Source organism: Lentzea aerocolonigenes, assembly GCF_000974445.1.
Lineage (GTDB): Bacteria > Actinomycetota > Actinomycetes > Mycobacteriales > Pseudonocardiaceae > Lentzea > Lentzea aerocolonigenes.
Genome location: NZ_BBOJ01000013.1, coordinates 56,083 through 113,753, shown reverse-complemented (window position 1 = coordinate 113,753; position 57,671 = coordinate 56,083). Strand labels below are relative to the sequence as shown.

The 57,671-nt window shown below is 68.6% G+C and carries 51 protein-coding genes (2 of these 51 only partly in view); 38 read left to right on the top strand and 13 right to left on the bottom strand.

All coding sequences use genetic code 11. The annotated features are described in order from the left end of the window. The 7 genes from AOM45_RS24705 to AOM45_RS24675 all read left to right on the top strand — a co-directional run. Window positions 1–909, top strand: the 3' portion of a protein-coding gene (locus AOM45_RS24705; protein ID WP_051783475.1) for an OmpA family protein. Its footprint begins 264 nt before the window's first position; the window shows 909 of its 1,173 coding nt (coding positions 265–1,173); its start codon lies off the left edge, out of view; its stop codon occupies window positions 907–909. Beyond that, window positions 909–3,518 carry an ATP-binding cassette domain-containing protein gene (locus AOM45_RS24700; RefSeq protein WP_030467966.1) on the top strand — a complete coding sequence of 870 codons (2,610 nt, stop codon included), beginning with the start codon at window positions 909–911 and terminating at the stop codon, window positions 3,516–3,518. The genes AOM45_RS24705 and AOM45_RS24700 overlap by 1 nt, the downstream gene beginning before the upstream one ends. A 99-nt stretch (window positions 3,519–3,617) precedes the next feature. After that, the gene (locus AOM45_RS24695; RefSeq protein WP_030467967.1) at window positions 3,618–4,250 is read left to right on the top strand and encodes a DUF4230 domain-containing protein; all 633 of its coding nucleotides are present in this window, start codon (window positions 3,618–3,620) and stop codon (window positions 4,248–4,250) included. Then, on the top strand, window positions 4,247–5,650 hold the full coding sequence (locus AOM45_RS24690) for a TIR domain-containing protein (protein ID WP_030467968.1): 1,404 nt from the start codon (window positions 4,247–4,249) through the stop codon (window positions 5,648–5,650). The genes AOM45_RS24695 and AOM45_RS24690 overlap by 4 nt, the downstream gene beginning before the upstream one ends. Further along, window positions 5,647–6,258, top strand: coding sequence for a PASTA domain-containing protein (locus AOM45_RS52405; RefSeq protein ID WP_063757038.1), 612 nt, complete (start codon window positions 5,647–5,649; stop codon window positions 6,256–6,258). Before AOM45_RS24690 ends, AOM45_RS52405 begins: the two co-directional genes overlap by 4 nt. A gap of 198 nt (window positions 6,259–6,456) precedes the next feature. After that, a complete protein-coding gene (locus AOM45_RS24680) occupies window positions 6,457–6,783 on the top strand; it encodes a PadR family transcriptional regulator (protein WP_030467969.1) in 327 nt (108 codons plus the stop codon). Beyond that, window positions 6,780–7,877, top strand: a complete 1,098-nt coding sequence (locus AOM45_RS24675; RefSeq protein ID WP_030467970.1) for a DUF1700 domain-containing protein — start codon at window positions 6,780–6,782, stop codon at window positions 7,875–7,877. The genes AOM45_RS24680 and AOM45_RS24675 overlap by 4 nt, the downstream gene beginning before the upstream one ends. 33 nt (window positions 7,878–7,910) lie before the next feature. On the opposite strand, the gene AOM45_RS24670 is transcribed toward AOM45_RS24675, so the two are convergent. Continuing rightward, entirely contained in the window at window positions 7,911–8,351 is a 441-nt protein-coding gene (locus AOM45_RS24670) for a MarR family winged helix-turn-helix transcriptional regulator (protein WP_030467971.1), read from the bottom strand. 329 nt (window positions 8,352–8,680) lie between these two features. Here AOM45_RS24670 and AOM45_RS24665 point away from each other — a divergent pair, with 329 nt between their 5' ends. Both AOM45_RS24665 and AOM45_RS24660 read left to right on the top strand, forming a co-directional pair. After that, window positions 8,681–11,170: a DUF4118 domain-containing protein gene (locus tag AOM45_RS24665; RefSeq protein ID WP_035910349.1), complete on the top strand. Its 2,490-nt coding sequence runs from the start codon at window positions 8,681–8,683 to the stop codon at window positions 11,168–11,170. Continuing rightward, window positions 11,167–11,847 (top strand): response regulator, encoded by a 681-nt coding sequence (locus AOM45_RS24660; RefSeq protein WP_030467973.1) that lies wholly within the window; start codon window positions 11,167–11,169, stop codon window positions 11,845–11,847. Before AOM45_RS24665 ends, AOM45_RS24660 begins: the two co-directional genes overlap by 4 nt. 40 nt (window positions 11,848–11,887) lie before the next feature. Here the strand turns inward: AOM45_RS24660 and AOM45_RS51060 are convergent, their stop codons facing one another. Next, a complete protein-coding gene (locus AOM45_RS51060) occupies window positions 11,888–12,382 on the bottom strand; it encodes a hypothetical protein (protein WP_156093850.1) in 495 nt (164 codons plus the stop codon). A 177-nt stretch (window positions 12,383–12,559) separates the two neighbouring features. Between AOM45_RS51060 and AOM45_RS24650 the strand changes: the two genes are divergently transcribed. Then, entirely contained in the window at window positions 12,560–13,024 is a 465-nt protein-coding gene (locus AOM45_RS24650; protein ID WP_162185662.1) for a hypothetical protein, read from the top strand. Here the strand turns inward: AOM45_RS24650 and AOM45_RS24645 are convergent. Continuing rightward, window positions 12,997–13,719 (bottom strand): CAP domain-containing protein, encoded by a 723-nt coding sequence (locus AOM45_RS24645; RefSeq protein WP_051783477.1) that lies wholly within the window; start codon window positions 13,717–13,719, stop codon window positions 12,997–12,999. The two genes, AOM45_RS24650 and AOM45_RS24645, sit on opposite strands and share 28 nt — an antisense overlap. Window positions 13,720–13,800: 81 nt before the next feature. On the opposite strand from AOM45_RS24645, the gene AOM45_RS24640 reads away from it, so the two are divergent. From AOM45_RS24640 to smc, 4 genes are read left to right on the top strand one after another with little or no spacing between them, the layout of a single operon-like run. Beyond that, window positions 13,801–14,073: an acylphosphatase gene (locus AOM45_RS24640; RefSeq protein ID WP_030467977.1), complete on the top strand. Its 273-nt coding sequence runs from the start codon at window positions 13,801–13,803 to the stop codon at window positions 14,071–14,073. Window positions 14,074–14,106: 33 nt separating this feature from the next. Then, entirely contained in the window at window positions 14,107–14,613 is a 507-nt protein-coding gene (locus AOM45_RS24635; protein WP_030467978.1) for a sigma-70 family RNA polymerase sigma factor, read from the top strand. Next, the gene (locus AOM45_RS24630) at window positions 14,610–15,200 is read left to right on the top strand and encodes an anti-sigma factor family protein (RefSeq protein WP_030467979.1); all 591 of its coding nucleotides are present in this window, start codon (window positions 14,610–14,612) and stop codon (window positions 15,198–15,200) included. Before AOM45_RS24635 ends, AOM45_RS24630 begins: the two co-directional genes overlap by 4 nt. 60 nt (window positions 15,201–15,260) lie before the next feature. Then, window positions 15,261–18,905 carry a chromosome segregation protein SMC gene (smc, locus tag AOM45_RS24625; protein ID WP_035910350.1) on the top strand — a complete coding sequence of 1,215 codons (3,645 nt, stop codon included), beginning with the start codon at window positions 15,261–15,263 and terminating at the stop codon, window positions 18,903–18,905. 104 nt (window positions 18,906–19,009) lie between these two features. Here smc and AOM45_RS24620 read toward each other — a convergent pair whose 3' ends face one another. The 3 genes from AOM45_RS24620 to AOM45_RS24610 all read right to left on the bottom strand — a co-directional run bounded on the left by AOM45_RS24620 (window position 19,010) and on the right by AOM45_RS24610 (window position 20,603). Then, complete coding sequence (locus AOM45_RS24620) at window positions 19,010–19,723, bottom strand: lysophospholipid acyltransferase family protein (protein WP_030467981.1); 714 nt, start codon at window positions 19,721–19,723, stop codon at window positions 19,010–19,012. Window positions 19,724–19,747: 24 nt separating this feature from the next. After that, window positions 19,748–20,086 carry a hypothetical protein gene (locus AOM45_RS24615; protein WP_030467982.1) on the bottom strand — a complete coding sequence of 113 codons (339 nt, stop codon included), beginning with the start codon at window positions 20,084–20,086 and terminating at the stop codon, window positions 19,748–19,750. A 91-nt stretch (window positions 20,087–20,177) separates the two neighbouring features. Next, complete coding sequence (locus AOM45_RS24610; protein ID WP_030467983.1) at window positions 20,178–20,603, bottom strand: tetratricopeptide repeat protein; 426 nt, start codon at window positions 20,601–20,603, stop codon at window positions 20,178–20,180. Between the two features lie 98 nt (window positions 20,604–20,701). Here AOM45_RS24610 and AOM45_RS24605 point away from each other — a divergent pair, with 98 nt between their 5' ends. Then, window positions 20,702–21,625: a GNAT family N-acetyltransferase gene (locus AOM45_RS24605; RefSeq protein WP_030467984.1), complete on the top strand. Its 924-nt coding sequence runs from the start codon at window positions 20,702–20,704 to the stop codon at window positions 21,623–21,625. Here the strand turns inward: AOM45_RS24605 and AOM45_RS24600 are convergent. Next, a complete protein-coding gene (locus AOM45_RS24600; protein ID WP_030467985.1) occupies window positions 21,575–23,134 on the bottom strand; it encodes a sodium:solute symporter in 1,560 nt (519 codons plus the stop codon). The genes AOM45_RS24605 and AOM45_RS24600 overlap by 51 nt on opposite strands. Then, window positions 23,122–24,243, bottom strand: a complete 1,122-nt coding sequence (locus AOM45_RS24595) for an anhydro-N-acetylmuramic acid kinase (protein WP_030467986.1) — start codon at window positions 24,241–24,243, stop codon at window positions 23,122–23,124. Before AOM45_RS24595 ends, AOM45_RS24600 begins: the two co-directional genes overlap by 13 nt. Window positions 24,244–24,363: 120 nt before the next feature. Here AOM45_RS24595 and ftsY point away from each other — a divergent pair, with 120 nt between their 5' ends. Further along, window positions 24,364–25,662 (top strand): signal recognition particle-docking protein FtsY, encoded by a 1,299-nt coding sequence (gene ftsY, locus AOM45_RS24590; protein WP_030467987.1) that lies wholly within the window; start codon window positions 24,364–24,366, stop codon window positions 25,660–25,662. Window positions 25,663–26,074: 412 nt separating this feature from the next. Here the strand turns inward: ftsY and AOM45_RS24585 are convergent, their stop codons facing one another. Beyond that, a complete protein-coding gene (locus AOM45_RS24585; RefSeq protein WP_059362678.1) occupies window positions 26,075–26,815 on the bottom strand; it encodes an IclR family transcriptional regulator in 741 nt (246 codons plus the stop codon). Between the two features lie 77 nt (window positions 26,816–26,892). Between AOM45_RS24585 and aceB the strand changes: the two genes are divergently transcribed. The 4 genes from aceB (at window position 26,893) to AOM45_RS24565 (ending at window position 31,403) form a co-directional block, all read left to right on the top strand. Next, window positions 26,893–28,377, top strand: a complete 1,485-nt coding sequence (aceB, locus tag AOM45_RS24580; RefSeq protein WP_236703819.1) for a malate synthase A — start codon at window positions 26,893–26,895, stop codon at window positions 28,375–28,377. After that, window positions 28,377–29,546, top strand: a complete 1,170-nt coding sequence (locus AOM45_RS24575) for a DUF6986 family protein (protein ID WP_030467990.1) — start codon at window positions 28,377–28,379, stop codon at window positions 29,544–29,546. Before aceB ends, AOM45_RS24575 begins: the two co-directional genes overlap by 1 nt. Before the next feature lie 75 nt (window positions 29,547–29,621). Continuing rightward, complete coding sequence (locus AOM45_RS24570) at window positions 29,622–30,089, top strand: Imm1 family immunity protein (RefSeq protein ID WP_030467991.1); 468 nt, start codon at window positions 29,622–29,624, stop codon at window positions 30,087–30,089. A 30-nt stretch (window positions 30,090–30,119) separates the two neighbouring features. Next, on the top strand, window positions 30,120–31,403 hold the full coding sequence (locus tag AOM45_RS24565; RefSeq protein WP_051783479.1) for an NAD(P)/FAD-dependent oxidoreductase: 1,284 nt from the start codon (window positions 30,120–30,122) through the stop codon (window positions 31,401–31,403). On the opposite strand, the gene pucL is transcribed toward AOM45_RS24565, so the two are convergent. Both pucL and uraD read right to left on the bottom strand, forming a co-directional pair. Beyond that, a complete protein-coding gene (gene pucL, locus AOM45_RS24560; protein ID WP_030467993.1) occupies window positions 31,330–32,208 on the bottom strand; it encodes a factor-independent urate hydroxylase in 879 nt (292 codons plus the stop codon). The genes AOM45_RS24565 and pucL overlap by 74 nt on opposite strands. Window positions 32,209–32,213: 5 nt before the next feature. After that, window positions 32,214–32,735 carry a 2-oxo-4-hydroxy-4-carboxy-5-ureidoimidazoline decarboxylase gene (gene uraD, locus AOM45_RS24555; protein ID WP_269083662.1) on the bottom strand — a complete coding sequence of 174 codons (522 nt, stop codon included), beginning with the start codon at window positions 32,733–32,735 and terminating at the stop codon, window positions 32,214–32,216. A gap of 85 nt (window positions 32,736–32,820) precedes the next feature. Here uraD and AOM45_RS24550 point away from each other — a divergent pair, with 85 nt between their 5' ends. From AOM45_RS24550 to AOM45_RS24490, 13 genes are all read left to right on the top strand, one after another. Further along, window positions 32,821–33,567 (top strand): hydroxypyruvate isomerase family protein, encoded by a 747-nt coding sequence (locus AOM45_RS24550; RefSeq protein WP_035910351.1) that lies wholly within the window; start codon window positions 32,821–32,823, stop codon window positions 33,565–33,567. Then, window positions 33,564–34,421, top strand: a complete 858-nt coding sequence (locus tag AOM45_RS24545) for an NAD(P)-dependent oxidoreductase (RefSeq protein WP_030467996.1) — start codon at window positions 33,564–33,566, stop codon at window positions 34,419–34,421. Before AOM45_RS24550 ends, AOM45_RS24545 begins: the two co-directional genes overlap by 4 nt. Before the next feature lie 4 nt (window positions 34,422–34,425). Further along, a complete protein-coding gene (gene gcl / locus AOM45_RS24540) occupies window positions 34,426–36,126 on the top strand; it encodes a glyoxylate carboligase (protein WP_081902157.1) in 1,701 nt (566 codons plus the stop codon). A gap of 58 nt (window positions 36,127–36,184) precedes the next feature. Beyond that, window positions 36,185–37,198 (top strand): glycerate kinase family protein, encoded by a 1,014-nt coding sequence (locus AOM45_RS24535; protein ID WP_201780066.1) that lies wholly within the window; start codon window positions 36,185–36,187, stop codon window positions 37,196–37,198. Window positions 37,199–37,203: 5 nt separating this feature from the next. Beyond that, a complete protein-coding gene (allB, locus tag AOM45_RS24530; RefSeq protein WP_030467999.1) occupies window positions 37,204–38,493 on the top strand; it encodes an allantoinase AllB in 1,290 nt (429 codons plus the stop codon). Next, window positions 38,490–39,482 carry an allantoicase gene (gene alc / locus AOM45_RS24525; protein ID WP_030468000.1) on the top strand — a complete coding sequence of 331 codons (993 nt, stop codon included), beginning with the start codon at window positions 38,490–38,492 and terminating at the stop codon, window positions 39,480–39,482. The genes allB and alc overlap by 4 nt, the downstream gene beginning before the upstream one ends. 114 nt (window positions 39,483–39,596) lie before the next feature. After that, window positions 39,597–41,027, top strand: coding sequence for an alpha/beta hydrolase (locus AOM45_RS24520; RefSeq protein WP_030468001.1), 1,431 nt, complete (start codon window positions 39,597–39,599; stop codon window positions 41,025–41,027). Between the two features lie 151 nt (window positions 41,028–41,178). Next, window positions 41,179–42,687, top strand: coding sequence for an alpha/beta hydrolase (locus tag AOM45_RS24515; RefSeq protein ID WP_035910353.1), 1,509 nt, complete (start codon window positions 41,179–41,181; stop codon window positions 42,685–42,687). A gap of 302 nt (window positions 42,688–42,989) precedes the next feature. Further along, on the top strand, window positions 42,990–44,327 hold the full coding sequence (locus AOM45_RS24510; protein WP_035910401.1) for an ammonium transporter: 1,338 nt from the start codon (window positions 42,990–42,992) through the stop codon (window positions 44,325–44,327). Further along, on the top strand, window positions 44,324–44,662 hold the full coding sequence (locus AOM45_RS24505) for a P-II family nitrogen regulator (RefSeq protein ID WP_030468004.1): 339 nt from the start codon (window positions 44,324–44,326) through the stop codon (window positions 44,660–44,662). Before AOM45_RS24510 ends, AOM45_RS24505 begins: the two co-directional genes overlap by 4 nt. A 19-nt stretch (window positions 44,663–44,681) precedes the next feature. Further along, window positions 44,682–47,006 (top strand): [protein-PII] uridylyltransferase, encoded by a 2,325-nt coding sequence (locus tag AOM45_RS24500; RefSeq protein ID WP_051783483.1) that lies wholly within the window; start codon window positions 44,682–44,684, stop codon window positions 47,004–47,006. 302 nt (window positions 47,007–47,308) lie between these two features. Continuing rightward, window positions 47,309–47,869, top strand: coding sequence for an AAA family ATPase (locus tag AOM45_RS24495; protein ID WP_030468006.1), 561 nt, complete (start codon window positions 47,309–47,311; stop codon window positions 47,867–47,869). Further along, window positions 47,866–48,480, top strand: coding sequence for an HAD family hydrolase (locus tag AOM45_RS24490; RefSeq protein WP_030468007.1), 615 nt, complete (start codon window positions 47,866–47,868; stop codon window positions 48,478–48,480). The genes AOM45_RS24495 and AOM45_RS24490 overlap by 4 nt, the downstream gene beginning before the upstream one ends. Here the strand turns inward: AOM45_RS24490 and AOM45_RS24485 are convergent. After that, complete coding sequence (locus AOM45_RS24485; RefSeq protein ID WP_162185665.1) at window positions 48,473–52,132, bottom strand: nSTAND1 domain-containing NTPase; 3,660 nt, start codon at window positions 52,130–52,132, stop codon at window positions 48,473–48,475. The two genes, AOM45_RS24490 and AOM45_RS24485, sit on opposite strands and share 8 nt — an antisense overlap. A gap of 25 nt (window positions 52,133–52,157) precedes the next feature. On the opposite strand from AOM45_RS24485, the gene AOM45_RS24480 reads away from it, so the two are divergent. The 3 genes from AOM45_RS24480 to AOM45_RS24470 are packed head-to-tail and all read left to right on the top strand — an operon-like array spanning window position 52,158 to window position 55,269. After that, on the top strand, window positions 52,158–52,622 hold the full coding sequence (locus AOM45_RS24480) for an NUDIX hydrolase (RefSeq protein ID WP_030468009.1): 465 nt from the start codon (window positions 52,158–52,160) through the stop codon (window positions 52,620–52,622). Between the two features lie 26 nt (window positions 52,623–52,648). Continuing rightward, window positions 52,649–54,211, top strand: a complete 1,563-nt coding sequence (gene ffh, locus AOM45_RS24475) for a signal recognition particle protein (RefSeq protein WP_030468010.1) — start codon at window positions 52,649–52,651, stop codon at window positions 54,209–54,211. A 2-nt stretch (window positions 54,212–54,213) separates the two neighbouring features. Continuing rightward, the gene (locus AOM45_RS24470) at window positions 54,214–55,269 is read left to right on the top strand and encodes an amidohydrolase family protein (protein ID WP_030468011.1); all 1,056 of its coding nucleotides are present in this window, start codon (window positions 54,214–54,216) and stop codon (window positions 55,267–55,269) included. Here the strand turns inward: AOM45_RS24470 and AOM45_RS24465 are convergent. After that, window positions 55,266–55,745 carry a carboxymuconolactone decarboxylase family protein gene (locus AOM45_RS24465; protein ID WP_030468012.1) on the bottom strand — a complete coding sequence of 160 codons (480 nt, stop codon included), beginning with the start codon at window positions 55,743–55,745 and terminating at the stop codon, window positions 55,266–55,268. The two genes, AOM45_RS24470 and AOM45_RS24465, sit on opposite strands and share 4 nt — an antisense overlap. A gap of 150 nt (window positions 55,746–55,895) precedes the next feature. Here AOM45_RS24465 and AOM45_RS24460 point away from each other — a divergent pair, with 150 nt between their 5' ends. Both AOM45_RS24460 and AOM45_RS24455 read left to right on the top strand, forming a co-directional pair. After that, on the top strand, window positions 55,896–56,774 hold the full coding sequence (locus AOM45_RS24460) for an RNA polymerase sigma-70 factor (protein ID WP_030468013.1): 879 nt from the start codon (window positions 55,896–55,898) through the stop codon (window positions 56,772–56,774). A 697-nt stretch (window positions 56,775–57,471) separates the two neighbouring features. Further along, window positions 57,472–57,671, top strand: partial view of a type II CAAX endopeptidase family protein gene (locus AOM45_RS24455; protein ID WP_030468014.1) — the start only. The gene runs 577 nt beyond the window's last position; the window shows 200 of its 777 coding nt (coding positions 1–200); it begins with the start codon at window positions 57,472–57,474; its stop codon lies off the right edge, out of view.

Here is a 57,671-nt window from a genome sequence, read left to right as displayed (position 1 = left end):
TTCGCCGAGGACGCACCGGCCGCGGGCGCCAATCCCGACGACGACGCGGCGCAGGTTCAGAAGTACTTGAACAAGATGACTCTCGCGTTCCGCGACAAGATCCGGGCGCAGGTTCCGGAGGCGAACGTGCTCCGGGCGTTGACGATCGCATCGCAGAAGGTCGGGCCGGGCGGCACGATCGTTCTGATGGATTCGGGGCTGCAGACGACGCCGCCACTGCGGTTCGGTGAGGACGACGTCCTGACCTCGGAACCCGGCGAGGTCGCGGACTACCTCGCGAAGGAGAAGCAGCTACCGGACCTGGCTGGCCGGTCCGTGGTGCTGGTGGGGCTCGGGCTGACCGCCCCGCCGCAGCCGGAGCTGGATCCGCGCTGGCAGAACAACGTCTTCGACATCTGGAAGGCTGTCGTGGAGGCCGCCGGCGGGTGCGCCGCGAAGATGCTGCACGGCTCTACCTCGGCCGCCGCCGTCGACTCGCCGACGGTCACCGTCGTGCAGCCGCCCAAGCCGAAGCCGCCGGTCAGTTGCGGCACGGTCGAGCTCGGCGAGGCGGACAACATCTCGTTCAAGCCGGAAAGCGCCGACTTCCGCGATCCGGCAGCGGCGCGGACGACGTTGCAGCGTCTCGCGGACACCATGCGCGCCAAGAAGCAGAAGGCCGACCTCATGGGCACCACGGCGAGCGTCGGTCCGCCGCCGGGACGGGTCGAGTTGTCCCGGCGGCGTGCGGAGGCGGTGAAGTCGGTGCTGGCGGACCTGGGCATCCCCGCTGACACGATCACGACCAGGGGCGTCGGCACCGACTGGCCCGGTCATGTGAACGATCTCGGTCCCGGCGGTGTGCTGCTGCCAGGCCCGGCTGCGCAGAACCGCAAGGTTGTCGTCACCCTGACCTGCCTCGAGCAGTGATGTTCGGCTCGTGGTGGCACGGGTTCCGCGACGGCAGGCTCGGCATCCCGAACCCCGGTGCGCGGTCGACCCCGCATCGGGAGGTCCTGATCCGCGGCGCCCACGAGGCGTTCGAGAAGGAGCGTGTCGAGCACGAGGCGCTGTCCACCGCGGACCGCGAAGAGCTGGTCCGGTTGCGGACGTTCCGCGTGCACGTCGTCGAGAGGCTGGTGCGGGCCGAGGCCGAGCTCGCCCGTGCGGAGGTGCCTCCGTCCGAAGCGGAGCTGACCGCGCGGCGGCCGGGTGAGGAGCGCCGCGGCGTCGCGGTGGTCAGGATGCGCCGTGGACGCGAGCACCTCGGGGCCGTGGTGGCGGCGAAGGGCCTGGCCCTGTCCGCCAAGGCCGACCTCGACCGGCTGGACGCCGAAATAGCCGCGATGGCGGACCGGGTCGATCGGCACCTGACGGTCGCGTCGGTGCGGGTCCGGCGCATCCACCGGCTCACGCACCGGCGGATCGCGGCGTACCTGCGTTCGCTCGTGCGGGCGCACCCGAGGGGTTCCGCCGCCCTGGCGGGGATCAACCGCCTCGATCCGGGCCTGCCCGAGTGGATCAACCCGGAACGCGTGCGGCCCGAGGCGCCCGACCCGGCGCCGCCGGGGCGCACCCCCGAACCGCAGGGCCCTGGCGTGCAACGCTTCCCGTTGCGGCACAGGACGGTCATCGGTCGCCACGAGGACTGCCAGGTCCGCATCGACGGCTACCAGGTCGCCGAGAGGCACGCCGTCATCGAGCGTCGCGGCGAGCGGTGGGAGCTGCGCGACCTCGGACACTCGGACGGCACCTTCCAGGGAGGCCGGCCGGTCAGGAGGACGGCGCTGACCGCGTTGTCCGTCTTCGACATCGCCGATCACCGGTTCCAGGTCAGCAAGGACGAGCTGGAACTGATCGTCACACCGCTGGGCGAGTGCGATCTCGTCGTGCACGACCTGTCCGCGGTCAACGACCGCAACGGCAGGCCCAGGCTCATCGACATGTCTCTGGTTCAACGGGAACGCACGGTGCTCGCCGTCCTCGGCCCGTCCGGTGCCGGCAAGAGCTCCCTGTTCTCCGCGTTGCTCGGAGAGCTGGAGACGTCTGGCGGTCATCTCTACTTCGAGGGCCTCGACGTGCGGACGCACCGCGAACAGCTGCGCAGCAGGCTCGGTTTCGTGCCGCAGGACGACAGCATGCACCGCTCGCTGACGGTGGAGACGTTGCTGCGCTTCGCCGACAGGCTGCGCAGGCCGTCCGACCGCCGTGGCGGTGAGGCCGACACGGTGCTCGACGTGTGCAAGCAGCTCAAGCTGGACGAACACATCACCAAGCCGGTGCACCAGCTCTCCGGTGGGCAGCGCAAACGCGTGTCCGTCGCGCTGGAGATGCTGAGCAGACCGCGGCTGCTGATGCTCGACGAGCCGACCTCCGGACTCGACCCCGGCATGGACCGCGACGTGATGGAGATGCTGTCGCGATACGCGGACGGCGGGTGCACGGTCGCATTGGTGACCCACGCGACCGAGCACCTCCACCTCGCCGACCAAGTTCTGGTGCTCGCCCCCGGCGGGCGTCCCGTCTACTGCGGACCACCCGGCGGGGCCCTCGACGCGCTCGGCGTGCCCAGCTACGCGGACCTGATGAAGTTGCTGGAGGGCAAGGACAACAAGGAGGCGGTCAACGGCTTGGTCGCCGACTACCGCGCGGGCGCAGTGGTGGAACGGGCAGAGCAGGCCGTCCGGGAAGCCGTCGCCCGGCAGAGCGAACCCGAGCCGGAACGGCAGCGCGGCAGATTCCGGGCCTTCGCGCACCAGCTGCCGATCCTGGTCGCTCGGCAGCTCGTGCTGACCTTCCCCTGGCCGGCCGGGCTGATGCCGTTCGGCATCGCGGGCATCGCGGCGGGGCTCGCCGCCGGAGTGTCCGCTGACGACGTGTTGCGCGTCGGCGAGGCGGCCAGGACGGCGTCGGCCGCGTTGAGCATCCTGGTCACGTTGTGCGTCCTGACCGGCCAGGCGCTGACCTACAGCAATCTGGTGGAGGAGCACAACATCATCGTCCGGGAGCACCGCACCGGCACGGTCACCGCCGCGGTGGTGCTGTCGAAGTGGCTGGTGTTCGCGGTCGTCGCGGCGGTGCAGGGAGTGATCGCCGCCAGCGTGTTCGTGCTCTGGAGAGGGGCGCCGGACCACGCCGTGACGGGGATGCCGTCCACCCTGGAACTGATGTGCGACCTCGTGGCGACGAGTGTGGCCGCGATGTCGCTCGGGTTGTTCATCTCGGCCTGCTGCAAGGACCTGAAGACTGCGGTGACCGTCACCTCGTTGGTGGTCGTGGCGCAGGTGGCGCTCAACGGCGTCACCACCGACCTGTCGGAGGGCGGTGCGACCGCCGTCGTGTCCTGGATCCTGCCCGCCAGGTGGGGGCTCGCCGCGGCCGCGTCCACTGTGGACCTGACCTCGATCGCGCCCGTGCAGAAGGACGACCTGTGGCAACACGCGAACGGGTGGTGGCTGCTGAACCTCTGCTGCCTCGCCGGTCTGACCGTGTTGTTCACGTGGCTGGCCGTGCTGAGACTCAACCGAAGGCTGCGGTGACCTGCCTTGGATCCGAGCCACGACATGACAGCTGACCGGACTTATGTGGCGATTCCCCGTCATGTAAAAGGAAGCAGGTGACTCCGCACAATGCGCGGCATGAGGTTGGTCAAGATGCGCTGGTTGAAGCCGGGTCTGATCTTCGTGGCACTGCTCGTGGTGCTGGCGGCCGTGTTGCAGCTGACCGGCGCTCTGCGGGATCTATCGCCGTTCCGCGTCGACACCATCGACCGCAGCCATCCCGCTGTGCTCAAGGAACTGCGCGACCTGAGCCAGTACCACGCGGCGACCGGCGACTACGAGGTCGTCGTCGACATCGAGAAGGACGCGGCGTGGTTGCCCGACTTCCTGGCCGGTGAACGAACCCTCTTCGTGGGGGCGGGGACCGTCAACGCCTACGTCGACTTCGGCAAGCTGGTCGAGGAGATGCTGGTCATGTCGCCCGACGGCAGGTCGGTCGAGGTGCGGATCCCCGAACCCGTGCTCGACAAGCCCAACCTCAACAACGAACGCAGCTACGTCTTCGACCAGAAGCGCGGCCTGTTCAACCGACTGGGCTCCGTGCTCGACACGAAGAGCCAGCAGGAGTTCTACCTCGCTGCCGAGAAGCGGATCGCCGACGCCGCGGACAAGTCCGAACTGCGCAAGCGGGCCGCCGAGAACACCAAAGCCATGCTCACCGGACTGCTGCGGGCGCTGGGCTTCGAGGTCACCGTGGTGGAGAACCGATGAGCGGCGGGATCTTCATCTGTTACCGCAAGAACCACCTCAACGGGCGGCGCAGTCACGCACTGGCGGTCGACGCGTTCATCGAACGCCTGCGCACCCACTTCGGTGTGGACAAGATCCGCGCCGACACGGGCCTCGTCGCGGGTGATCACTTCCCGTCGATGCTGCGCGGCTGGCTCAGGAGCAGCGAGGTCGTTCTGGTGTTCGTCCACCAGGAATGGCTGGACGACCTCGTCGAGCGCGAGGACGAGGACGACTGGGTCCGCTGGGAGCTCGGCACCGCGCTCGAGATGGAGATTCGAGTGATCCCGGTGTTGCTGGACAAGGCGTCCCTGCCGAGGGAGCACGAACTGATCGACAAGGGGTTCGCCGACGTCGCGGAGTTCGGCAACCAGCAGTACTGGCGCATCCTCTTCGGGGAGTGGGAGCAGGGCGGTGGCGAACTGATCCGCCTGCTCGAAGGCCGGGTCGCCACGGAGGAGCTGCCCGCACCAGCGCGTCCGGACCCGGCACGCCAGCGGAGTGTCCGGCCACTGGTCGCCGCATCGCTGCTCGGCCTGGCGGCACCGTGGTTGCTGGTCCGGTTGCTGGTGCCCGACGTGGAGATGAGACACCTCTGGCTCGCCGCGCTCGCTCTGGCGCTGGTCTTCGCGCTGGTGATTCCACTGGGGACGCTGTCGATCGTGTACGCGGTCAGAGTGAGGCTGGACGAGAGCGACGAACACCTTGCCCGGCTGGCCCACGACCAGAAGACCAACGTCACCGTCGGCCTGTTCGTGGCGGGGATGGGCATCATCGTCCTCTTCAGCGGCAACCTGGTTCCGTGGCAGGGACAGCTGCTCGTGCTGGCGGTGATCGCCGGGTTTACCGTCGTCGAGGGCGACCGATGGCTGCGCGATCGGCGCAACAGCGACCTGTGGCCGTACGTGCGACTCGCACCACACCCCGCCTCTGTGCGCGGCGCACTCACGCACGCCGAGCGCTTCATGAAGGCTCATCGGCCTTTGCTCACCATGGCGCAGCGAGAACAGGTCGAGTTCGTGCTCGGGCAGGTGGAGTGGGCGGTGGACCGGCTCCACGAGCTCTGCGCGTTGAGCAGGTGGGAGTGGTTGCGCCGTTCTTCCCCGGTGTTGCCCGCAGTGCACGTGTTGTTCTTGGCCGCCGTGATCGGCAGTGCCGTCTTCGCGGTCGTCGAGGGTGGTTGGGGGCACAGCAGTCTGCTCGCCGGCGCCCTGATCGCCGCACTCCTCTGCTACGTCGTCACGGTCGACCGCGCGCACCGGTTGCAGCGTTGGCGCCGTCAGGTCGTCGCCGAAGCGGCACCCGCCGAGGTCGAGCGCCTGCGTTCCGTGCTCGCCGAGATCAGCATCCCGCCCGCCGCTGTTCAGGAGAACACCGAATGAAGATCGTCATCGCGCTGCTCGTGCTCGTCCTCGCCGGCTGCGCCGGTGCGGAGCCGAGGAGCCCCGCCCCTCGCAGCTCGGCGACGACCGCGAGCTCCGCGTCGCCGGTGCCCAGCGGACCGAAGATGCCCGAGGTGGTTCAGATGCGGCTCACCGAGGCGCGAGAACTCTTGCGGGCACAGGGCTACCGGGTGACCGAGGAGGACGAGACCGGCCAGAACAGGCAGATCCTGGAACCGCTGAACTGGGTCGTCGCCTCGCAGCTGCCCGAGGCCGGCGCCGAGGCCCCGAGCGGTACGCAGGTGGTGCTGAAGGTGCGCAAGCCGACCGACAGCTCGACCAGCGGGGAACCGCGGGCCAAGGGGGCCGTTCCGAACGTCGTGTGCCTCGATCTGCAGAAGGCCCAGGACACGTTGCAGGCGGCGGGCTTCTACCTGCTCGGTTCCGAGGACGCGACCGGCCAGCGAAGGCAGCAGCTCGTTGACCGGAACTGGGTCGTGGTGAGCCAGTCGGAGCCGCCCGGCAGCACGCCCGACCCGAAGACCAAGATCACGCTCGGCGCGGTGAAGTTCGGCGAGTCGACGGGTACCTCCGGCTGCAAGAGCTGACCGCCGACCTTCCGGACACGGCCTCCCAGGCCCCCTGACCTGGGAGGCCGTGTTCGTTCCTCACCGATGCTCCAGCGGGTTAGACAGTACTCCGCGATGCGTAGTAGTGTCCACGGCGCAACAGTGCTGACGCTCCGGAAAGACGGGGTTCGTTTGGTGATCGCCGAGGTCGGTCGCCAAACCGAAAGTGGAGGGGCCATGGACACAAGTCAGCTGCTCAAAGGGGTGCTCGACATGGCCGTCCTTGCGGTTCTGCGCAAGGACGACGGGTACGGGTACGACGTGGTGCGCAGACTGCGCGCCGGGGGACTGAACGACGTGGGGGACGCGTCGGTGTACGGAACGCTGCGGAGGCTCTACAACGCGGGGATGCTGACCTCGTACGTGGTGCCGAGCGAAGAGGGGCCGCACCGCAAGTACTACAGCATCAACGAGACCGGGCGGGTGCGCCTGGCTGAGTCGAGGGAGACGTGGAGGTCGTTCGCCAGCACGCTGGACGGCCTGCTCGAGGAGGTCGCGGCATGAACACGCAAGCGCTCGGCATCGAGCACTACCTGGCGGGGATGCGTGCGGCCCTCGACGACCTGCCGCCCAACGAGGTCGCCGAGATCATGGAGGACGTCGAGGCGCACGTCGCCGAGCTGTCCACTGAGCTCAGGGAGAACGAGACGATCGAGCAGCGGCTCGGGCCGCCTGAGCAGTACGCGCAGGAGTTGCGGCAGGCTGCCGGGTATCCGCCGCGGACCGAACGGCTGCCGGTCACGACCAAGAAGCAGCTGCTCACCAGGCCGCGGGTGGCGGCGTGGGGGCTGGTGATCGCCACCGGTGTCACGCTGCTCGCGGGGGCCGCGTCGTTGAAGGAACCCGCGATCCTGCTCGTGCCGGCGGTGGTCCTGGTGCTGAGCCTCGCGCTCGTGCACGAGCGCGGGGCCGCTCAGCAGGAGATCATGAACCTGCCGGAGACGCACAGGCTGCAGAAGTGGCTCAGTCCGGAGGCGGGAACTCCGGCGGACCGGGCGATCACCTACCTGAGGTCGCTGCAGCCGGCGTGGTGGCTGGTGCGGGCCGCTCTGCTCGGGCTCGGTGCCGTGCTGCTCGCCGGGCGCGACATCCTCGGGTTTCTCGTGATCGCCGCGATCGCGGTGGTGTCGGTGTTCGCCGGGCCGCGGGCCAAGGTCGACCGGCGGTGGCTGTGGTTCAGCCTGCCGGCCTCGGCGCTGGCGGTCGGGCTGCTGTTCCAGATGATCGACGTCACGGCGAACCAGCTGGGGTACAACTCGTCGCGCCAGTCGTACCAGGCGCCGATCGTGGAGACGTACCAGAACATCTACGCGTACGACGAGAACGGCAAGTTGCTGACCAACGTGTTGTTGTACGACCAGGACGGCAATCCCATCAACGCGCCGCAGCAGTACTACGGCTGCCGTGGGAGCGACCCTCAGCCGATGATTCCGGCAAACAGGTATCCGCGGCCGAAGATCGACTACGAAAACGGCACCTGCTACACGGTGGCACCGAGCGAGGACGCTCCGTCATCAACGCAGAGTACGCCGTCGTCGAGTTCTGGAAGCGCGACTTCGAGCTCGGTGCCACCTACTTCCGTGTCACCCAGCAAGTAATCCTGGAGCGGGACCTGTCGGGGGGTCCCGCTCCTACTTGTTCTCCTGCGGTTCGGCCAGGTGGCGCAATACCGGCATGGCCGAGCGCAGGTGTTCTCTGTCTTCCGGCGAAAGTTCGGCCATTCTTTCACTCAATAGTTCGGCCTCGCCGTGAGCCAGCGACAGGATCGTCTCGCGACCGACTTCGGTGAGCACGACTATCGTCGCCCTGCCGTCGGCGGCGTCGGGCTCCCGACGCACGAGGCCGGTGGATTCGAGGCTGGTCACGACGGTTGTCGCGGTCGGCTGCGAACACAGCGCGCGCACCGCGATCTCGCCGATCCGCATCGGGCCGTGGGCGCTCAGTTCTGACAGCACCAATAACTGGGTGGGTTGCAAACGACGGGCCGGAGCGGCCTGTCGAAGACTTCGCACCAGCCGGTGCACGGCCACCACGAGTTGAAGAGCCTCGTGGTTGGTGACGGTGGTGGGCATCGTTTCTCCGCGCGCATGTGATTGTCCGAATTCGGACACGAACCCTGGCACTTTCCCTCATTCACGCTCTGCGCGCTATCCGCCAACTGCCGATAACCCATTCGGCCGTTGTGGTTACGCGGGGTGTCACCGCGCGCGTCCGGCGCACTTAAATGTGCTGGTAAACGGCGTAAAAAGCGCAGCGAAGCTCACTCGAACGGTCGCCGTGCTGAAGGATGATTCAACGAGACAGATCCGCTGTCAGAACTGTGGGAAGGCGCACGTGCCTGACCGTGTGGCGCAACGCATACCCCCGAACAGCCCATGCGGGGCCAGGGCAGACTGGTCCGGTGAGTGCGAAACCCAGGCGTGGCGAGCTCCGCATCTACCTCGGTGCGGCTCCCGGCGTCGGCAAGACGTTCGCCGTGCTCGGCGAGGCGCACCGGCGGCGGGAACGCGGTACGGACGTGGTCGTCGGATTTGTCGAGACCCACGGCCGTGAGAAGACCGCCGAACTGGTCGAGGGCCTGGAAATCGTGCCGCGCGCACACTCCACGCACCGCGGTGTCGAACTCACGGAGATGGACGTCGACGCGGTGCTGGCCCGCGCACCGGAGCTCGTCGTCGTCGACGAACTGGCGCACACCAACGTGCCCGGATCCCGTAATGCAAAAAGGTGGCAGGACGTCGAGGAACTCCTCGACGCGGGGATTGACGTGCTGTCCACCGTCAACGTGCAGCACCTGGAATCCCTCAACGACGTCGTGCACCGCATAACGGGCGTTCCGCAGCAGGAAACCGTGCCGGACGAGGTCGTGCGCAAAGCCGACCAGACGCAGCTCGTCGACCTGACCCCGGAAGCGCTCCGCCGCAGGCTCGCCCACGGCGACGTCTACACCGCGAACAAGATCGACGCGGCCCTCGGCAACTACTTCCGCGTCGGCAACCTCACGGCGCTGCGCGAGCTCGCGCTGCTGTGGGTCGCCGACCAGGTCGACGTCGCGTTGTTGCGCTACCGGGCCGAGCAGCAGATCACCGACACGTGGGAGACACGGGAACGCGTCGTCGTCGCTATCACCGGAGGCAAGGAGAGCGAGACGCTCATCCGTCGCGCGCGTCGCATCGCCACGCGCGCGGGTGGCGACCTTCTTGTCGTGCACGTTCTTCGGGGCGATGGTCTGGCAGGTGCAGATCCGCACGCGTTGGCGAAGTACCGAAAACTCGCCGATGACGTTGGTGCCACCTTTCACACCGTTGTGGGCGATGACGTGCCGACGGCGCTGTTGGAGTTCTCACGCGGCGTCAACGCCACTCAGCTCGTGGTCGGTACATCGCGCCGTTCACGGCTCGCGCGCGTGTTCTCCGCCGGTATCGGCTCCACGGTCGTGCAGGAGTCCGGCGCGATCGACGTCCACATGGTCACGCACCCGGCGACGACCAGCGGCTGGCGGGCACGGGCCGCGGGCAGTCCGCTCAGGCCGGGCAGGCTCGCGTGGGGCTGGGTCCTCGCGCTGGCCGGACCCGCGCTGGTGACGGTCGCCGGCGCGTCGATGCGCGGCAGTCTGAACTTCTCCACGAACGTCATCACGTACCTGCTGGTCACGCTCGTCGTCGCGATCGTCGGTGGACTCGGACCGTCGATCGTCACCGCGCTGATCAGCGCGTTGTTGCTCAACTTCTTCTTCACCGAGCCCTTCTACACGTTCACCATCGACGCGCAGCAGAACGTGCTGACCTTCTTCGCGATGATCGTCGTGGGCGTCTCCACGGCGTTGGTGGTGGACCGCGCCGCGCGCCGTGCGACACAGGCCGCGCGCGCTCGGACCGAGGCAACGCTCCTCGCGTCGTACGCGCGCACCGTGCTGACGAACCCGTATCCGCTCGCACGGCTGTTGGAGAAGGTGAAGGAGAACTTCGGACTCACGTCCGTCGCGTTGCTGGAACGCGTCGACGGCAACTGGGCGCGGGTGGCGTGCGTCGGTGCGAGCCCGTGCGACGAGCCCGACGAGGCGGACGTCGACATCGCGGTGACTCCCGACGTCCACCTCGCACTGCGCGGCCGCTCGCTGCCCGCCTCCGACCGCCGCGTCCTGGAGGCCGCCGCCGGCCAGGCACTGCTCGCGCTGAGGCAGCAGCGGATGGCGGAACAGGCCCTCGAAGCCCAGCGCCAGGCCTCCCGCTCCGAGCTGCGCACGGCGTTGCTCTCCGCCGTCGGTCACGACCTCCGCACGCCGCTGACCTCGATCAAGGCCTCCGTGGGCTCCCTGCGCGACCCGGAACTGACGCTCTCCCCGTCCGACACGGCCGAACTGCTGGAGGCGGTGGAGGAGTCGGCGGACCGCCTCACGGCCCTGGTCGACAACCTCCTCGACTCGTCGCGACTGGCCACCGGGGCCGTCGAGCCGCAGTTCCGCGCGGTCGGCTACTACGAGGCGGTGGCACGGGCCCTGAGTGGCCTGACCGGCGACATCGAGGTGGACGTCCCCGAGTCGCTACCGCCCGTGCGCGCCGACGTGGGCCTGCTCGAACGGGTGATCGCGAACGTCGTCGGCAACGCCCTGCGCTACGCGGGCGCCGTGGCGCTGTGGGCCTCCGCGCACGGCGACGAGGTGGAGCTGCGCGTCGTCGACCACGGCCGCGGCCTGCCCAAGGGCACCGCGGACGAGGTCTTCGCCCCGTTCCAACGCCTGGGTGACCGCACACCGGGCGGTGTCGGCCTCGGCCTGAGCGTGGCGAAGGGCTTCACCGAGGCGATGGGAGGCACGATCACCGTGGAGGACACACCCGGCGGCGGACTGACCGTGGTGATCTCACTCCCGGCCGATGAGAGGGTGGCGTGACGAAGGTACTGGTGGTCGACGACGAACCGCAGATCGTGCGCGCGCTGCGGATCAACCTCGCGGCCAGGGGCTACGAGGTCCTGACGGCCCACGACGGCGCCACGGCCCTGCGCCAGGCCGCCGACGGCAAACCGGACGTGGTGGTCCTGGACCTGGGGCTGCCCGACATGGACGGCACCGACGTCATCGCGGGCCTGCGGGGCTGGACCACCCTGCCGATCATCGTCCTCTCGGCCCGCACCGACTCGACCGACAAGGTCGACGCCCTGGACGCCGGCGCCGACGACTACGTGACCAAACCCTTCGGCATGGACGAACTCCTGGCCCGGCTGCGCGCCGCGGTCCGCCGCTCGGCTGTCGCGGGCCCCGAGGACGAACCGGTGGTGCAGACCGCTTCCTTCACCGTGGACCTGGCCGCCAAACGCGTGCTGAAGGACTCCGCTGAGGTTCACCTCACGCCCACCGAGTGGGGTCTTCTGGAACTTCTCGCCCGCAACGCCGGGAAGCTGGTGGCCCAGAAGCAGCTGCTGCGGGAGGTGTGGGGTCCCGCCTACGAGAAGGAGACCCACTACCTGCGGGTGTACGTGGCGCAGCTGCGGCGGAAGCTGGAACCGGAGCCCGCGCGGCCGCGGCACCTGCTGACGGAGCCGGGGATGGGGTACCGGTTCGAGCTCTAGCGTCCGGGTGAGGCGCTGACACGCGCAGCTCCGGCGAGTCCTACGGCTTGGGCTCCGGCGCGGCCGAACTCGACGACGAGGACGACGTCGGCGCAGCCGTGGACGAGGACGAAGAAGTAGCCGAAGACGTCGGCGTCTCAGTCCAGGACGTGGGCGGATTGCTCTGCGTCTGCGAAGTGGCCGGCGGGTTGGTGGTCACCTTCGGCGGCTCCGGCGGTGCCGGCTTCGGCTGCTCCTGCGGCCGCGCGCCCTGCTTCCGGTCCGCCGCGACCGACGACTTCGGCGCACCCGACGAGACCGTGACGACGACCGTGCTGGTGCTGCCGTCCGGTGCCACGCTCGTGATGGTTTCGACGACGTCCGCGGAGGTCCGCTCCGGGGTCGCCTCCTTGCCGGACGCGGCGAGCATGGACGCCACCGTGGCGAACAGGGTTGCCACGACCACGCCGCCCGCAGCCAGCATCACTGCCGTGCCCACTCGCTTCTTCGGGGGCGCCGGCTCGGTCGGTGACTGCGGATGATCTTCCTCGAACACACCCATCTCCTCGTGGGAAACCCGGTCGGATGGACTTGCGTTCGAGTTATCGGCGGAAACGCACCAAAGCCTCAGTCAGGCCACACCTTCGTGTAGCTCTGCGTCACTTGTTGGTGACTGGCGTAACCCTACGGCGTCGGCGTCGTTGAGGACGGGTCCGTCGTCGTGGTGGTGGTCGTGGTCGTCGTGGTTGTCGTCGTGGTGGTGGTTGTCTTCGACGACGTGGTCACCGGTGGCGGGTCATCGGTCGTGACGGTGGTCGTCGTGCCGTCGGGACGTGTGATGGTCGTGACGCGCGTCGGCTTCTTCGTCGTCGTGGTGGTGGACGTCGGCGTCTCGGAGGAGGACGACGACGAGGTCTGCTCGACGGTCGTGGTCGGGGAGGACGTCGGCACGATGCTCAGGGCGTCCTTCACGGCCTCCTTGCGCGGCGGCTGGGTCGACGGGGTCTGGGTGGCGGTGTCCGAGCTCGCGGCGAGTGAGGCGACGGCGGCGAAGACGGTCGCCAGCACGACGCCGGACACGGCTAGGACGACCTGCGGCGCACCTTTGAAGAAGCGCGAGCGCGAGTCCGGTTCCGGGCTCTCGTACACGAAGTTTCCCCTGCTCAAGCGTCAGCGACCGAAGTTCTGGGTCCAGTAGTTGCCACGGGTGTCGAGACCCAGGCCCATGGTGGTGAAGGTGCAGTTCTCGATGTTCTCGCGGTGGCCCGTGGAGTTCATCCAGCCCTGCATGACCTGATCGGGCGTGGTGTAGCCCTTCGCGATGTTCTCGCCGCCGGGCCTCGGGTAGCCCGCTTCCTTCATCCGCACGTCGAAGGTCCTGCCGTCCTTCGAGGTGTGCGAGAAGTAGTTCTGGGTCGCCATGTCCGTGCTGTGGGCCTGGGCCGCGGTCGTGATGCGGTCGTCGATCACGAGCGCCTTGCAGCCCTTCGCGGCGCGAGCGTCGTTCACGAGCTCCAGCACCGCCTGTTCCGGGGTCTTGTTGCCCGGCTGCTGCGGGGGGTCGACGGGCGGCTTGGTCGCTTCGGGGGGCGTCGTCGTGGTGGTGGGAGCCGCAGACGAAGAAGAGGTGGAGGTGGCCGTCGCCGACGACGTGGTGGGAGCGGAGGAGGACGACGATGCCGTGGGGGTGCCGACACCGGTGTTGTCGGACGACGTCTGTCTGTTGTTGGGTGCCGCGGCGTTGCCTGTGCCGAACTGGTTCGCTGCGTCGGTGGTCTCCTGCTGGGCGGCGTTGGTGAAGCTGATGCCGAGAGGAGAGGTACCGGAGAAGGCCAGACCGCCGACGCCGGTTGCACCGATCAGCAGGCCGAGTAAGAGGCTGCGGGCACTCACGAGTCGGCACCGTACCACTAATGGGTGACAACCACAGAGTGCGCTTTCAGTCACCTTGGGTCACTACGCAACCATTCGGCGGTGGACGTGCGACTGAACGCGTGGGTGCGTGGACGAGTGCAGGGCGTTGGTTTCCGCTGGTGGACGCGGACCAAGGCGCTGGAGCTGGGCCTGGTCGGCAGCGCTTCGAACAGGCCGGACGGCAGGGTCGAGGTCGTCGCCGAGGGTCCTCGGGAGAAGTGTGAAGAACTGCTCACTGCTCTCCGTTCGGGTGAAACTCCCGGACATGTCGAATCTGTCGGTGAGCAATGGACCGACGCCAGGGGTGACCTGAACGGCTTCGTCGAGCGCTGAACCTTTCCGGAAGAGGTGGCGTAGTAAGGGAGCGTGGACTCCCCGGAAGACGTCCTCATCCAGCTGTACGACCGCTGGCGAGGCCCGCTGCTGCACTACGTGTTGCGGCTGGTCGACGGCGACTTCCAGCAGGCTGAGGACATCGTCCAGGAGACCCTGCTCCGCGCGTGGCGGCACCACGAGGAGCTGAACCCGGACGACGCCGCGCCGTGGCTCTACACGGTGGCCAAGAACCTGGTGATCTCCGGTTACCGCCGCCGCAACGCACGTGCGACCGAGGTGCCGCTCGAACCGGTGGACCTGCCACCGGTCAGCGACCAGGTCGAGCACGTGCTGCAGACGTGGCAGATCGCGTCGGCGCTGCGGGCGCTCACGCCCGAGCACCGGACGGTCGTCATCGAGCTGTACTACCGCCGCCGCACCGTCGCGGAGGCCGCCAAAGCGCTCGGCATCCCGCCGGGCACGGTCAAGTCGCGCTGCTTCTACGCACTGCGGGCGCTGCGCGACGCGCTGGAGGAAAGAGGGGTGACCGAGGCGTGAGCTGCCAGCACACCGTCGACGTCGGCGCCTACCTCTTCGGATCGCTCGACATCAAGGAGCGGTCCGCGTTCGAACGTCATCTCGGCTCGTGCGACGCGTGCCAGGCCGAGATGCTGCGACTGGCTCCGCTGCCGGGCCTGCTCGGCCGGCTGAGCCTGGACGACGTCGAGCACCTCGACGAGATCCCCGAGTGCCCGCCCGAGCCGAACCGCCACCGCCGCGTGCTGGTCCTGTGCGCGGCCGTGCTGCTCGTCCTCGCGCTCGCCGGCGGCGTCCTGCTCCTGACGCCTCCACCTGCGCCGACGTGGGCGTCGCACGACCAGAGGACGGGGGTCGACGCCAGTGTCTCCATGGTCACGAAGTCCTGGGGCACCGAGATGTGGTTCCAGTTCGGCAACGTCAAACCGGGCGCGCGCTGCAAGGTGATGGTGTTCGACCGGGCCGGTCAGCGCGAGATCGGCGGCTGGTGGGGGTCGAGCCACGCCGCTGACGAGCGGATTCCCGGTTCCACGTCGTTCCGGGTTGATCAGATAGATCGCCTGGAAGTGTCTGACGAAACAGGGCTCCTGGTTACTCTCCGTCCCTAGAAACGCAGGTCACGGCACGCCTCACGCATCTAACGCAAGCGTTTGGGTACTCTGCCCGGCGTGCATCTCAAGAGCCTGACGCTGAAGGGCTTCAAGTCCTTCGCCTCGGCTACCACGCTGCGCTTCGAGCCCGGCATCACCTGTGTGGTCGGCCCCAACGGGTCCGGCAAGTCCAACGTGCTCGACGCGCTGCGCTGGGTGATGGGCACGCAGGGTGCCAAGGACCTGCGCGGCGGCAAGATGGAGGACGTCATCTTCGCCGGCACGTCCGGCCGCGCGCCGCTCGGCCGCGCCGAGGTGACGCTGACGATCGACAACTCCGACGGCATGCTGCCGATCGAGTACACCGAGGTGTCGATCACCCGCCGCATGTTCCGCGAGGGCGCCACCGAGTACGAGATCAACGGCAACTCGTGCCGCCTGATGGACATCCAGGAGCTGTTGTCCGACTCCGGCATCGGCCGCGAGATGCACGTGATCGTCGGTCAGGGCCAGCTCGCCGCGATCCTCGAGTCCAAACCGGAGGAACGCCGCGCCTTCATCGAAGAGGCCGCCGGTGTCCTGAAGCACCGCAAGCGCAAGGAAAAGGCGCTGCGCAAGCTCGAGGCGATGCAGGCGAACCTGACGCGTCTCACCGACCTCACCGCCGAACTGCGCCGTCAGCTCAAGCCGCTCGGCAAGCAGGCCGAGATCGCCCGCCGCGCCCAGGTCGTGCAGTCCGAGGTGCGAGACAGCAAACTCCGCCTGCTCGCCGACGACCTCGTGACGCAGCGGGAAGCCATCGCGCAGGAGGAGCACGACGAGGCGAAGGCCCGTGAACGCCGCGCCGAGGTCGAGAAGTCGTTGCAGGCCGCGCAGTACCAGCAGAACGAGCTGGAGGAGCGCGTCGCCGCCGACTCGCCGAAGCTGCAGGCCGCGCAGGACACCTGGTACCGGCTGTCCGCTTTGGAGGAACGTCTCCGCGGCACCGTCCGCCTCGCCGCCGAACGCGCGCGGCACCTGTCCGCCGAGCTGGACGCGCCGTCCCGCGGCCGCGACCCCGACGACCTCGAGCGCGAGGCCGAGGAGACCGCCGAGATGGAGCTGGAGCTCCAGGAAGGCGTGACCGAGGCGAGGATCGCGCTGGCCGAGGCCGTGGAGACGCGGTCCGAGCTGGAGCGCATGGTCTCCCAGGCCGAGAAGGCGCACATCGCCGCCGTCCGCGCGATCGCCGACCGCCGCGAGGGCCTGGCGAGGCTGTCCGGTCAGGTGGAAGCGTTGCGCAGCAAGACGAACGCGACCGCCGAGGAGATCGAACGACTTTCCGGCACGCTCGCGGAAGCCTCCGAACGCGTCGAGTTCGCGTCGATCGAACTCGCTGAGGCGCAGGCGGTCACCGGCTACGAGGACGAGGGCGACAACGACCTCGACGAACGGCACCGTCACGCCGTGCAGTCCAACGACGCGGCACGGCAGCGCGTCGAGGAACTGGTCAAGGCCGAACGCACCGCGGAACGCGACATCGCGTCGTGGCGTGCCCGCGTGGACGCTCTCTCGTTGGGTCTGACGCGCAAGGACGGTGCGGGCGCGCTGCTCGCGTCGGACGTGCCGGGCCTGCTGGGTTCGGTCGCCGCTCTGCTGACTGTCGAACCTGGTTTCGAGGTCGCTCTGGCGGCCGCGCTGGGCCCGATCGCGGACGCTGTGGCTGTATCTTCCGGCGACGGGGCTTTGCAGGCGCTGAAGCTGTTGAAGGAGAAGGACGCCGGTCGCGCGGGCGTGCTCATCGGCTCGTACGGCTCCACTGTGGACACCTCGCAGTGGGGATACCTCCCGCACGGCGCGCGCTGGGCGATCGACGTCGTGCACGCGCCCGAGGCGTTGCGTCCGGCACTGGCGCGCGCGCTCGATCGTCTTGCGGTGGTGGACGATCTGGACACCGCTGCCCGCCTGAACGTGCGCGCGGTGACCCGTGACGGCGACATCTTCGGCACGGACTGGGCGATCGGTGGCTCGGGATCGCAGGGCCAGAGCGTGATCGAGGTGCAGGCGGCCGTCGACGAGGCCCAGGAGCAGCTGGCGACCGCCGAACGCGCGCTGGAGCACGCCTCGGCCGCGCTGGAGGGCGCCCGTGCCGAGCAGCAGGCCCGCCGCAAGGTGCTCGACGCGGTCAAGGAGGCCGTGCAGGAGGCCAAGGTCCGCCAGGCCCGCTCCGGCGAGCGGTTGAACCGGATGGTCGCGGCCGTGCGGTCCGCGGAGGCCGAGGTCAGCCGCATCACCGAGCAACGCGCCAAGGTCGAGCGGTCGCGCGAGGAAGCCCTGTTGAAGCTGGGCGAGCTCGAAGAGCGGCTGCTGATGGCCGAGGAGGAGCAGACGCTGGAGGACGAGCCGGACACCGACCAGCGCGACGCGCTGGCCGCCGAGCTCGCCCAGGCGCGTCAGGCCGAGATGGACGCCCGCCTTGTGCAGCGCACCGCAGAAGAGCGCGCACGGGCGATGCAGGGCAAGGCCGACGGTCTGCGTCGTGCCGCGCGCGCCGAGCGTGAGGCTCGTGAACGCCACGCGCGCGCAACGCAGCACCGTGCGCGTGGAGCCCAGGTCGCGAAGGCAGTCGTCCGCGGCGGCGAGCAGGCGTTGGAACGCATCGAAATTTCGCTGGCCCGCGCCGCCCGTGAGCGCGATCTGGCCCAGGAACGCCGTCAGCAGCACGAGCTCCTGCTCACCCAGGTGCGCAACCTCGTCCGCGAGATGTCCGGCGAGCTGGAGAAGCTCGTCGACGCCGTGCACCGCGACGAGGTGCTCAGGGCCGAGCAGCGCCTGCGCATCGAGCAGCTCGAGACCAAGATCGCCGAGGACTTCGGCATCGGCCTCGACGACCTCGTCAACGAGTACGGCCCCGACTGCCCCGTGCCTCCGTCGGCCCAGGAGATGGCCGAGTACCAGGCCGCCAAGGAACGCGGCGAGCAGGTCTCCGAGCCGCAGCCGATGCCCTACGACCGGGACACGCAGGCCCGGCGCGCCAAGCGTGCCGAGCGCGACCTGTCGTTGCTGGGCAAGGTGAACCCGCTCGCGCTGGAGGAGTTCGCGGCGCTGGAGGAGCGCTACAAGTTCCTCTCGACCCAGCTCGAGGACATCAAGGACACCCGCCGCGACCTGCTGACCGTCGTGAAGGAGGTCGACGACAAGATCCTGGAGGTCTTCACGTCGGCCTACGAGGACGTGGCGCGCGAGTTCGAGATCGTCTTCAAGGTCCTGTTCCCCGGCGGCGACGGCCGGCTGGTGCTGACCGATCCCGAGGACATGCTGACCACCGGCATCGAGCTGGAGGCCCGCCCGCCCGGCAAGAAGGTCAAGCGCCTGTCGCTGCTCTCCGGCGGCGAGAAGTCGCTGGCCGCCGTGGCGATGCTGGTCGCGATCTTCCGCGCCCGCCCCTCACCGTTCTACGTCATGGACGAGGTCGAGGCGGCGCTGGACGACACGAACCTGCACCGGCTGATCGGCCTGTTCCAGCAGCTGCGGGACCGGTCGCAGCTGCTGATCATCACGCACCAGAAGCCGACCATGGAGATCGCGGACGCGCTCTACGGCGTCTCGATGCGCGGCGACGGCATCTCGCAGGTGATCTCGCAGCGGCTGCGGACGTCCGGAGACGAGCCCGCGCGCGCCGCCGCTCCCGCGCAGGAGACGGCGCCCGAACCGGAGACGGCGCCCGAACCGGCAGAGGCCTGAGAGTCGCGCCTGAAGGGGTGAAGTCCCCCAGGTCGAACCTCACCACTTCAGGCGCGCACCACCACTGTGCGCGCCCGACCTTGTGAGAATCTTGTATCCGCAGGTCAGTCGCGGATGGCGTCCAGCCGTGCCGCCTCTTCCGGTGTGGGCGCGGTGCCACCCAGGTGCGCCGGAGCCCACCAGGCACCCGGCTCGTTCGGGTAACCGGCCTGCGCGGTGTCCAGCAGGTCCTGCAGGCGCTTGCGCAGCAGTCCGTCGCCGGAGTCGCCGGGGGAGGGCTCGAACGGCTCGCCGATGAGGATCGTGATCGGCACGTGCCGCTGCGTCAGGTTCTTGGGGCGGCCCTTGGTCCACAGGCGCTGCGTGCCCCACAGGGCCATGGGAACGAGCGGAACGCCGGCCTCGTGCGCCAGGCGGTTCGCGCCGGACTTGATGTCCTTGACCGTGAACGAACGGCTGATGGTCGCCTCGGGGAAGATCCCGACGACCTCGCCGGTGCGGAGCGCGGACAGGGCCTGCTGGTAGGAGGCCTGGCCCGCGCTCCGGTCGACGGGGATGTGGTGCATGCCGCGCATGAGCGGGCCTGCGATCTTGTTGGCGAAGATCTCGTGCTTCGCCATGAACCGCGTGAGGCGCCCCGACGGGCGCGCGCCGTAGCCCGCGAAGATGAAGTCGAGGTAGCTGACGTGGTTGGACGCCAGCACGGCTCCACCCGTGCGCGGGACGTGGTGCGCCCCCTCGATGGTGATCTGCAGGTCGAGCACCTTGAACATGAGCTTCGCTGCGGCGATCACCGGGGGATAAACGCGATCCGACATGCTTCCGAACGGTAGCCGGAAAAGCTACTGACCGGTAGCGGCCCCTTCGTGTTCTCGCATGACCTTCGGCACGCCCGCGAGGTCCTCGTCGTTGCACAGCAGCTTGAGGTCGTAGTACGGGTTGCCGTGTGTGTCGTCGTAGTCAAGATGGACTGCGATGACGTCCACGGGCTCGCCCAGCCACTCCTGGGTCTGCCGCAGCCACGCGGCGGCACGTTCCAGAGCGGTGGGCAGGTCATCGTCTCGGAATTCGACCGGCCGGTACGGAACACCCTGGACGCCGTCCCGGTTGTTCGCCGGCAAGGGCAGGTCGACGGCCACCCCGGTTTCGTTGAGATCGAGTTGGATCGTTTCCTCACTCACCGTAGAAGAGTCCCCCACCCTCACCAGCCCTGCAAGCCCGAATCTGGGTGTCGTGCCGGGACCGGTGTGAGTGTTGTCTCCCGGCCGCTGGTCAGCTCGAACGCTCGAGGAACGCGATCTCGCGCTTCAGCTTGGTGATCCGGTCGTGCGTGGGCATGAGCACGTGCGACAGAGCCGCCAGCAACTGCTCCAGCTCGGCCCTGGCCCCGTCGGCGTCACCGGCCCGGTAGCGCAGGTTGGCGAGCAGCTGCCTGGTCTCCAGCGTCTCGTCGTGCTCGGGGCCGAGCACGCGCAGCTGGTCGCGCAGCAGGGGCTCGCACACGTGGACGGCCTTGGTGAACTGCGACGCCGTGCCGAGCACCCTGGCCAGGTCGAGGCGGAGACCGAGGGTCTCGGGGTGATCCGCGCCGTTGAGCTCGGTGTGGCGCCTGACCCGTTCCCTGAGCTCGCGCGCCGCTCGTCCGAAGTCACCCGAGTGGGCGGCCACGAGCTCTTCCAGGTCTCGGACGGAGGACATCCGCGCGATTTTACCGATTCGCGCACCCGCACGCCCGTGACTTCGGCCTGTGGAAAACTCCCTCGCTTCGAACGGCCGTGCGAGCAACCATTCCTCCTATGTACGACATCCGTTTCGCCGAACCTGGCGACCTCGGCGCCACGATGGCGCTGCTGGTCCGGCTCCAGGCCGACAACGCGCACCACATCGGGTACCTCGGTGAGACAGTCGAAGAGCTCCGCGCGGAGCTCGGCGAGTTCGAGCCCAGCTGGGCCGACTGCACGGTGGTGGCCGTCGACGCCGACGACAACATCACCGGCATGCTCAGCGTGGAGATCGACGCCGAACTGGGCCGCGCGTGGCTGCACGGACCGTTCGTCGACGTACCGGTCAACCACCCGGCGGGCAGCCGCATCTGGGACCAGACCGCCGACGCGATGTTCCGGCGCGCCGCCGAGCTCCTCGCCGGCACCACCGACCTCGAGCTCTACGGGCACACCGCCCACCGGCGGCTGGCGGCGTTCGCCGAACGCCACGGTTTCGCCGCCGGCAAGGCGAGTGCCATCCACGTCCTCGACAACGGGGACCTGCGCACGTTGTTGCTGAGGGACGCGAAGTGCCCCAGCGAACGCGAGATGCGCGTCCTCCCGACCGATCCGTTCGTGCACGAGGCCGTCGCGGTCCTGCACGAACGATGTTTTCCCCGCACGTACCTGTCCGGCAAGCAACTCGTCGAGTCCAAGCCGGAGAACCGCACGGTCGTAGTCGCCATGGACGGCCAACGCGTGCTGGGCTACGCCGCGGGCAAGGCCCAGCCCGAGGAGTACTACATCGACTTCGTGGCCGTGGAGCCCGACGTCCGCGGTCAGGGTGTGGGCGCGGCGCTCGTCACCGAACTGCTCTGGAAACTCGCGGCGGACCACGGTGCACGACCGCAGGCCGCCGCTTCCATCTACTCAGGCAACTCGTCGTCGCAGAACATGTTCGCCCGCCTAGGCTTTCGCCTTCACATCGAGCTCGTCGCGTACCGCCACACCGCGTGAGTGTCGCAGTGACAACAAGCCACCCACCACCAAGGTGACCGCCACCCCCAGGGGCGTGTTCCACCAGCCGGTCAGGGACTTCCGGGTCGCGTCGGCCTTCGCGAAGTCGATCGTCGGCGTGCTGCCGACGAACTTGACCCCGAGAATCACGAAACCGACGACCAGCACCGTCGTCACGAACGCGATGATCGCGTCCACCTGCGTGACGCGCTTGAAGATCAGGCCGAGGAGGAAGGCCCCGAGCAGCGCGCCGTAGGTGTAGCCGGCGATGCCGAGCGCCTGCACCACGATCGGGTCAGCCGTGGTCTTGTTCGAGGAGGCGAACAGACCCGCGCAGACGATGAGCAGTCCGGCCCAGACCAGGGTCCAGATCCGCCCGTGGCGCAGGCGTTCGTCGTCGGTCATCGGGGTCTTGCGGACGCGTTCGTACACGTCCGTGACGGTGCTGGACGCCAAAGCGCCCAACGACGACGACAGCGCGGCCGCGAGGATGCCGGCGATCACGAAGCCGGAGAGTCCTGAAGGCAGGTCGTTGACGATGAAGTGGGCGAAGAGCTCGTCCTTGTTGTTGAGCCCCAGGCCCTTCACCGGGTCGACGCCGTTGTAGAACGCCCACATCATCACGCCGATGAACAGGAAGAACGCGAACTGCAGGAACACCACGAAACCGGAGGCGATCAACGCCTTCTGCGCGGACTTCACGTCCCGCGTGGCCATGAGCCGTTGCACGATCAGCTGATCCGCGCCGTGCGAGGCCATCGACAGCAACGCGCCACCGAAGAAGGCGGCGACGAACGGGTAGGCGCCCGTCAACGGCGACGAGGTGAAGTCGAAGAGCTGGAACTTGTTGCCGTCGGCGGCCCTGCCGAGCCAGCCGTCCGGCAGCTTCCCCGCCAGCACCCAGATGATCGCGACGCCGCCGAGGACGTACCAGAGCATCTGGATGGCGTCGACCCACACGACCGCGCGGGCGCCGCCGAAGAAGCTGTAGAAGACCATCGCGATGCCCAGCGCCACGACGATCGCCCAGTACGACGCGGTGATCCCGTACTCGGCCAGCACGACCTTGATCGGGATCGCGGTCGCGAAGAGCCGGATGCCGTCCGCGAGCAGGCGCGTGAAGAGGAACGTCACGGACGCCGTGGCGCGCATGCCGTCGCCGTAACGCTTGCCCAGGAACGCATACGCCGTGACGAGGTCACCGGCGATGTAGCGCGGCAGCAGCACGAAGCTCACGACGACGCGTCCGACGATGTAGCCGAGCGCGAGCGTCAGGTAGGTCATGCCGCCCTGCGCGGGCGTCGCCATGTAGGCGATCACCGGCACGCTCAGCACGGTGAGCGTCGACGTCTCCGCGGACACGACCGACAGGCAGACGACCCACCACGAGATGCTCTTCTCGCTGACGAAGTAGTCGGTGGACGACTTCTGCCTGCCGCCGATCCAGGTGCCGAGCAACGGCATGCCGACGAGGAACAGGGCGATGATCGCGAGGTCTAGTCCGCGCACTTCGGTTCCCCCACTTTCAGCTTGGTCACTGCGGTCGTCACGGGTTCGGGCAGCCGGAGCGGCCCGTTGCCGGGAGTGATGCTGCCGAGCAGCCGCGGGCCGGACGCACCGGTCGCGGACGGAGTGTTGCCCGCAATCCCGTGCCACGTCAGGAATCCGAGCAGCGCGGCGAGATAGGCCTCCTTGCCGTCTCTGGGCAGGCCCAGGGAGTCGCTGATCCGCAGCGGGATCGGGTCGAGGGCCTTTTCCACCGCCTCCACCAGCACCGGGTTGCGCATGCCCCCTCCGGACGCGACGACGACACTCGCGTCGTGCGCACGGCACGCGTCCGCGATGGTGCGGGCGGTCAGCTCGGCGAGCGTGCGCAGCATGTCCTCGGCGGGGACGGTCGGGAACCCCTGGAGGTAGTCCGCGTTGAAGAGCTCCTTGCCCGTCGACTTGGGCCAGGGCTTCGAGTAGTACGGGTCGGAGAGGAGCTTCTTGAGGACGTCCTCGCGGACGACGCCTCTTCGCGCGAACTCGCCGTTGGTGTCCTGGCGGCGCTGACCGCGGGAGATGACCTCCATGACGGCGTCCATCAGCGCGTTGCCGGGCCCGGTGTCGTAGGCGATCGGCGGGCTGTCGGGCCGCACGACGGTGATGTTCGCGATGCCACCGATGTTCAACGCGACCGCGGGCGTGTCGCCGGCCAGCCACAGCGCGTCGAGGGTGCTCGCGAGCGGCGCGCCCTGACCGCCCGCGGCGACGTCGCGCACGCGCAGGTCGGCGACGACGGGCAGCCCGGTCCGTTCGGCGATCCACGCGGGCTGGCCGAGCTGCAGCGTGCCGAGGCAGTCGCCGTCCTGCACCTCGTGGTGGACGGTCTGGCCGAGCGAGGAGATCAGGTCCGCGGGCAGGTAACCGGCGGCGACTTCTCCGAAAGCCTGCCCGAGGGAGGTGTCGAAGGCGCACACTTCAGCGAGGTCCCGCGGTTTCTCCAGCAGGTCCTTGGGGAAGGGGTGCTCGGCGCACTGCACCGGCACGAGCTCGACGACGTCGCCGTTGATCGACAGGTCGGCGACGGCCACGTCGATGCCGTCCATCGACGTGCCGGAAATCAGTCCGATCACCCTCACGACGTGTGGTCTATTCCACACCGCGTACGGGCGCAAGAGCTTCCGTGAAATCTTCGCCTAATTGAGCAATATCTGGTTGACAGGTCACATGCGGGCCTGTGAAACCATGGTCCCGTGTCGACGTCTTCCCTTGTCCTGATCCTCGTCGTCGTGGCGGTCGTGCTGATCGCCGCGCTGGTGACCGGTGTGGTGCTGACGCGTCGCCGTCGCATCAGCCTGACCCAGAAGGAGGAGGGCCCGAAGTCCGGCGGATACCAGGCCGCGTCCGGGATCTCGCTGGCCCCGGCCGCACCCGAGGCATCTTCCGCTGAGGCGGTGGGCGTGGCCGAGGCCGCCCCGGACACCGCTCCGGTCGAGCACCCGGTGGCCGAGCGGACCGAGGTGGACGGCCAGCCGGGTGTGGGCGACGACGCCTCCGTGCCGCGCGACTCGGTGAAGCGCGGCTTCGTCGAGGTCGACCTGCCGGAAGAGGCGTCCGAGGTCGAGGAGATCGAGCCCACGGCCGGGCGGCTCGAACGGCTGCGCGGGAAGCTGTCGAAGTCGCGCAACGCGTTCGGCTCGTCGTTGCTCGGCCTGCTGGGCGCCGGCGACCTGGACGAGGACTCGTGGCAGGACGTCGAGGACACGCTGCTGATCGCGGACCTGGGTGCGGCAACCACGACCGAGATCGTCTCCACACTGCGGTCGAAGATCGCTGGAGCCGGGGTGCGGACCGAGGCCGAGGCTCAGGCTTTGCTGCGGTCCGTGCTGGTGGATGCGTTGCACCCGAAGATGGACCGGTCGTTGAAGGCGCTGCCGCACGCTGGTAAGCCCGCTGTTTTGCTGGTTGTCGGGGTCAACGGAGTCGGTAAGACGACCACCACCGGCAAGTTGGCGCGTGTTCTGGTGGCTGACGGGCGCACGGTGTTGCTGGGGGCTGCGGACACGTTCCGGGCTGCTGCTGCGGATCAGCTGGAGACCTGGGGGAAGCGGGTCGGGGCCGAGACCGTGCGCGGGCCTGAGGGTGGGGACCCGGCTTCGGTGGCGTTCGAGGCGGTCAAGCGGGGCATGGACACCGGGGTGTCCACGGTGCTGATCGACACGGCTGGGCGGTTGCACACCAAGAAGGGGCTCATGGATGAGCTCGGCAAGGTGAAGCGCGTGGTCGAGAAGCAGGCCGTGGTCGACGAGGTTCTGCTGGTGCTGGATGCGACCACTGGGCAGAACGGGCTCACTCAGGCTCGGGTGTTCGCTGAGCAGGTCGACATCACCGGGATCGTGCTCACCAAGCTGGACGGGACCGCCAAGGGTGGGATCGTGTTCCAGGTTCAGCGGGAGTTGGGGGTGCCGGTGAAGCTGGTTGGGCTTGGGGAAGGGGCCGATCACTTGGCTCCGTTTGAGCCTGGGGCGTTTGTGGATGCGCTGTTGGGGTGATCGGCGCGGGTTTCGTAGGTGGTCTTGTTGGGTTGGGCGGCTTCCGGTTCCGTGTCCGTAGGTTCGTTGCGTTTGGGCGGGTGCCGTGCCTGTTTCAAGATTTCTGGGGCGCCGCCCCAGACCCCGCCAATCTGATCAAGGACCAGTCCAGCGCCGTCTGCGGGTTGATGGCACGCCTGTTGCTTTCGGCGGCTGCGCGTTGCGTAGGTGGTGCGGTTCGGGCGGTGTGGTCCCGTCACGAGCCGTGCCAGGAGCGAGTCACACCCGAGGGGAGAGGTCAAGTCGCGAAAAGCGTGCGACTTGACCTCTCCCCTCGGGCGCGACAAGAGCTGTGTCACGACTCGTGACGGGACCACACCGCCGGAACCTTCGTTTCAAGCAAGGACGGCTCGGCTGCGCCATCGCCTTCGCGTCAGCTTGCTCGGTCCGCCAGGCGCTTCGCCACGGCCAGGACCTCCGGCAGGATCCGTGACACGGCCTCCTTCGTGAGCCTGCCCTCCGGACCCGACACCGACACCGCGGCCAGCGCCGGGCCGCCGATCACCGGCACCGCGATGCACCGCACGCCCAGTTCCTGCTCGGATTCGTCGAGGGCGTAGCCACGTTCCGCGATCTCGTCCAGCTCGTCCAGGAGCTCGGACGTGTCCGTGATCGTGTTCGGCGTGTACGCGGGCAACCCGGTGCGCTCCAGCAGCGACCGGACCTCGTCCCGAGGCAACTGCGAGAGCATCGCCTTGCCCACGCCTGTGCCGTGGGGGAGCAGGCGGCGGCCCACCTCGGTGAACATGCGCATCGAGTGTTTTGAGGGCACCTGCGCCACGTAGACGACCTCGTCGCCGTCCAGTACCGCGAGGTTTGCGGTTTCCTCCACCGAGTCAACTAGTTGGGAGAGGAAAGGCCTGGCCCACGTGCCGTACTGGCGTGAGGCGGTCTCGCCCAGCCGGATCAGGCGGGAGCCGAGGGTGTAGCGCCGGTTGCTGTTCTGGCGCACATAGCCCAGCGTGACAAGGGTGCGGATCAGGCGGTGGATCGTGGGGAGGGGTAGGCCTGAGCTGGCCGCCAGCTCGGACAGGGAGGCTTCGCCGCCTGCGTCTGCCAGGCGTTCGAGCAGGTCGAAGGCTCTTTGCAGGGACTGCACGCCACCTGTGGACACGTGCGGCTCCTCTCATTGCAGTTCCGCAATGCAAAAACTATAGTCCACACAGCAAAACCTGAGAGAGGTGGATCCAGGTGCAGGTGCTCACCGAAGAGGCGCTTGAGTTCGTCGCGAAGCTGCACGAGGCGCACGCCGGGCGCCGGGACGAGCTGCTCGCTCTGCGCAAGGAGCGGCGGCCTCTCGGGTTTCTGCCGGAGACTCAGCACGTGCGGGACGGTGAGTGGCGGGTTGCCGAAGCGCCGGACGCGCTCAAGGACCGTCGGGTCGAGATCACCGGGCCCACCGAGCGGAAGATGACGATCAACGCGCTCAACTCCGGGGCGAAGGTGTGGCTCGCGGATCTTGAGGACGCGAACACGCCGCACTGGGACAACGTCGTGCAGGGGCAGGTCAACCTCTACGAGGCGGCGCGCGAGACGATCGAGTACACCTCGCCCGAGGGCAAGGAGTACAAGCTCAAGGGCGGGCCGTACCCGACGATCGTCGTGCGGCCGCGCGGGTGGCACCTGGACGAGCGCAACCTCCAGTTCGGCGGCAAGAACGCCGTTGGCGCGCTCGTGGACTTCGGGCTGCACTTCTTCCACAACGCGTCGTTGGGCAAGCCCTACTACTACTTGCCGAAGATGGAGTCCCACCTCGAAGCACGGCTGTGGAACGACGTCTTCACCACGGCGCAGAAGCTGCTGGTTGTTCCGCACGGCACGATTCGCGCGACGGTGCTCATCGAGACGATCCCTGCCGCGTTCCAGATGGAGGAGATCCTCTACGAACTGCGGGATCACGCGTCGGGGCTCAACGCCGGACGGTGGGACTACCTGTTCAGTGTCATCAAGTACTTCCGGGACGCGGGTGCGGACTACGTGCTGCCGGACCGCAACAGCGTGACGATGACGGCGCCGTTCATGCGCGCGTACACCGAGCTTCTGGTGAAGACGTGTCACAAGCGCGGGGCGTTCGCCATGGGCGGTATGGCGGCGTTCATCCCGAACCGGCGTGATCCTGAGGTCACCGAGAACGCGCTGCGGAAGGTTCGCGAGGACAAGACCCGTGAGGCGAACGACGGGTTCGACGGGTCGTGGGTGGCGCACCCGGACCTGGTGCCGATCTGCCGCGAGATCTTCGACGGGGTGCTCGGGGACAGGCCGAACCAGCTCGACAAGCAGCGGCCCGAGGTCGAGGTGACGGCCGAGCAGGTGCTGGACTTCAAGTCCGCCGGTGGTGCGGCCACGCGGGCGGGGCTGGAGAGCGCTGTCGACGTCGGCGTGCGGTACATCGCGTCCTGGCTGGGCGGCAACGGTGCGGCGGCCATCCACAACCTGATGGAGGACGCGGCCACCGCGGAGATCAGCAGGTCGCAGATCTGGCAGTGGATCAACAACAAGGTCGTGCTCGACGACGGCACGCAGGTCACCGCCGACGCCGTGCGGGAGGTCCTGGCGCGTGTGGGCGGCGAGCTGGAGGGGCCGCACGTCGCGGCGGCCGTCGAGCTGTTCGAGCAGGTGGCGTTGTCCGAGGACTTCGTCGACTTCCTGACGCTGCCGGCGTACGAGCGCATCTGATGTACCAGACGTCGCTGTCACCCGAGGACGTCGCGCGGGTGACCGCGCGGCTGTCCACTGTGGAGCGCACCTGGCCGGTGGGCCGTCAGCCCGTGCACACGTGCTACGTGCCCGCCGGTCGCATCATCGGGTCCACGATCTCCGACTGGGGCCGGGAAGCGCTCGAGTCGATCGAGCCGGACCTGTTGCCGGACCTGCCCGACGGCGTGCTCGACCGGGTCGAGGCGAAGCTGCGCCGGGAGCCGGTCGAGGACCTGCGGATCGACTTCGAGGACGGCTACGGCGCGCCCGAGGACGACGTCGAGGACATGGACGCCGAGAGCACGGCGCACATCGTGTCGCGCTGGCTGGAGGCGGGCACGGCGCCGCCGTCGTTCGGGCTGAGGATCAAGTCGTTCGACACCAAGGCGTTGCGCGAACGCGGGTTGCGCACGCTGGACATCTTCCTGACCGCGCTGGGAGAGGTGCCGCCGGGTTTCGTGATCACCTTCCCGAAGGTGACGTCGGTGGACCAGGTCGAGGTGTTCGGGGACGTCCTCGACCTCTTCGGCAAGCCGCTGAAGTTCGAGATCCAGGTCGAGACCACGCAGTCCGTTGTGGACGGTGACGGCCGGTTGGCGATCCCCCAGTTCATCGAGGCGGGGCGCGGCCGGGTGACAGGGCTGCACTTCGGCACATACGACTACACGGCGGGATGTGGACTGTCCGCAGCGCAGCAACACTTGGCGCACGGTGCGTGTGACTTCGCACGGCACGTGATGCAGGTGTCTGCTGCTGGAACGGGTGTCCGGCTGTCGGACGGTTCGACCAACGTGCTGCCCGTCGGCGATCAGAAGCAACACGGCTGGGACACGCACTATCGGCTCGTGCGGCGCTCATTGGAGCACGGTTTCTATCAGGGCTGGGATCTGCACCCGGTACAACTGGTGACACGTTATGCGGCCGTTTACGCCTTCTACCGCGAAGGTTTGGACGCGGACGCCGCACGGTTGAAGTCCTATGTGCAGCGCGTCTCAGGTGGTGTTCTGGACGAGCCGGCGACCGCCCAGGCGTTGTCGTCCTTCTTCCTCCGAGCGGTGGACTGCGGTGCGCTCGATCCGGTGGAAGTGCAGGTCGCGACAGGTCTCGACGAGTCAGCGCTGAGGGGGCTCGCCACCCGTTCGAGCTGAACGGGTCATCACCCGTTCGTGTGGTTCTGTCAATGCGTGTCGAATGTTCCCGGCAATGGGTGCAGGGTGGCTCGCATGAGCATGCGTGCTGGTCTTTGGACCGGTCTACCCGACCTCGACGCGGCGGAGCACAAGTACCAGGTCGTCGCGTGCGCAGCGGATGTGGACACGTTGATCGGGCTGCTGGGGCGCCCGGAGTGCAACGACGGATCGCTCGACCACTTCGGCAGGCCGCTCACCGCCGAGGGCGATCCCGACCACAACGTCGTGCTCGCCGTGCGGGGCGCATGGGGCTACATGTACTACGTCGACAACACCTTCATGGGCTGGCCGAAAGGGTCGGTCGAGGCGCCGTACGTCAACGAGAAGTACACGGACTTCCCGCCCGGTGTCGGCGTTCCACTCGACCTGTACAAGCAGCTGCTGATCGAGTTCATGACGACCGGCGAACGTCCGACGGGCGTGGACTGGTACTGCGAGGCGGACCTGTTCCACTCGTGGCGCGACCAGCAGATGTCGTTGCGCGGCACGGAGAACCGCTGACTCTCAGCCGGGCACTGGTTGAATGGGCTCATGAAGGCCCTGGTGATAGGTGGGGGAATCGCCGGCTTGCTCGCCGCTCGGGTGCTGACCGAGTCGTGCGACGAAGTGGTGGTCCTGGAACGTGACGAGCTGTCCGACGAGCCCGACTACCGCGCGGGCGTGCCGCAGGGGAGGCACACGCACGGACTGCTGGTGCGCGGTGGTGAACTGCTGGAGGAGCTGTTCCCCGGCCTGCGCGAGGAGCTCGTGCGCGAGGGCGCGGTGCTCGCGGACGCGGGGGACATGCAGATCCTCAACCCGCTCGGCTGGCTCGCGAAGACGCACCTGGGCATGCCGTTGCTGTCGCTGAGCCGGCCGCTGCTCGAGACCTGCATCAGGCGGCGGGTCACCGCCGAGATCGTGGACGGCGTGCACGTCACCGGGCTCTCGTTCCACAACGGCGTCGTGAACGGCGTGCGGACGCGGGACGGCCACGTCGGTGCGGACCTGGTCGTGGACGCGTCCGGCCGGTCGTCGAAGCTGCGTGCCTGGCTCGCCGAGGCCGGGATCACCTCGGCGGAACCCGAGGTGGTCGACTCCGGTACCGGGTACGCGACCCGGATCTACACCGCGCCGGCGGGCTTTCCCGTGGTGTACGCGGAAAGTCCGTCCGCGCCGGACCTGCCGCGCGGTGTCGCGGCGATGCGCGTCGAGGGCGACCGGATCATGGTCACCGCGCAGGGAGCCGGTGGTGACCACCCGCCGCGTGACCTCGACGGCTACCAGGAGTTCCTGGACTCGCTGCGGGTGCCGATCTCGACGATGCTCGCGGACGCCGAGCCGCTCACGCCTGTCTACCTGTTCGCTCGCACGGCCAGTCGCCGCAACGCTTTCGAGGACGTGGCGAACTGGCCGAGCGGGCTGGTGGCGCTGGGAGACGCGGTGTGCGCGTTCAACCCCGTCTACGGCCAGGGGATCACCGTGGCGGCGATGGAGGCGCTGTTGTTCCGGCGGCACAACGACTTCAGCGCCCGGGGTTGCCGCGCGTTCCAGCGGAAGGTCGCGCGGACCGCGAAGGCGTCGTGGGCGATGTCCAGCAACGCCGACCGCACCTGGGTGGAGGCGCGGCGCGGTGGGCTGCTCGGCTGGTACCTCAAGAAGTGGCAGGCCGGGATCGTGCGCGACCCCGACCTGTTCCGCCGCTTCGTCCGGGTCGTGCACATGGTCGCCTCGCCGGCGACCCTGCTCAACCCGGTGGTGTTCAGAAGGCTGGCAAAGTACTCCAGGCAAGACCTGCCTCGGGGGCGTCGTCCCGCAGGATCGAGCCCTCGATGAGGCCGTACGGGCGGTCCGCGGCGTAGAAGACCTCGTTGTCGTTCTCCAGTCCGAACGCGCTGAGGTCCACCAGGAAGTGGTGCTTGTTCGGCATGGAGAGCCGCACCTCGGCGACCTCCGAGCGCGCGTTCAGCACGGCCTCGCCCATCGCGTACAACGTCTGCTGCAACGACAGGGAGTGCTTGTCCGCGAACGTCTTCAGCATGATCGAACGGATCTCCGCGAACGACTTCGCCCAGTCGACGTCCGTACCGGCGTAACGCCAGCGGGCCGTGACCGACGTGGCCAGGATGCGGTCGTTCGTCTCCTTCAGCGTCGTGTACGGGTCCTTCGGGTAGCCGTGGAACTCCGACCCCGTCGACTTCAGCACCACCAGGTCGCGCACGCCCGACACGACCCACGCCTGCGACCCCTCGATCGTCACGGCCGTGGTGCGCTTCTCGTTAGACCCCTGCACGAACGCGTGGTCGTGCCCGTCGATGCGGTCCCACGAGTGCTCGTCGATCAGAATCCGCGCACCGGAAATCGCCTCCTGTGAAGAGACGAAGTGGTGGCCCAGGCGCAGCGCGAAGTCCTCGATCTCCCCGACCGGCGCCTCCTTGGCGAACGCGTAGACGGTGTTCTTCTGCGTGTCGGTCGCGAGCACCTTGGCGTTGTCGCCGGTCAGGTGCGTGTCGGCGAGGTCGCCGCGCAGCGAGGTGCTGACCGTCAGGTCCTTGATCGTGTGCACGGAACCGTTGCGCGACACCGTGACGAGGCGGTTCTCCGCCTTGCCGTACTGGTTGGGGCCCAAGACGATGGCCATGTTGTTCAGCTCCCGATCAGCTTCTGCAGCCGCAAGGCGGCGATCTTCGCGAGTTCGTCGTTGACGACGCGGAGCTCGACTTCCGGCGGGTTGTCCATGCGACTGGACAGGTTGCCGAGCATCTCCGCACCGCTCAGGCCGGTCGCGCACACCAGGTAGATGTGCCCGAACCGATCCTCGTACGCGGCGTTCGCAGCCGCCAGGCGATCAGCCTGGGAGCTGTCCACACCGGACTGTTCGGACCGCGACCACTTCGCCGACACCCCACCTGTGGACTGTCGTTCGCCGATGCGCGGGTGCCCGGCGATCGCGCCGAGCACCTCCTCGTCGGAAAGTCCTTGTGCGGCAACGTGAGAAGCCGCGAGGAGTGCATCCATCGACGCGTACGGCCTGCCGGCCACCACCGCGTCGACCCAGCGGGGTACCGCGAGGCACTCGGCGAGCAGAGGTCGCAGTTCGGCCTCCGGGGCGCTGTTGAAGCTGTCCACGGCTCTCCAAGTTTCTGTATCGCGGAATCTAACTTCCACATTCTTGACCCGGGTCAAGTGAGATGTCTAGTGTCTCCATAGAGCGAAATTGAACTTCCGCAATGTGGAAGGAACGGCCAAAGCGATGTTCGACGCAAACCTGTCCATGCTCTTCACGGAACTGCCGTTGCTGGAGCGTCCGCGGGCGGCGCGTGCCGCCGGGTTCGACGCGGTCGAGATCTGGTGGCCGTTCGCGGACGCCGTCCCCGAGACGCGCGAGATCGAGGCGTTCGAAGCCGCGATCGGGGACGCCGGCGTGCGCCTGGTCGGCCTCAACTTGTTCGCGGGCGACATGCCGGCGGGCGACCGCGGCCTCGCGAGCTGGCCGGGCAGGGAGACCGAGTTCCGGGCGAACGTCGAGGTCACCGCCGCCATCGCGGCCCGGCTCGGCTGCCGCACGCTCAACGCGCTGCACGGCAACTTCGAGACCACCGCGCAGACCGTCGCGAACTACCGCTTCGCCGCCGACGTCGCGGCGGAGATCGGCGCCCAGATCGTGGTCGAACCGCTGAGCGGCGCGCCGAAGTACCCGATCAAGACCGCCCACCAGGCGTTCGAGCTCATCGACGAGATCGACCGCGGCAACGTGAAGCTGCTCGCGGACCTCTACCACCTCGCCACGAACGGCGACGACCTCGACACCCTCGCCGACCACGTCGACCGCATCGGTCACGTGCAGATCGCCGACGCTCCCGGACGCGGTGAGCCAGGCACCGGCGAGCTCGACCTCTTCTGCCATCTCGCGAAGCTCCGCGCCAACGGCTACACGGGCTTCGTCGGCGCCGAGTACAAGCCCGTCACCCACTCCTTCGCTTGGAGGGACAACGCATGACCAGGATCGGTTTCATCGGCCTCGGCATCATGGGCAGCCCGATGGCGGCCCACCTCGTAGCCGCTGGGCACGACGTGACGGGCTTCGACCTCAGCCCGGCCTCGCTCGAAAAGCTCGTCGCCGACGGCGGCAAGGCGGCCGGATCCGCGCAGGAAGCCGTGAGCGGCGCTGAGGTCGTCATCACGATGCTGCCGAACCACCCGCAGGTCGAGGCCGTCGTCAACGAGGTCACGTTCGACGACGGCACGTTGCTGATCGACATGAGCACGATCCGCCCGTCCACGTCGATCGAGATCGCGCGCATGCTCTCGCACGTCCGCGTGCTCGACGCGCCGGTGTCAGGCGGCCAGACCGGGGCGATCCAGGCCTCGCTCAGCATCATGGTCGGCGGCGAGGAAGCCGACTTCGCCGCCGCCAGGCCGTTCCTGGAGGTCGTCGGCAAGACGATCGTCCACGTCGGCCCGCACGGCGCCGGCCAGGTCGTGAAGGCCGCGAACCAGCTGATGGTCGGCGGCATCTACGCGCTGGTCGCCGAGTCGATCGTGCTGCTGGAGGCGTCCGGCGTCGACCCCAAGGCAGGCCTGGACGTGCTGGCGGGCGGTCTCGCGGCGAACCGGATCCTCGACCTCAAGCGCGAGACGATGATCGCGCGCGAGTTCCAGCCCGGCTTCCGGATCGACCTGCACCACAAGGACATGGGCATCGCGCTGGACGCGGCACGTGCCGCCGACGTCGCGCTGCCGGTCACCAACCAGATCGCCGCACTGGTCGCGGCGGCTCGCGCGCAGGGTTACGGCTCGCTCGACCACTCCGCGCTGCTCAAGGTCATCGAGAACTTCGCGGGAAGGGCCTAGACACATGCCGAAGATCCCAGTCATGCAAGCGGTCGTCGAGGTCCTCAAGTCCGAGGGCATCGACACCGTGTTCGGCTGCCCCGGCGCCGCGATCCTGCCGCTGTACAAGGCGATGGAGCAGGACGGCTCCATCGAGCACCTCATCGTCCGGCACGAGGAGGGCGCGACGCACATGGCCGACGGCTGGTCGCGCACGACGGGCAACGTCGGTGTCGCGATCGGCACGTCCGGCCCGGCCGGCACGAACATGATCACCGGCCTCTACACCGCGCAGGCCGACTCCGTGCCGATCCTGTGCATCACCGGCCAGGCCGCGGTCTCCAAGCTGCACCAGGAGGCGTTCCAGGCCGTCGACATCGTCTCGATCGCCGCGCCCGTCACGAAGTGGGCGGTGCAGGTCAAGGAAGCCGCGCAGATGCCGTGGATCTTCCGCGAGGCGTTCCGGATCGCCCGCTCCGGCCGGCCAGGGCCGGTGCTGATCGACCTGCCGATCGACGTGCAGAAGCAGGAGATCGAGTGGGACTCGACGATCGACGAGCCGTTGCCGGTGCAGAGAAGCGTTCCTTCAGATGCACGCGTGGAGCGCGCGCTGGAGATGCTGCTGGCCGCCGAACGGCCACTGCTGCTCGCCGGTGGCGGTGTCATCCTCGGCGAGGCGTCCGCCGAACTGCTGGAGCTGGCCGAGTTCCTGCAGATCCCGCTCCAGGCCACGTTGATGGGCAAGGGCGCGATCGACGAGGACCACCCGCTCTACGCGGGCATGACCGGCATCCAGACCTCGCAGCGCTACGGCAACGCGTCGTTCCTGGAGTCCGACCTGGTGCTGGCGCTGGGTGCCCGGTTCGGCGACCGGCACACCGGTGACCTGGCGACCTACCGCGGCTCGCGCAAGTTCATCCACGTCGACGTCGAGCCGACCCAGATCGGCAAGGTCTTCGGACCCGACCTCGGGATCGTCGCGGACACCAAGCTCTTCCTGAAGGCCCTGCTGGACAAGGCGAAGCAGCACGGCCCTCGGGAGAAGAACGCCTGGGTCGAACGGTGCCAGGAGCTCAAGCGGACGCTGCTGCGGCGCGAGGACTTCGACACCGTGCCGGTCAAGGCGCCACGGGTGTTCAAGGAGATCAACGAGTTCTACGGCCCGGACACCTACTTCGTCACGGCCATCGGGCTCTACCAGATCTGGTCCGGTCAGCACCAGAAGGCGCACAAGCCGCGCCACTACCAGGTCTGCGGCCAGGCAGGCCCGCTCGGCTGGGAGATCCCGGCGGCCATCGGGGTCAAGAAGGCGCGACCTGACGCGGAGGTCGTCGGCATCGTCGGCGACTACTCGTTCCAGTTCCTGGTGGAGGAGCTCGCGGTCGGCGCCCAGTACGACGTGCCGTTCGTGCTGATCATGCTGAACAACGAGTACCTCGGCCTGATCAGGATGGCCGAGGACCACGGTGGCTACGACATGAAGTACGAGGTCGACATCCACTACGACACCACCGGCTCGGACAACGTGAAGATCATGGAGGCCTACGGCTGCTCCGGCGTCCGCGTGGCCGATCCCTCTGAAATCCGCACGTCCCTCGAATGGGCACGCAAGGAGGCCGACCGCACTTCTCGCCCCGTCCTCGTCGAGATCATGATCGAACGCGAGGGCAACACGGCGAACGGCACGTCCATCGCCGCCATGCGCGAATACGAGCCCCTCCCGTGAGTCGCTGGAGTGCACGCGGGGAGCTTTCGTTCACTCTGAGCGCACGGAAGGGCCCCGCGTGACGAAAAACAGGTGCGTGATCGTTGCGCCGGACAAGTTCAAGGGGTCGCTCAGCGCCCCGCGGGTCGCGGAGGCAGTAGCCCGCGGCCTGCGGGAGGCGGCCCCGGACGTGGACGTGCGCCTGCTCCCGGTGGCCGACGGCGGCGACGGCACCGTCGACGCCGCCGTCGCCGCCGGGTTCCTGAAGGTAGGCCGCTGGGTCACGGGCCCGGCCGGCAAGCCGGTGCCCGCGTCGTTCGCCGTGCGCGGTACGACCGCCGTGGTCGAGGTGGCCTCGGCGGCGGGACTCACGCTGCTCGACGAGCCCGCGCCGCTCACCGCCACCAGCCACGGCGTCGGTGAGCTGCTCAAGGCCGCGCTCGACGTCGGCTGCACCACGATCGTGCTCGGGCTGGGCGGCAGCGCGTGCACGGACGGTGGCGCGGGGATGCTGGAGGCGCTGGGCGAGGCGTCGTTCGACGGCGTCGACCTGGTGCTGGCCTCGGACGTGGACAACCCGTTGCTCGGTCCTTCCGGTGCGGCGGCGGTCTACGGGCCGCAGAAGGGTGCTTCACCCGAGCAGGTGGAGATCCTCGAAGCGAGGTTGGAGGCGTTCGCTTCGCGGGTAGGCCTGGAGCACGCGGGACGGCCTGGTGCCGGTGCGGCGGGCGGGATCGGGTTCGCCGCGCTCGCGGTCCTCGGCGCGCGGTTCCGGCCGGGCATCGAGGTGGTGCTGGAGCTGGCCGGCTTCTCCGAAGCCGTCCGGGACGCGCGTCTGGTGATCACAGGCGAAGGTTCACTGGACGCGCAGACCCGGCACGGCAAGGCGCCGTACGGGGTGGTCAGGGCCTCGGGTGACGTGCCGGTCGTCGCGGTGGCCGGGCAGTGCTCGGTCGAGCCCGGTGATCTCGGGTTGAAGGCCGCCTACGCGCTGCTGGACGTCGAACCCGATATCACGCGGTGCATGGCGCGGGCAGAGTCGTTGCTCACCGAACTCGGCGGTCGCATCGCCCGCGACTGGGTGTCAGAGTGAGTGCCATGGACCTGGTCTTCCGCGCCCGCAGGGTCGTGACCCCGCAGGGTGAGATCGCGTGCGACGTGGGTGTCGCCGACGGCCGCATCGTCGCCGTCGAGCCGTTCATCGACTCGCCGAACGTCGTGCACCTCGCGGACGACGAGGTGCTGCTGCCCGGCCTGGTCGACACCCACGTGCACGTCAACGACCCCGGCCGCAGCGAGTGGGAGGGCTTCGAGACGGCGACTCGTGCCGCTGCCGCCGGTGGCGTCACGACGATCATCGACATGCCGCTCAACAGCATCCCGCCGACGGTCGAGGTCGCCGCGCTGGAGATCAAGCGCAAGGCGGCGGCCAACGTCTCGGTCGACGTCGGGTTCTGGGGCGGGATCATCCCCGGCAACCTCGACGACCTGAAGCCGTTGCACGAGGCCGGCGTGTTCGGCTTCAAGTGTTTCCTGCTGCACTCGGGCGTGGACGAGTTCCCCGCCGTGACGACGTCGGAGCTGGAAGCCGCGCTGAGGCAGCTGGCGACGCTCGACGCGTTGACGATCGTGCACGCCGAGGACGCCCACACGGTCCGCGACTCCGAACCGGACTACGCGGGATTCCTCGCGTCACGGCCGCGCGAGGCGGAGAACAAGGCGATCAGCGACGTCGTCGAGCTGACGCGCAAGACCGGTGCCCGCACGCACATCCTGCACCTGTCGTCGTCCGACGCGTTGCACGTCATCGAGGGCGCCCACCGCGACCGGCTGCCGGTGACCGCGGAGACCTGCCCGCACTACCTCACGTTCACGGCCGAGGAGATCCACGACGGGCAGACGGAGTTCAAGTGCTGCCCGCCGATCCGGGAGGCCGAGAACCGCGAGGCGTTGTGGCAGGGCCTGCGCGACGGCGTCATCGACCTCGTCGTCAGCGACCACTCACCGAGCACCGTCGAGCTGAAGGCGGGCGACTTCGCCACGGCGTGGGGCGGGATCGCGTCGCTCCAGCTCGGGCTGCCGGCGGTGTGGACGGGGGCACGGGAACGCGGCTTCCACCTCACCGACGTCGTCCGCTGGATGGCCACGCACCCGGCTCGCCAGGTCGGGCTGGAGACGAAGGGCGCCATCGAGGTGGGCAAAGACGCGGACCTCGTGGTGTTCGCGCCGGACCAGACGTTCGTGGTGGACAAGAACGCACTCCACCACCGCAACCCCGTCACGCCGTACCACGGTCGGGAACTGCACGGCGTCGTCAGGCAGACGTGGTTGCGCGGCAAGGAAACCGGTCAGACGCAAGGCAAGCTGCTACGCAGAGGAGAAGCATGACGGAGTGGACCCGGCTGCCCGATCTCGCCTCGCGCGCGGTCGGGGGTGGTGTGGTGTGGGCGAACGACGAGCTGTTCGCCGAGCGGGAGAACCTGATCAAACCCGCCGAGCCGGTCTACCAGACCTACACCTTCGGTCACAAAGGGCAGGTCTACGACGGCTGGGAGACGCGCCGCCGTCGTGAGGCCGGCGTGGACCAGGCGGTGATCAGGCTCGGGATGCCCGGTGTCGTGAAGGGGATCGTCGTCGACACGGCGTTCTTCAAGGGCAACTACCCGCCGTTCTGCTGGGTGGAGGGCGCCCAGGTCGAGGGCTACCCGTCCGGCGACGAGATCACCGAGTGGTTCCCGCTGGTCGAACGGTCCGCGCTGAAGGGCGACGACAAGCACTACTTCGACGTGAGCGAGGGCCGCCGGGTCACGCACGTGCGGCTGACCATCGACCCGGACGGCGGCGTCGCCCGGCTGCGCGTGCACGGGCAACCGCTCGCGGACCCGCGGCTGCTCGTGCCGGGCATCGACCTCGCCGCGCTGGAGAACGGCGCGGTCGTCACGGGCTGCAGCAACATGTTCTACAGCTCGCCCAACAACCTCATCTCCCCCGGACAGGCCACGGTCATGGGCGAGGGCTGGGAGACCGCGCGCCGGCGTGACGACGGCAACGACTGGGTGTCGCTCCGGCTCGCCGCCGCCGGTGTGGTGCGGCTGGTCGAGCTCGACACGAGCCACTTCAAGGGCAACGCGCCGGGCTGGGCGTCGGTGCGCGGCTGCGACGAGCGCGAGGACCCGGAGGCCTGGTTCGACCTGTTGCCGCGCACGCGGTTGCAGCCCGACACGCGGCACCGGTTCGTCGTGGACGGACCGGAGGTCACGCACGCGCGGCTGGACATCTACCCGGACGGCGGGATGGCGAGACTCCGGCTGATCGGGACGCTCACGAGCGACGGCCTGGCGCACCTGCGGTCGGCATGGGCTGAAAGCACCAGCTGAGAATCGGTTGTCAGACTCCGGTGGGATTCTTCTCATCCCACGGTCGGTTGTCCTGGCGGCACGGGTGGTGAAAGCGTTTTCCTCCTGCTGCACAGGGAACTGAGGAGGACATCCGTGCGACCGGTGACGCGTGCCTTCGGGGCCGTGCTCGCGAGTTCCGCGTTGGTCTTGGGCCTGACGCCGCTCGCGGTCGCGGCTCCGGAGTTCGGAGTCGGTGCGATCGACTGGAAGCCGTGCGCGGAGGCGCCGACGGTCGACTGCGGGTTCCTGACGCTGCCGATCGACTACGCCAAGCCCGACGGCGAGAAGTTCCAGTTGGCCGTGTCACGCCGCAAGGCGAACGACCAGTCCCGGCGCGTCGGCGCGCTGGTCGTCAACCCCGGTGGACCGGGTGTTTCGGGGGTCGACTTCACGTTCGAGGCGTACTTCAGCGAGGAGATCTTCGAGAGGTTCGACGTCATCGGGTTCGACCCGCGGGGTGTCGCGCGCAGTCAGCCGATCAAGTGCTCGGCGGAGGCGGTGCAGCGGTCGCACACGGACCGTCCGAAGACCGCGGCCGAGTACGACGGGATGGTCGCCTACAACGTCGCGTTGGGGGAGGACTGCCGCAAGCAGTCCGGGCCGATCTTCGACCACGCGTCGTCGAGGGAGGCCGCGGACGACATCGACTCGATCCGTCGTGCGCTGGGCGAGAAGAAGATCAGCTACTACGGCGTCTCGTACGGCACGATCATGGGCCAGCAGTACGCGGAACGGTACGGCCGCAACCTCCGCGCCATGGTCATCGACTCGAACATGGACCGCAGCCTCGGCGCGTGGAGGCTGACCGAGACCGAGGCGCGTGGCGCGGAGGACGTGTTCGACGAGTGGATCAAGTGGAACGACCGCACGCCGTCCTCGCCGTTGCACGGTCAGGACCTGCGCAAGATCTGGCAGGACCTGCTCGCCGAGGCCGCCCGCGGTGAGGTGAAGGACCCTCGGAGCGGCTTGGTGCTCACCCCCGAGCTCCTCGGCATCCGCTTCCTGAACTACAGCCACGTCCCGGCGTGGAAGCCGTTCGCCGACTACGTCGTGCGGCTCGTCCAGGGTGTCTCGGCGCCCGCCAGGGCGGAGGCCGTCGAGTACCCGTTCCAGGGCATCGTCTGCAACGACTACGACCTGCGGATCAGCTCGTTCGCGCAGTACCAGGCCCTGAGCGGGATGGAGCGCCGCGTCGCGCCGAACGCCGTGACGGTGCCGTTCGCCCACGGCGCGATCACGGGCTGTGCCGGGTTGCCGAAGGCCACGAACCCGCAACATCCGCTGAAGATCAAGAACGCGCCGAAGATTCTCGTGACCAACGCGAAGCACGACCCGGCGACGGTCTACGAGTGGGCGGTCAACGTACACCGCCAGGCCCGCGACACGTCCGTTTTCGTCACCTACGAGGGCTGGGGTCACGGCGTCTACGGCCGCAGCGACTGCACGCGCAGGATCAACGACGAGTACCTGGTGTCGTTGCGTCTGCCGCACGACGGTACGACGTGTGCCGCAGTCGAGCCGTGAGGTGCCCTACGATCGTTGTGGGCCAAAAGTAGTCCCGTAGGGTGGTTGTACAACTACGGTCTGATTCTTTTCATACCTCGGTTGGTTGTCTACGTCACACCAACGGTGGAAGCGTTCCCTCTGCAAGATCGGGGATCTAGGGAGGAAATCCATGCAACCGATGGTGCGCGTCTTTGGGGCCGCGCTCGCGAGTTCTGCATTGATTCTGGGTAGTTCATCGCTCGCGTTCGCGGCTCCGGAAGGGCAGCCGGAGTACGAGGTCGGCGCGATCGACTGGAAGCCGTGCGCGGAGGTGCCGACGGTCGACTGCGGGTTCCTGACGCTGCCGATCGACTACGCCAAGCCCAACGGGGAGAAGTTCCAGCTGGCCGTGTCGCGCCGCAAGGCGAACGACCAGTCCAAGCGCATCGGCGCGATGGTGATCAACCCCGGCGGGCCGGGTGGGTCGGGCGTCGACTTCTCGTTCGGCGCCGACCGCTACTTCAGCAAGGACATCGTCGACAAGTTCGACGTCATCGGGTTCGACCCGCGCGGTGTCGCGCGCAGCGCGCCGATCAAGTGCTCGGGTGAGGTGCTCGAGCGCCAGCCGTCCGAGTACCCGACGACCAAGGCCGAGTTCGACAAGCTGGTCGAGTTCAACAAGGAACTGCGCGCGGACTGCCGCAAGGTGTCCGGTGCGATCTTCGACCACGCCTCGACGAGGGACGTCGCGAACGACATCGACTCGATCCGCCGGGCGCTGGGCGAGAAGAAGATCAACTACTACGGCGTCTCGTACGGCACGATCATCGGCCAGCACTACGCCGCGCAGTACGGCCGCAACATCCGCGCCATGATCATCGACTCCAACATGGACCACAGCCTCGGCACCTGGAAGTTCGTCGAGACCGAGGCCCGCGGTGCGGAGGACGTGTTCAACGAGTGGGTCAAGTGGAGCGACCGCACCCCGTCCTCGCCGTTCTACGGCAAGGACCTGCGCAAGATCTGGAAGGACCTCCTCGCGAAGGCCGACCGCGGTGAGGTGAAGGACCCGCAGGGCAACGTCATCACCGGCCAGCGCCTCGGGGCCTTCGTCGTGAGCATGGGCTACGGCCCGGCGTGGAAGTCGTTCGCGGACTTCGTCGCCACGCTGGTCCAGGGCACGCCCGCGCCCGCGACGGCGTTCGCGGCGGGCGAGACGTTCGAGAACCCGTTCGCGGGCATCTTCTGCAACGACTACAACCTGCGCGTCAGCTCGTGGGGCGAGTACCAGGCGCTCTACGCCATGGAGACCCGCGTGGCGCCGAACACCCGCGGTTCGTCGCTCGGCCACGGCGCCACGATGGGCTGCGCCGGGTTCCCGAAGGCCACGAACCCGCAGCGTCCGCTGAACATCAAGAACGCGCCGAAGATCCTCATGACCAACGCCAAGCACGACCCGGCGACGGTCTACGAGTGGGCGGTCAACGCGCACCGGCAGTCCCGTGACACCACCGTCTTCGTGACCTACGAGGGCTGGGGCCACGGCGTCTACGACCGCAGCGAGTGCACGCTGAAGATCAACGACGAGTACATGGTGTCGCTGAAGCTGCCGCGCAGTGGCACGACGTGTGCCGCGGTCGAGCCGCCGGCCGAGGCGTCGATCCTGTCCGCGAAGCCGAAGATCGCGGGCCCGTTCTAGGTCCACCGGTCAGATGATGCGGGGGCGCTTTCCCGGGATCCGGGGAAGCGCCCCTGGCGCATCAGCCCACGGTGGCCGGCGAGCCCTCCCGGTGAGGTCGATTGCCTCGGAAGAGGGAGGGCACACGTCACTCCTCGTTATCGGCTCGGCACCGTGAGGGTGTCGAATCGAGACCGTGAAGCCCGTGAAACGCGGACGTAACACGTCGAGGTCGACAGTTCACCTCCGCGAAACGTTTCACGTAAGCGCGTGAAACAGGACATCTCGATGCTCCCTGCAACCGACGTGCAGTGGAGGTCGACGTGAACACAGGTGACACGGCCTGGGTGCTGATCAGCGCGGCGCTGGTCATGCTCATGACGCCGGGCCTGGCCTTCTTCTACGGGGGCATGGTCCGTTCCAAGAGCGTCCTGAACATGCTCATGATGAGCTTCATTTCCCTGGCCGTGGTCAGCGTCCTCTGGGTGCTGTACGGCTACAGCCTCGCGTTCGGCAACGACCTCGGTGCCGGCCTGCTGGGCAACTTCGACAACATCGGCCTGAAGGGCGTCCTCGGCACGCTGGGCGGTCCGGCGGACCACCAGTTCCCGACGATGGCGTTCGTGATGTTCCAGCTGATGTTCGCGATCATCACGCCCGCCCTGATCTCCGGTGCGATCGCTGACCGCGCCAAGTTCTGGGGCTGGACGCTGTTCATCGGCCTCTGGGTGACGATCGTGTACTTCCCGGTCGCGCACTGGGTCTTCGCGTTCTCGAGCGCCGACGGTTCCGTCGTCGGTGGCTGGATCGCCAACAACCTCAAGGCGCTCGACTTCGCCGGTGGTACCGCGGTCCACATCAACGCCGGTGCCGCGGGTCTCGCGGTGGCGCTCGTGCTCGGCAAGCGCAAGGGCTGGCCGAAGGAGCCCATGCGGCCGCACAACCTGCCGTTCGTGCTGCTCGGTGCCGCTCTGCTGTGGTTCGGCTGGTACGGCTTCAACGCCGGTTCGGCGTTGGGTGCCAACGAGACCGCTGCCGTCGCGTTCGCCACGACGACCGTCGCCACCGCCGCCGCCGTCCTGGGCTGGCTGCTGGTCGAGCAGATCCGCGACGGCAAGCCGACCACCCTCGGTGCCGCGTCCGGTGCGGTCGCCGGTCTGGTCGCCATCACCCCGGCCTGTGCGTTCGTCAGCCCGCTCGGTGCCATCGCGATCGGCGTGATCGCCGGTGCGCTGTGCAGCCTCGCCGTCGGCCTCAAGTTCCGCTTCGGCTACGACGACTCGCTCGACGTCGTCGGTGTCCACCTCGTCGGTGGTCTGGTCGGTACGCTGCTGATCGGCCTCTTCGGCACCACCAGCGTGAACTCGGCCGGTGCGGACGGTCTGTTCTACGGCGGCGGAGTCGGCCTGCTGGGCAGGCAGGCGGTCGCGGCCGTCGCGGTGCTCGCCTTCTCGTTCGTCCTCACGTTCGTCATCGCGTTCGTGGTGAACAAGACGGTCGGCTTCCGTGCTGCCGAAGAGTCCGAGGTCGGCGGCATCGACGAGGCGGAGCACGCCGAGTCGGCCTACGAGTTCGGCGCGTTCTCCAGCGCTCGCGGTGCGAACAAGGGCAGTGTGACCGCGGGCGCGACCGCGGTTCTCGAGGGGAGCAACAAGTCATGAAGCTGGTCACCGCGATCATCAAGCCGTTCACGCTCGACGACGTGAAGAGCTCCCTGGAACAGCTCGGGGTGCTGGGCATGACCGTCAGCGAGGTGCAGGGCTACGGCCGCCAGAAGGGCCACACCGAGGTCTACCGGGGCGCCGAGTACTCCGTGGACTTCGTGCCCAAGATCAAGATCGAGGTCGTCATCGACGACAACCAGGTCGACAAGGTGTTGGAAGCGGTGGTCGAGGCCGCCCGCACCGGCAAGATCGGCGACGGCAAGGTCTGGGTGACTTCGGTCGACACGGTCGTGCGGGTGCGCACGGGCGAACGTGGATCGGATGCGCTGTAAATAACTGAGGAGACGGCCCGTGGAGAACAACGAAACGGCCGTCGTCACGGCTGACGACCTGGTGCGAGCACGCGAACGGCTGCTCGCGCCAGGTCGTCGTCGCTTGGCCGCCGAACCTCTGCGCGAAGCACTCGTGGACCTGCACGAGTTCTGGTTGACCAAACACGCGGGGGGAGCGGGGATATCCGGATCGGGTGTCGCGCTCGTGGCGGTCGGCGGGCTGGGGCGGCGTGAGCTCGTGCCCTACTCCGACCTCGACCTGGTGCTGGTGCACAACGGCGTCAAGAACATCGACGAGATCGCCGAGAAGCTCTGGTACCCGCTGTGGAACTCCGGCATCGGCCTCGACCACTCGGTCCGCACGGTCGGTGAGGCTTTGAGGGTCGCCGCCGGCGACCTGCGGACCGCGTTGGGGCTGCTGGACATCCGGCACATCGCGGGCGACGCCGAGGTCGCCGCGAAGCTCGCCGAGAGTGCTCGTCAGGCGTGGCGCGGCAACGTGCGCAACCGGCTGGACGAGATCGCCGAGTCGTCGCAGAAGCGGTGGGCCCGCAGCGGCGAGATCGCGCACCGCGTCGAACCCGACCTGAAGCACGGCCGCGGCGGGTTGCGGGACATCACGATCCTGGACGCGCTGTCCATCGCGCAGGTCGTGGACCGGCCGTCGGCCGACGTGGGGGAAGCGCGCAAGCTGTTGCTGGACGTGCGCACCGAACTTCGCCGGGTGGCGCGGAAACCCCGTGACGTGCTGCGGGCGCAGGACGGTGACGAGGTGGCCTCCGCGCTGGGACTGGCGGACCGCTTCGCCTTGGCCCGTTCGCTTTCGTCCGCCGCGCGTACCGTCGTCTACGCCTTCGACGTGGCCATGCGGACGGCTCGTGCCGCCGCACCGAAACGCGGTCTCGGGGCCTTCCTGCGCGGCCAGCCGCCGCGCCGGCCGTTGGACGAAGGCGTTGTGCTGCACGGGTCTGAGGTGTCTCTCGCCCGTGACGCGGTTCCCAGCCGTGATCCCGCGTTGTTGTTGCGAGTCGCGACGGCGGCGGCTCGCAGCAAGCACCCGATCGCGTCCGGCACGTTGTCGCGGCTCGCGGACTCGGCGCCGGAGCTGCGCCAGCCGTGGCCGCGCGAGGCCCGCGAGGAGCTGCTCGCGTTGCTGGGCAGCGGCACCGGGCTCGTGGACGTCGTGGAAGCGTTGGACCGCACGGGTTTGTGGGGCCGGCTGTTCCCCGAGTGGGGAGCGGTGCGGGACCTGCCGCCGCGCGACGCCGCGCACATGTGGACGGTCGACCGGCACCTGGTGCAGACGGTCGCGCACGCCGCACGGCTCGCGACGACCGTGGCGCGGCCGGACCTGTTGCTGCTGGGCGCGTTGGTCCACGACATCGGCAAGGGACGTCAGCAGGACCACTCCGAGGTGGGAGCGGCGCTCGCGACCCAGATCGGTGAGCGGATCGGGTTGTGGCCGCAGGACGTCGAGACGCTGTCCATGATGGTGCGCCACCACCTGTTGCTGCCGCACACCGCGACCCGGCGTGACGTCGAGGACGAGGCGACCGTGCACCGCGTCGCGGAGACGCTCGGTGGCGACGCGGTGCTGCTGGAGCTGCTGTACGCCTTGGCGGAGGCGGACTCCCTCGCGACCGGGCCGGGGGTGTGGACGGACTGGAAGGCCGCGCTGCTGGCCGACCTGGTCAAGCGTTGCCGCACGGCGATGGCCGGGGAGGCGTTGCCCAAACCGGAACCGCTCGACCCGACGCACGTGGCCATGGCGGAACGTGTTGCGGCGTCGGGAAAGCCCGACGTGCTGCTGGAGAAGCAGGACCACGCGGCGATCGTGACGGTGCTCGCGCCGGACCGTCCCGGCATGCTGTCGAAGGCCGCCGGCGTGCTCGCGCTGAACTCGCTGGAGGTCCACGCGGCGACGTTGCGCTCGCACGGCGGTGCGACGGTGGACGCGTTCACGGTGTCGCCGCGGTTCGGTTCGCTGCCGGACGCGTCGCTGCTGCGCGAACAGCTGTCGAGGGCGATCGAGGGCTCACTCGTGCTGGCGGACAAGCTCGCCGCCAAGGAACGCGACTACGGCGGCCCGCCGCTCGACCCGCCGCCCGCGCGCGTGCTGTGGTTCGACGACGAGGCGACCGGCGCGGTGGTGCTGGAACTGCGTGCCGCCGACCGCATCGGACTGTTGCACCGCGTGGCCGGCGCGTTGGAGCAGTGCGGTGCCGACGTGCAGTGGGCACGCGTGTCCACGTTGGGCGCGACGGTCGTCGACTCGTTCAGCATCGCGGGCGACGACCTCGACCGGAAGCGGATCGAACGGGCGGTGCTCGACGCGGCCAAGTAGAGGTTGAGTAGCTCTACGCACAACCACTCAGGGTGCTCACGCTCCTCCGCGCCTCCGGAACACGGCAGTCTTCGTGGTGTCCGGAAAGCGTCCTCGAGGGGTGGACCACTTTCCGGGCTGTGGACCCGGCCGGGGCAGGCCGGTGGGAAAGCGTTGGCGGCGCCGGGGGAGGCACCGCGCAACCCACCCGCCGGCAGCCCCGGCCGGTTTTCTGCTGTCGTGCGGGCGCTGACCTCGTCGTGCATTTCGTGAGAAATCGGACCAAACTGAACGAGAGGGAAGGTCAACACGTCTTCTAGGACATGACCGCCGTGTTGAACACGCAGACCACCGCCGTCCGAGTGCAGCGCCGCTCGCTCGTCGTCCTCGCCGGCATCCCCGGCGCGGGCAAGACGACGCTGCTCACCCGCCTCGACGCGGACGAGCCGGTCACCGTGCTCGACTCCGACCAGGTGCGCCTGTGGCTGGAACCGCGGCTGCGCCTGCCCTACAAGTACTGGCGCGTCCTGGTGCACCTCACCCACCGCCTGCGCGTGTTCTGGGCGTCCTTGTTCAGCGCGGGCCTGCTGGTGGTGCACGAGCCGTCCACCAGGCCGGGCACGCGGTTCATGCTGGTGCTCGCCGGCCTGCTGTCGGGCCGTCCGCGCCACTTCCTGTGGCTCGACGCCTCCGCGGCCCAGGCCCTGGACGGCCAGATCGCCCGCCGCCGCGTGGTGAGGACTCACGCGTTCGAGCGACACGTCCGCCGCGGTTCGTCGATGCGCGCCCAGTTCGAGGCGGGCTGGGTGCCGTTCGGATTCGCCGGCGTGACGCTCCTCACCCGTGCGGGGACCTCGGGTGGTCTGCGCATCATGGTGTCGTGATCAAGGCCGTCCTCTTCGACTTCGCAGGCACCCTGTTCGGGCGTCCCACCTACCGCTGGCTCTCCCCGCAGCACCTCACCGTGCTGCGGGCGCCCGCCCCGTACGTGGCGCGGATGAACACCGCCGAGCGCGCCGTGTGGGAGGCGCGAGACCTGACTCCGCTGGCCAACCGGTCGGCGTACTGGACCCTGTTCCGGCTGGCAGGACTCTCGATGCCCGACGACCTGTTCCAGCGCCTGCACAACCCGGCGTTCTGGCTGCCGTACCCCGACACGCCGGCGGCGTTGGAGGTCGTGCGGCCGTTGAAGGTGGGGGTGCTGAGCAACATCTCGTGGGACATCCGGCCGGTGTTCTCTCGGGAGTCGCTGTCCGTGGACGCGTTCGCGCTGTCGTTCGAGATCGGCGTCTCGAAGCCTTCGGCGCGGGCCTTCGAGGCGGCGTGCGTGCGGCTGGACGTCGAACCGTCCGAGTGCCTGTACGTCGGCGACGACCCCGTTGCGGACGGCGCGGCGGTGGCTGCCGGGCTGCGGTTCCAGCAGATCTCGACGGCTCCGGTCGGGCGGCGTGAGCCCGTGTTGCTGGAGGCTTTGGCGCGCCACGGGATCAACTGATGCGGCGCCGCGCTTCCGCGATCAGGCCCGCGACGTCCTGGTCGGTGCCGGACAACGGGTGCCGGAAGCCGTCAGAGGTGTCCCAGAAGCGCACGGTGCAGTCGGCGGAACCGGTGACCGCCTGACCCTCCGGGGTCCACAGCGCCGCGGTGACGGGTCCCGTGTGCCCGATCAACGCCGTGCGCTGACCGCCCGTCTCCGGGTCCCAGACGCGGGCCGTGTGATCGTCGGACGCGGTGAGGAGACAGCGGCCGTCCGGTGACCAGGCGACGGCGTTGATCCCGGCTGCGTGCCCGGCCAGTTCGTTGACCTGGGCGAGCTCGTCGGTCAGGTGCAGCAGGAGGACCGTGCCGTCCTTCGCTCCCGCCGCGAGCAGGTCGCTGTGCCAGGCGGCCGAGGTGAACTGCTTGGCGGCGCGGAACGAGCAGAGCGTGCCGGTCATGGAGTTCACCGTGATCAGGTTGTCCTCGCCGGCGACCGCGAAGATCCTGCGGTGCGGATGCCACGCCACCGCACGGAGGAAGCCGGAGTGCCGGGTCCACTCGGGCGCGTCGACGAGCCGGCCTTCGCGGTCGTAGACCCTGGGCCGCCAGGTGCGATCGCGGGACACCACCGCGAGCAATTCCCCATCAGGTGACCACTGCGCGTCGTGGATGCCGTCGAACGCGTCGGTGAGACGTCCCAGCTCGTGCTCAGCCCGGTCGAGGAGCACGACCGCGCCGTCGGCGACACCCATCGCGAGCTCGCCTCCGTTCCACGAGAGCGACTCCGGCCTGTGTCGCGGATCCAGAACGTGCAGATCACGCGTGTCCGCGTCCAGTACCCACCTCGTCGGTGGATCTTCCACGCTGCTCTTCGTTCCGACGGTCACCTTGCCGGCGGACGGTTCCCATGCGAGTGCGCTCACCGGACCGGTTGTGATCTTCCACTTGAACAGCGGCTCCGAACCGATCTTCCACACCCGTTGACCGCCGTCGTCCGCGACCGTGGCGAGCCGATCACCGGCGTGTGACCACGCGACGTCGCACACGCCCTGCTGATGGCCGTGCAGGCGCAGCACCTGCCGTGCGGTCACGGCGTCCCAGATCCGCACCGTGCCGTCGGCCGAGGCGGTGGCGAGGCGCGTCCCGTTCGGAGACCACCCCACTCTCCGCACCTGGTCCGTGTGCCCGGGGAGGCGGATTTCGTCGCCTTCGCTGAAGATCACGAGCTCGGCGTTCTGATCTCCTGTGGCGAACACCTCGTCGTCGCCGGGGTGGAAGCGGACCGCGCGGATCGTCCGAGCGTCGTGCGGCTCGAACTGATCTATCAGCCCCAGGGTGCCGAAGAGGTCGATCCGGCCGTCGTCCCTGGCGGTGATGATCCACTCGGCGTTCGGGGTCGTGTCGGCGTCCCACAGCCGGACGGGCCTGCCTGCGTCGTCGACGCTGTGCAGCGCACGGACGGGTTCTCTGCTGCGACTGCCGAGGTCCCACAGGTAGGCGCCGCCGTCCGCGCAGGCGACCAGCACCTTCGTCCCGTGTTCGTCGAACCGCACCGACCACGGGCGGTCCGGAAGCGGGATGACCCGGATCTCCCGCCCTTCCCGCGGTGACCACAACCGCAACGTCTCGTCCGTCGCCACCGAGGCGATGAGGTCGCCGTTCGATGACCACGCCACCGAACGCACCCAGCCGGGGTCGGTGCCGCGGTGCTCCTGGCCGTGCCGGAAGACGTGCAGGCAGGCACCGGTTTCGGCGTCCCACACGCGCACGGTGCCGTCCTTCGACCCGGTGACGAGCGCGGAGTCGTCCGGTGACCAGTCGACGCCCCAGAGCCCTGCGGTGTGGCCGGTCATCACCCTCAGGAGATGGGTGGAAGCCATGGTGCGTACCAACGTGGTCCGCCAGCCGCTCAAGTCAGGTGCGTGCAGCAGCAGCCGGACGTCGTCACCGGCGAGCGCGCGCAACGCATCGTCCGCGTCCATGGATCGTGCGCGCCGCACTTCGTCGTCAACGCGCTGTTGCAGCGACTTGCGCAGCAGCTCCCGTGCGTCGTCGGAGAACTGCAAGGCTTTGAGGGCGTCCTCCAGCTGTGGCCACAGTTCCGCGAGTGGCGCGTCGGTGGCCGACAGCACGCTCAGCTGGGCGGCGACCCTGGACGGCGCGATGAGCTGGTCGGGGTGCTTGACCCACTCCGCGGCGACGTCCTCGACCTCACGCCGGACGCGCAACGCGGCGTGGTCGCGTTCCAGGCCTTCGTGAAGCCGTGGCCAGTGCACGAACAGGCTTTCGTGCGCCACCTCGAGCGCCTGTTGGGACGCGACGAGGACCCGGTTGGTGATGAACGGGTCGAGCAGTTGCAGCTCCTGGGCGGACAGTTCCGACGTCGCCAGGGTGCGCCGGGCGAACTTCCCGGACTCGTCCACCGACACCAGTCTGCGCAACACCCGCAGCACCTGGCGTTCGGCCTCTTTCACCGGTGGCCACTCGCCGTCGTCGTCACGCACCAGGTCTCGTGCCATCGCGAACGCCTCGTCGGCCTGCCTACGCAGCACGTCCATCACACGGCCAGAGGCGACGTACTCAGCCCGTGTGATGGGCCGCGGTGCGCGCAGGCCATCGGGGTTCACGTGACGCCAAAGGTTCTCCAGCGCGAACGCAAGCAACGGCAACGACTCGCGGCTCGCGTCCTCCTGGATCAACCCCAACGCGGCGTCGTCCACGCTCCAGCCGAGGGAGCGCAACGGGCCGTTCACGACCACCGGAAGCTCGGCCTTGGTGAGTGGCGTGACCAGGAAGTTGTCGCGGAAGAGCGGCTCGAAGTCCTCGCGTCGCATGAGTTCGTCGAGGAAGTCGGCGCGGACCGTGTACACGACCCACGCCTCGCCTCGGCTGGCGGCGACCAGGCGTTGCACCAGCGCGGCGGACTCGGTGGCCAGCAGTTCCTCTGCCTGGTCGAGCACCACGAGCCGGCGGCCGGGGCCTTCGACCGTGGGCAGAACGCCCTGGGAAGGCGTGATCGGGCCGATGATCGTCCAGCCCTCGCGTCGCAGCAGGGGGATCAGGCCGGCGCGGACCAGCGACGACTTGCCCGCGCCGGACGGTCCGATGACGGCGAGAGCACCGAACTCCCGGCGGCCCAGCAGCGGTTCTGCCAGCCGTTGGATGTCGTCCTCGCGGCCGAAGAAAAGCGATGCCTGGTGCTCGTCGAACGCCTTCAGGCCGGGGAACGGTGACGCCAGCCGTCGGCCCTTGGTGACGTGGGCGCGTTCGAGGGTGAGCAACGCCGTATGACGTGCTTCTGCCAGAGAATTTGCATCGGTGTGGTCGACGCGTTGGGCCTGAAGGTCGTTGAGGATTGCACGGTTCGTGGAGCGTGCACTGAAGAACTCGATGCACGGCGCGTGGGGCTTGCTCTCGCGGAAGACCGACGATTCCCAGGTGCACCACTCGGAGAAGGAACCGGGCGACGTGACGACGATCAGGGCGTCGGCGCCGAGGAGCTCGCGGCGCAGGCTGTCCCTCCACGGCAGGGAGACGTCCGGGCCGGCGCCGGGTGCGGTGTAGGCGTGCACGTCCTCGTAGCCGGAGGCCATCAGCGCGTCGCGCAGGTACAGCGCGATGTCGTTGCCCTCGTCGTGGCCGTGGTAGCTGAGGAAGATCCGTCCCACGGGGAGCATCCTGCATCATTTGGACATGAAGAAGGACCACTTTCACGACCCCGACGCGCCGCGGGCCAATCGGTTGTGGCCGGTGGTCCAGGTCGCGGCGCAGACGGACGAGGGTCTCCTGCTGATCGAACGCGCTGATGACGGCTATTGGGCGTTGCCCGGCGGTTTGGTCGACGTGGGGGAGACGTTCGCCCAGGCGGCCGTGCGCGAGGCCAAAGAAGAGACCGGCTACGACGTGGAGATCACCGGACTCGTTGGCCTCTACTCGGACCCGCAGCACGTCACCTCTTACGACGACGGCACGGTCAGTCAGGAGTGCTCGATGGTGTTCCGTGCGCGCGTCACGGGCGGTGCGGCGGCGGCCAGTGACGAGACGACACGGGTGCGGTTCGTGAAGGCGGGAGACATCGAGAACCTCCGAATGCACCCCTCCATGCGGCTGCGGGTGGAGCACGCGATGACGCTCGTTGGGGAGCCGCACCTCGGGTGAAGGCGCGGTTAGCTAGGCTGGACGGCGTGTTCTCCACGCTTTCCGACCGGCTGACCGCGGTTCTCCAGGGCCTTCGCGGCAAGGGCAGGCTCAGCGACGCCGACATCGACGCGACCGCGCGCGAGATCAGGGTCGCCCTGCTCGAGGCAGACGTCGCGCTGCCTGTCGTGCGCGGCTTCATCGCCAAGGTGAAGGAGCGCGCCAAGGGCTCCGAGGTGCACCAGGCGCTGAACCCGGCGCAGCAGGTCGTGAAGATCGTCAACGAGGAACTGGTCAACGTCCTCGGCGGCGAGACCCGCAGGCTGAACCTGGCGAAGAACCCGCCGTCGGTGATCATGCTGGCCGGTCTGCAGGGTGCCGGCAAGACGACGCTCGCCGGCAAGCTGGCCAAGTGGCTGAAGGGCCAGGGCCACACGCCGCTGCTCGTCGCGGCCGACCTGCAGCGCCCGAACGCGGTGACGCAGCTCCAGGTGGTCGGTGAGCGGGCGGGCGTGCCCGTCTTCGCTCCCGAGCCGGGCAACGGCGTCGGTGACCCGGTCGCGGTGTCGCGCCGCGGCATCGAGGAAGCCAAGGCGAAGCAGCACGACATCGTCCTCGTCGACACGGCCGGCCGGCTGGGTGTCGACGAGGAGATGATGAAGCAGGCCATCGACATCCGGGCCGCGGTCAACCCGGACGAGGTCCTGTTCGTGGTCGACGCCATGGTCGGTCAGGACGCGGTCAACACGGCCACGGCGTTCCGCGACGGCGTCGGGTTCACCGGTGTCGTGCTGACGAAGCTCGACGGCGACGCGCGCGGTGGTGCCGCGCTGTCGGTCCGCGAGGTCACCGGCCAGCCGATCCTCTTCGCGTCCAACGGCGAGAAGCTCGAGGACTTCGACGTCTTCCACCCCGACCGGATGGCCTCGCGCATCCTCGGCATGGGTGACGTCCTCACGCTGATCGAGCAGGCCGAGCAGCACTTCGACCAGCAGCAGGCCGAGAAGGCCGCGCAGAAGCTGCACTCCGGCCAGTTGACGCTCGAGGACTTCCTGGAGCAGATGCTCGCCATCCGCAAGATGGGCCCGATCGCGAACCTGCTCGGCATGCTTCCCGGTGCCGGTCAGATGAAGGACCAGCTCGCGATGCTGGACGAGAAGCACCTCGACCGCATCCAGGCGATCATCCGCGGCATGACCCCGGCGGAGCGCGACGATCCCAAGATCATCAACGCCTCTCGCCGGCTGCGCATCGCGAACGGTTCCGGCGTCAAGGTCAGCGACGTCAACGACCTGGTCAACCGCTTCTTCGAGGCCCGCAAGATGATGTCGGCGATGGCCGGCCGGATGGGCTTCGGCGGCGGTGGCGGCAAGGGGAAGAAGGGCAAGAAGGGGAAGAAGGGCAAGGGCGGACGCGGCCCGACGCCGCCGAAGATCAAGGGCGGCTTCCCCGGCATGTTCCCCGGCGGCATGCCCGGTGGTCTTCCCGGCGGCCTGCCCGGCATGCCCCAGGGCGGCGGCCTGCCGAACCTCGGCGGTGGCATGAACGAGCTCCCACCCGGCTTCGACCCGTCGAAGTTCAAGTTCGACGACGACGACAAGAAGAAGTGACCATGCACCTGCGCGGCGTCGTCCTCCCGGACGGCGAGCCGCGAGACCTGTGGATCGTCAACGGTCGTGTGCGCACCCGGCCGGTGCCGGGTGCGCAGACCGTGGTCGACGGCGGGTTCCTGGTTCCCGGCCTGGTCGACGCGCATTGCCACGTCGGTCTGGGCCCGCAGGGCGGCGTCGAGCTGTCCGAGGCCGTCGAGCAGGCGCTGACGGACCGCGACACGGGCACGTTGCTGATCCGCGACTGCGGTTCGCCGATCGACACGACGCCGTTGCAGGAGCGACTCGACCTGCCGCGGATCATCCGCGCCGGCCGCCACATCGCCCGCCCGAAGCGCTACCTCAGGCACATCGGCGTGGAGGTCGAGTCGGACCTGTCGTCCGCGGTGGCCGAGCAGGCCGCGCACGGCGACGGCTGGGTGAAGCTCGTCGGTGACTGGATCGACCGCGGCGTGGGCGACCTGGCTCCACTGTGGACGGACGAGGAGCTGGCCGCCGCCATCAAGGTCGCGCACGACGCCGGCGCCAAGGTCACGGCGCACGTCTTCGGCGAGGACGCGCTGCCGGGCCTGATCAACGCGGGCATCGACTGCATCGAGCACGGCACCGGTCTGACCGACGACACGATCTCGCTGATGGCCGAACGGGGCACCGCCCTCGTGCCCACGCTGATCAACATCGAGACCTTCCCCGGCATCGCGGACAGGGCCGACAAGTTCCCCGCGTACGCGAACCACATGCGCGACCTGCACGCCCGCGTCTCGACCACGGTGGCCTCCGCGATCGAGGCCGGTGTGCCGGTCTACGCGGGCACCGACGCGGGCGGTGGCATCCGGCACGGCCGCATCGTCGACGAGATCATCGCGCTGCACGGCGTGGGCATGAGCCCGCTGGACGCCATCGGTGCCGCGTCGTGGAACGCCCGTGAGTGGCTCGGTTTCCCGTCGCTGACCGAAGGCGCTGCCGCGGACGTCGTGGTCTACGACGAAGATCCCCGCGAGAACCTCGAAGCCCTGCGGACGCCGCGCATGATCATGCTCAGGGGCCGGATCCTCTAGCCGTTGAACTTCGCCAGAGCGCCGGTCTCGTACGAACCGCCCTTCTGGTGGGTGATCACGGCCATCCGGTTGGCGGCGTTGATCATCCCGACCAGGCACACCAGCGCGGCGACCTGCTCGTCGTCGTAGTGCTTGCGCACGTTCGCCCAGGTCTCGTCGGTCACGCCTTCGTGTGTGAGCCGCGTGCCCTCCTCGGTGAACGCGAGCGCGGCCTGCTCGGCCTCGGTGAACACGGTGGTCTCGCGCCACCCGGCCACCAGGTGCAGCCGCATGGGATCCTCGCCGGCCGCCACGGCTTCCTTGACGTGCATGTCGATGCAGAAGCCGCAGCCGTTCATCTGGCTCGCCCGCAGGTTGACCAGCTCGGCCGTGGCGGCGGGCAGCGGCGACTGGTGCAGCGCCATGCCGAGCCCGGCGAACCGCTTCGCGAGCTTGGTTCCGGTCTCGGTGGCGAAGAGGTCGAAGCGCGATTCCATGATTTTTTCCTCCCTCGTGGGCCTTGCTTGACGACCACGAGATGCCGGTCGCGCTGCGGTTGTGACAGCTCCTTTTTGTGACCCATGCCACTGTCACAAACGCCGTCCGGCCGGTGTCTCGTGGAGAGACTCGTTTCATGAGGGGGACCAATGCCTGACGTCGCGACCGACACGTTCGTGAGCCACCGCAACCTGCTCTTCACGATCGCCTACGAGATGCTCGGCTCCGCCGCCGACGCCGAGGACGTGCTGCAGGAGACGTGGCTCAAGTGGGCAGGTGTGGAGCACGACATCGTCGAGAACCACCGCGCCTACCTGGTCCGCATCGTCACCCGCCAGTCCCTGGGCCGCCTGCGCACCCTGGGCCGCCGCAAGGAGTCCTACGTGGGCTCCTGGCTCCCCGAACCGCTGCTCACCGCCCCGGACGTCGCCGAGGACGTCGAACTGGCCGACAGCGTCTCCATGGCGATGATGCTGGTCCTGGAAACCCTCACCCCGACCGAACGAGCCGTCTTCGTGCTCCGCGAAGTCTTCGACCTGGACTACGACGAAATCTCCGCCGCCGTCGGCAAGACCGCAGCCGCAGTCCGTCAGATCGCCCACCGAGCCCGCTCCCACGTGGCCGCCCGCCGCCCACGAGGAGTCGTCTCCCAGGACGAGACCCGCGACGCCCTGGCAGCGTTCCAACGAGCCACCGAAACCGGCGACCTCCAGGGCCTGCTGGACCTCCTGGCCCCGGACGTCGTGTTCCTCGGCGACGGCGGCGGCGTGAAGCAGGCAGTGGCACGCCCGGTCGTGGGCGCCTCGAAGGTGGCCCGCATGCTGCTCGGCGGCCTCACCAAGACGACCGGCTGGACGATGGAACCGGGCCACGCCAACGGATACCCGGCGCTGATCGTGAAGTTCGACGGCGAGCTGGACACGGTGATCGCCCTGCGGATGGACGAGGGGCGGATCAGCGGGCTGTACGCGGTGCGCAACCCGGCGAAGCTCTCGCACATGGAACAGGAGACGGCGCTGCGCCGCTGATTGGTCGGCGCTCCCGGATCAGGCGACTCGTGAGCCGTGCCGCGGCCGACTGCCCGCGGCACGGCGTTCGTCCCTTAGCGCTCAACGCTCGTCGCCGACCCGCGACCCCCGTCGTCTCGCGACCTCGCCGACCGCGGTCCTGTCGACCGCGGTCCTGCCGTCTCGCGGCCCCTCCGACTCCGCGAGCCCGCCGACCCCATCTCGGCCACATCACCACCGGAGGCCACCCCAGCAGGCCGCCGACTCGTCCGCCCACCGCACCCAGCCCGGCCCGCACCCAGCCCGCCCGGCCCACGCTCAGCCTCGCCAACACCCGGTCCGACCCGCACCCCACCCAGCTCGCACCCGGCCCGGCCACCCCCCCCACAACCGAGCCCACAGGGGTTTAGCCGAAGCCCGCGCACGCCGATCCGTTGACCAGGAGAAGGACATCCGGCGGGGACTCGATCTGACCATCTTTTGGCCAGACGCTTGGCCCAGTTCCGTCAGTGCCGCACAGTAACCTCGGATTCGGGGGCGGCAGCGTCCCCCAAGGGGGATCGCGGTCCCCACTCCAAGCGTATCGCGAGGCACCGACAGTGCATCGGTGCTTCAGAAGCCGTCGATCGCGAGGTGAACCGATCTTGAGAGCGCCACAGATCACGTCACAGCCCGCTGCTGGTCCGCTGGCAGCCGCGGCGTGACTAGATTGCAGAGCGTGAGTGAGCCGGAGTCCCTGAAGCCGAAGCGCGGCTTCATCGAGAGCGTGCGGGACATCAGCCGCAACCCGGAGCCCGAGCGGGTCGGCCAGCGCTGGGGCTTCGGCGCGTTTCTCCTGGTGGAAGCCGTCTTCATCCTGAGCGCGGTCTTCATCACCGCGGTGGGCAACAGCTTCGGCGCGACACTGGAGAGTTCGAC

What these genes read in the sequence shown, in the direction of transcription:
- AOM45_RS24700 (WP_030467966.1), top strand. Translation starts at nt 909, where the DNA reads ATGTTCGGCTCGTGGTGGCACGGGTTCCGCGACGGCAGGCTCGGCATC.
- AOM45_RS24695 (WP_030467967.1), top strand. Translation starts at nt 3,618, where the DNA reads ATGAGGTTGGTCAAGATGCGCTGGTTGAAGCCGGGTCTGATCTTCGTG.
- AOM45_RS24690 (WP_030467968.1), top strand. Translation starts at nt 4,247, where the DNA reads ATGAGCGGCGGGATCTTCATCTGTTACCGCAAGAACCACCTCAACGGG.
- AOM45_RS52405 (WP_063757038.1), top strand. Translation starts at nt 5,647, where the DNA reads ATGAAGATCGTCATCGCGCTGCTCGTGCTCGTCCTCGCCGGCTGCGCC.
- AOM45_RS24680 (WP_030467969.1), top strand. Translation starts at nt 6,457, where the DNA reads ATGGACACAAGTCAGCTGCTCAAAGGGGTGCTCGACATGGCCGTCCTT.
- AOM45_RS24675 (WP_030467970.1), top strand. Translation starts at nt 6,780, where the DNA reads ATGAACACGCAAGCGCTCGGCATCGAGCACTACCTGGCGGGGATGCGT.
- AOM45_RS24670 (WP_030467971.1), bottom strand. Translation starts at nt 8,351, where the DNA reads ATGCCCACCACCGTCACCAACCACGAGGCTCTTCAACTCGTGGTGGCC.
- AOM45_RS24620 (WP_030467981.1), bottom strand. Translation starts at nt 19,723, where the DNA reads ATGTCGGATCGCGTTTATCCCCCGGTGATCGCCGCAGCGAAGCTCATG.
- AOM45_RS24610 (WP_030467983.1), bottom strand. Translation starts at nt 20,603, where the DNA reads ATGTCCTCCGTCCGAGACCTGGAAGAGCTCGTGGCCGCCCACTCGGGT.
- AOM45_RS24605 (WP_030467984.1), top strand. Translation starts at nt 20,702, where the DNA reads ATGTACGACATCCGTTTCGCCGAACCTGGCGACCTCGGCGCCACGATG.
- AOM45_RS24575 (WP_030467990.1), top strand. Translation starts at nt 28,377, where the DNA reads ATGTACCAGACGTCGCTGTCACCCGAGGACGTCGCGCGGGTGACCGCG.
- AOM45_RS24570 (WP_030467991.1), top strand. Translation starts at nt 29,622, where the DNA reads ATGAGCATGCGTGCTGGTCTTTGGACCGGTCTACCCGACCTCGACGCG.
- AOM45_RS24565 (WP_051783479.1), top strand. Translation starts at nt 30,120, where the DNA reads ATGAAGGCCCTGGTGATAGGTGGGGGAATCGCCGGCTTGCTCGCCGCT.
- pucL (WP_030467993.1), bottom strand. Translation starts at nt 32,208, where the DNA reads ATGGCCATCGTCTTGGGCCCCAACCAGTACGGCAAGGCGGAGAACCGC.
- AOM45_RS24550 (WP_035910351.1), top strand. Translation starts at nt 32,821, where the DNA reads ATGTTCGACGCAAACCTGTCCATGCTCTTCACGGAACTGCCGTTGCTG.
- AOM45_RS24545 (WP_030467996.1), top strand. Translation starts at nt 33,564, where the DNA reads ATGACCAGGATCGGTTTCATCGGCCTCGGCATCATGGGCAGCCCGATG.
- gcl (WP_081902157.1), top strand. Translation starts at nt 34,426, where the DNA reads ATGCCGAAGATCCCAGTCATGCAAGCGGTCGTCGAGGTCCTCAAGTCC.
- allB (WP_030467999.1), top strand. Translation starts at nt 37,204, where the DNA reads ATGGACCTGGTCTTCCGCGCCCGCAGGGTCGTGACCCCGCAGGGTGAG.
- alc (WP_030468000.1), top strand. Translation starts at nt 38,490, where the DNA reads ATGACGGAGTGGACCCGGCTGCCCGATCTCGCCTCGCGCGCGGTCGGG.
- AOM45_RS24515 (WP_035910353.1), top strand. Translation starts at nt 41,179, where the DNA reads ATGCAACCGATGGTGCGCGTCTTTGGGGCCGCGCTCGCGAGTTCTGCA.
- AOM45_RS24505 (WP_030468004.1), top strand. Translation starts at nt 44,324, where the DNA reads ATGAAGCTGGTCACCGCGATCATCAAGCCGTTCACGCTCGACGACGTG.
- AOM45_RS24495 (WP_030468006.1), top strand. Translation starts at nt 47,309, where the DNA reads ATGACCGCCGTGTTGAACACGCAGACCACCGCCGTCCGAGTGCAGCGC.
- AOM45_RS24480 (WP_030468009.1), top strand. Translation starts at nt 52,158, where the DNA reads ATGAAGAAGGACCACTTTCACGACCCCGACGCGCCGCGGGCCAATCGG.
- AOM45_RS24470 (WP_030468011.1), top strand. Translation starts at nt 54,214, where the DNA reads ATGCACCTGCGCGGCGTCGTCCTCCCGGACGGCGAGCCGCGAGACCTG.
- AOM45_RS24465 (WP_030468012.1), bottom strand. Translation starts at nt 55,745, where the DNA reads ATGGAATCGCGCTTCGACCTCTTCGCCACCGAGACCGGAACCAAGCTC.
- AOM45_RS24460 (WP_030468013.1), top strand. Translation starts at nt 55,896, where the DNA reads ATGCCTGACGTCGCGACCGACACGTTCGTGAGCCACCGCAACCTGCTC.